This is a genomic window from Nonomuraea sp. NPDC048881, assembly GCF_040649795.1.
Classification (GTDB): Bacteria; Actinomycetota; Actinomycetes; order Streptosporangiales; family Streptosporangiaceae; genus Nonomuraea.
This window is the reverse complement of record NZ_JBEZGC010000033.1, coordinates 3,366-56,890: the sequence shown is the minus strand read 5'-3', so window position 1 is coordinate 56,890 and position 53,525 is coordinate 3,366. Positions and strand designations below refer to the sequence as shown.

At 72.4% G+C, this 53,525-nt stretch carries 60 protein-coding genes and 4 pseudogenes (1 of these 64 only partly in view); 28 read left to right on the top strand and 36 right to left on the bottom strand.

The window, feature by feature from the left end; genetic code table 11:
* Positions 1–588 carry the 3' portion of a hypothetical protein gene (locus AB0C33_RS49415; protein ID WP_358302252.1) on the top strand. It extends 453 nt beyond the left edge of the window, so 588 of the gene's 1,041 nt are visible here — the last part of the coding sequence; its start codon lies off the left edge, out of view; it ends in the stop codon at positions 586–588.
* Between the two features lie 61 nt (positions 589–649).
* Here AB0C33_RS49415 and AB0C33_RS49410 read toward each other — a convergent pair whose 3' ends face one another.
* Complete coding sequence (locus tag AB0C33_RS49410) at positions 650–2,149, bottom strand: serine/threonine-protein kinase (protein ID WP_358302249.1); 1,500 nt, start codon at positions 2,147–2,149, stop codon at positions 650–652.
* A gap of 238 nt (positions 2,150–2,387) precedes the next feature.
* Between AB0C33_RS49410 and AB0C33_RS49405 the strand changes: the two genes are divergently transcribed.
* Both AB0C33_RS49405 and AB0C33_RS49400 read left to right on the top strand, forming a co-directional pair.
* The gene (locus AB0C33_RS49405) at positions 2,388–3,590 is read left to right on the top strand and encodes a histidine kinase (RefSeq protein WP_358302246.1); all 1,203 of its coding nucleotides are present in this window, start codon (positions 2,388–2,390) and stop codon (positions 3,588–3,590) included.
* Positions 3,587–4,249, top strand: coding sequence for a response regulator transcription factor (locus tag AB0C33_RS49400; protein WP_358302243.1), 663 nt, complete (start codon positions 3,587–3,589; stop codon positions 4,247–4,249). The genes AB0C33_RS49405 and AB0C33_RS49400 overlap by 4 nt, the downstream gene beginning before the upstream one ends.
* Positions 4,250–4,280: 31 nt before the next feature.
* On the opposite strand, the gene AB0C33_RS49395 is transcribed toward AB0C33_RS49400, so the two are convergent.
* From AB0C33_RS49395 to AB0C33_RS49375, 5 genes are all read right to left on the bottom strand, one after another.
* Positions 4,281–4,880: a TetR/AcrR family transcriptional regulator gene (locus AB0C33_RS49395; RefSeq protein WP_358302241.1), complete on the bottom strand. Its 600-nt coding sequence runs from the start codon at positions 4,878–4,880 to the stop codon at positions 4,281–4,283.
* Positions 4,850–6,367 carry an FAD-dependent monooxygenase gene (locus tag AB0C33_RS49390; RefSeq protein ID WP_358302239.1) on the bottom strand — a complete coding sequence of 506 codons (1,518 nt, stop codon included), beginning with the start codon at positions 6,365–6,367 and terminating at the stop codon, positions 4,850–4,852. The genes AB0C33_RS49395 and AB0C33_RS49390 overlap by 31 nt, the downstream gene beginning before the upstream one ends.
* 168 nt (positions 6,368–6,535) lie before the next feature.
* A complete protein-coding gene (locus AB0C33_RS49385) occupies positions 6,536–7,522 on the bottom strand; it encodes a CU044_5270 family protein (RefSeq protein WP_358302236.1) in 987 nt (328 codons plus the stop codon).
* Positions 7,522–8,091, bottom strand: coding sequence for an RNA polymerase sigma factor (locus AB0C33_RS49380; RefSeq protein ID WP_352364199.1), 570 nt, complete (start codon positions 8,089–8,091; stop codon positions 7,522–7,524). Before AB0C33_RS49380 ends, AB0C33_RS49385 begins: the two co-directional genes overlap by 1 nt.
* 214 nt (positions 8,092–8,305) lie before the next feature.
* Entirely contained in the window at positions 8,306–8,956 is a 651-nt protein-coding gene (locus tag AB0C33_RS49375; protein ID WP_358302232.1) for a helix-turn-helix domain-containing protein, read from the bottom strand.
* A 477-nt stretch (positions 8,957–9,433) separates the two neighbouring features.
* Here AB0C33_RS49375 and AB0C33_RS49370 point away from each other — a divergent pair, with 477 nt between their 5' ends.
* Complete coding sequence (locus AB0C33_RS49370) at positions 9,434–9,859, top strand: spore-associated protein A (RefSeq protein ID WP_358302229.1); 426 nt, start codon at positions 9,434–9,436, stop codon at positions 9,857–9,859.
* Between the two features lie 236 nt (positions 9,860–10,095).
* Here the strand turns inward: AB0C33_RS49370 and AB0C33_RS49365 are convergent, their stop codons facing one another.
* From AB0C33_RS49365 to AB0C33_RS49345, 5 genes are all read right to left on the bottom strand, one after another.
* Complete coding sequence (locus AB0C33_RS49365) at positions 10,096–10,557, bottom strand: hypothetical protein (protein ID WP_358302226.1); 462 nt, start codon at positions 10,555–10,557, stop codon at positions 10,096–10,098.
* 214 nt (positions 10,558–10,771) lie between these two features.
* A complete protein-coding gene (locus AB0C33_RS49360; RefSeq protein ID WP_358302223.1) occupies positions 10,772–11,743 on the bottom strand; it encodes a winged helix-turn-helix domain-containing protein in 972 nt (323 codons plus the stop codon).
* 69 nt (positions 11,744–11,812) lie between these two features.
* Complete coding sequence (locus AB0C33_RS49355) at positions 11,813–12,247, bottom strand: nuclear transport factor 2 family protein (protein ID WP_358302220.1); 435 nt, start codon at positions 12,245–12,247, stop codon at positions 11,813–11,815.
* The gene (wrbA, locus tag AB0C33_RS49350) at positions 12,247–12,852 is read right to left on the bottom strand and encodes an NAD(P)H:quinone oxidoreductase (protein ID WP_358302218.1); all 606 of its coding nucleotides are present in this window, start codon (positions 12,850–12,852) and stop codon (positions 12,247–12,249) included. Before wrbA ends, AB0C33_RS49355 begins: the two co-directional genes overlap by 1 nt.
* A 108-nt stretch (positions 12,853–12,960) precedes the next feature.
* A complete protein-coding gene (locus AB0C33_RS49345; protein WP_358302215.1) occupies positions 12,961–15,543 on the bottom strand; it encodes an AAA family ATPase in 2,583 nt (860 codons plus the stop codon).
* Between the two features lie 43 nt (positions 15,544–15,586).
* Between AB0C33_RS49345 and AB0C33_RS49340 the strand changes: the two genes are divergently transcribed.
* A complete protein-coding gene (locus AB0C33_RS49340) occupies positions 15,587–15,964 on the top strand; it encodes an MBL fold metallo-hydrolase (RefSeq protein ID WP_358302212.1) in 378 nt (125 codons plus the stop codon).
* Here the strand turns inward: AB0C33_RS49340 and AB0C33_RS49335 are convergent.
* Positions 15,961–19,230: a BTAD domain-containing putative transcriptional regulator gene (locus AB0C33_RS49335; RefSeq protein WP_358302209.1), complete on the bottom strand. Its 3,270-nt coding sequence runs from the start codon at positions 19,228–19,230 to the stop codon at positions 15,961–15,963. The genes AB0C33_RS49340 and AB0C33_RS49335 overlap by 4 nt on opposite strands.
* Positions 19,231–19,621: 391 nt before the next feature.
* Between AB0C33_RS49335 and AB0C33_RS49330 the strand changes: the two are divergent.
* A pseudogene (locus AB0C33_RS49330) lies at positions 19,622–20,071 on the top strand (DUF4158 domain-containing protein); the annotation flags it as partial.
* A 49-nt stretch (positions 20,072–20,120) separates the two neighbouring features.
* On the top strand, positions 20,121–20,246 hold the full coding sequence (locus AB0C33_RS49325; RefSeq protein ID WP_358302206.1) for a hypothetical protein: 126 nt from the start codon (positions 20,121–20,123) through the stop codon (positions 20,244–20,246).
* A 338-nt stretch (positions 20,247–20,584) separates the two neighbouring features.
* On the opposite strand, the gene AB0C33_RS49320 is transcribed toward AB0C33_RS49325, so the two are convergent.
* Positions 20,585–21,223 (bottom strand): TetR/AcrR family transcriptional regulator, encoded by a 639-nt coding sequence (locus tag AB0C33_RS49320; protein ID WP_358302203.1) that lies wholly within the window; start codon positions 21,221–21,223, stop codon positions 20,585–20,587.
* A gap of 225 nt (positions 21,224–21,448) precedes the next feature.
* Here AB0C33_RS49320 and AB0C33_RS49315 point away from each other — a divergent pair, with 225 nt between their 5' ends.
* The 3 genes from AB0C33_RS49315 to AB0C33_RS49305 all read left to right on the top strand — a co-directional run bounded on the left by AB0C33_RS49315 (position 21,449) and on the right by AB0C33_RS49305 (position 22,789).
* The gene (locus AB0C33_RS49315) at positions 21,449–21,919 is read left to right on the top strand and encodes a carboxymuconolactone decarboxylase family protein (RefSeq protein ID WP_358302200.1); all 471 of its coding nucleotides are present in this window, start codon (positions 21,449–21,451) and stop codon (positions 21,917–21,919) included.
* 171 nt (positions 21,920–22,090) lie between these two features.
* Positions 22,091–22,456: a carboxymuconolactone decarboxylase family protein gene (locus tag AB0C33_RS49310; protein WP_358302197.1), complete on the top strand. Its 366-nt coding sequence runs from the start codon at positions 22,091–22,093 to the stop codon at positions 22,454–22,456.
* 54 nt (positions 22,457–22,510) lie between these two features.
* Complete coding sequence (locus tag AB0C33_RS49305; RefSeq protein WP_358302261.1) at positions 22,511–22,789, top strand: DUF4158 domain-containing protein; 279 nt, start codon at positions 22,511–22,513, stop codon at positions 22,787–22,789.
* Between the two features lie 166 nt (positions 22,790–22,955).
* Here the strand turns inward: AB0C33_RS49305 and AB0C33_RS49300 are convergent.
* From AB0C33_RS49300 to AB0C33_RS49280, 5 genes and pseudogenes are all read right to left on the bottom strand, one after another.
* Positions 22,956–23,045: pseudogene (locus AB0C33_RS49300) on the bottom strand (hypothetical protein); the annotation flags it as partial.
* Between the two features lie 89 nt (positions 23,046–23,134).
* Positions 23,135–23,410 carry a hypothetical protein gene (locus AB0C33_RS49295; RefSeq protein ID WP_358302264.1) on the bottom strand — a complete coding sequence of 92 codons (276 nt, stop codon included), beginning with the start codon at positions 23,408–23,410 and terminating at the stop codon, positions 23,135–23,137.
* A complete protein-coding gene (locus AB0C33_RS49290) occupies positions 23,323–23,643 on the bottom strand; it encodes a hypothetical protein (RefSeq protein ID WP_358302194.1) in 321 nt (106 codons plus the stop codon). The genes AB0C33_RS49295 and AB0C33_RS49290 overlap by 88 nt, the downstream gene beginning before the upstream one ends.
* Positions 23,644–23,982: 339 nt before the next feature.
* Positions 23,983–24,567 (bottom strand): hypothetical protein, encoded by a 585-nt coding sequence (locus tag AB0C33_RS49285; RefSeq protein ID WP_358302191.1) that lies wholly within the window; start codon positions 24,565–24,567, stop codon positions 23,983–23,985.
* 16 nt (positions 24,568–24,583) lie between these two features.
* Positions 24,584–25,240: a papain-like cysteine protease family protein gene (locus tag AB0C33_RS49280; protein WP_358302188.1), complete on the bottom strand. Its 657-nt coding sequence runs from the start codon at positions 25,238–25,240 to the stop codon at positions 24,584–24,586.
* A 364-nt stretch (positions 25,241–25,604) separates the two neighbouring features.
* Between AB0C33_RS49280 and AB0C33_RS49275 the strand changes: the two genes are divergently transcribed.
* Positions 25,605–26,189 (top strand): right-handed parallel beta-helix repeat-containing protein, encoded by a 585-nt coding sequence (locus AB0C33_RS49275; RefSeq protein ID WP_358302185.1) that lies wholly within the window; start codon positions 25,605–25,607, stop codon positions 26,187–26,189.
* A gap of 109 nt (positions 26,190–26,298) precedes the next feature.
* Here AB0C33_RS49275 and vanY-N read toward each other — a convergent pair whose 3' ends face one another.
* Entirely contained in the window at positions 26,299–26,871 is a 573-nt protein-coding gene (gene vanY-N / locus AB0C33_RS49270; protein WP_358302182.1) for a D,D-peptidase/D,D-carboxypeptidase VanY-N, read from the bottom strand.
* Between the two features lie 191 nt (positions 26,872–27,062).
* Here vanY-N and AB0C33_RS49265 point away from each other — a divergent pair, with 191 nt between their 5' ends.
* The 3 genes from AB0C33_RS49265 to AB0C33_RS49255 are packed head-to-tail and all read left to right on the top strand — an operon-like array spanning position 27,063 to position 29,738.
* Complete coding sequence (locus tag AB0C33_RS49265; RefSeq protein ID WP_358302179.1) at positions 27,063–27,737, top strand: response regulator transcription factor; 675 nt, start codon at positions 27,063–27,065, stop codon at positions 27,735–27,737.
* Between the two features lie 7 nt (positions 27,738–27,744).
* Positions 27,745–29,265 (top strand): HAMP domain-containing sensor histidine kinase, encoded by a 1,521-nt coding sequence (locus AB0C33_RS49260; protein WP_358302176.1) that lies wholly within the window; start codon positions 27,745–27,747, stop codon positions 29,263–29,265.
* A complete protein-coding gene (locus AB0C33_RS49255; protein WP_358302173.1) occupies positions 29,262–29,738 on the top strand; it encodes a hypothetical protein in 477 nt (158 codons plus the stop codon). Before AB0C33_RS49260 ends, AB0C33_RS49255 begins: the two co-directional genes overlap by 4 nt.
* Before the next feature lie 239 nt (positions 29,739–29,977).
* Here AB0C33_RS49255 and AB0C33_RS49250 read toward each other — a convergent pair whose 3' ends face one another.
* From AB0C33_RS49250 to AB0C33_RS49240, 3 genes are read right to left on the bottom strand one after another with little or no spacing between them, the layout of a single operon-like run.
* Positions 29,978–30,388, bottom strand: a complete 411-nt coding sequence (locus AB0C33_RS49250) for a DUF2871 domain-containing protein (RefSeq protein ID WP_358302170.1) — start codon at positions 30,386–30,388, stop codon at positions 29,978–29,980.
* A 60-nt stretch (positions 30,389–30,448) separates the two neighbouring features.
* On the bottom strand, positions 30,449–30,937 hold the full coding sequence (locus tag AB0C33_RS49245; RefSeq protein ID WP_358302167.1) for a sigma-70 family RNA polymerase sigma factor: 489 nt from the start codon (positions 30,935–30,937) through the stop codon (positions 30,449–30,451).
* On the bottom strand, positions 30,934–31,449 hold the full coding sequence (locus AB0C33_RS49240; protein ID WP_358302165.1) for a hypothetical protein: 516 nt from the start codon (positions 31,447–31,449) through the stop codon (positions 30,934–30,936). The genes AB0C33_RS49245 and AB0C33_RS49240 overlap by 4 nt, the downstream gene beginning before the upstream one ends.
* A 72-nt stretch (positions 31,450–31,521) precedes the next feature.
* Between AB0C33_RS49240 and AB0C33_RS49235 the strand changes: the two genes are divergently transcribed.
* Complete coding sequence (locus AB0C33_RS49235; RefSeq protein WP_358302162.1) at positions 31,522–31,956, top strand: DUF3995 domain-containing protein; 435 nt, start codon at positions 31,522–31,524, stop codon at positions 31,954–31,956.
* Here AB0C33_RS49235 and AB0C33_RS49230 read toward each other — a convergent pair.
* Entirely contained in the window at positions 31,953–32,585 is a 633-nt protein-coding gene (locus tag AB0C33_RS49230; protein WP_358302159.1) for a helix-turn-helix domain-containing protein, read from the bottom strand. The two genes, AB0C33_RS49235 and AB0C33_RS49230, sit on opposite strands and share 4 nt — an antisense overlap.
* Before the next feature lie 60 nt (positions 32,586–32,645).
* Here AB0C33_RS49230 and AB0C33_RS49225 point away from each other — a divergent pair, with 60 nt between their 5' ends.
* The 4 genes from AB0C33_RS49225 (at position 32,646) to AB0C33_RS49210 (ending at position 35,469) form a co-directional block, all read left to right on the top strand.
* Positions 32,646–32,936: an antibiotic biosynthesis monooxygenase gene (locus AB0C33_RS49225; RefSeq protein ID WP_358302156.1), complete on the top strand. Its 291-nt coding sequence runs from the start codon at positions 32,646–32,648 to the stop codon at positions 32,934–32,936.
* Positions 32,937–33,000: 64 nt separating this feature from the next.
* Complete coding sequence (locus AB0C33_RS49220) at positions 33,001–33,918, top strand: ABC transporter ATP-binding protein (protein ID WP_358302153.1); 918 nt, start codon at positions 33,001–33,003, stop codon at positions 33,916–33,918.
* On the top strand, positions 33,908–34,675 hold the full coding sequence (locus tag AB0C33_RS49215; RefSeq protein WP_358302150.1) for an ABC transporter permease: 768 nt from the start codon (positions 33,908–33,910) through the stop codon (positions 34,673–34,675). Before AB0C33_RS49220 ends, AB0C33_RS49215 begins: the two co-directional genes overlap by 11 nt.
* Entirely contained in the window at positions 34,672–35,469 is a 798-nt protein-coding gene (locus AB0C33_RS49210) for an ABC transporter permease (RefSeq protein ID WP_358302147.1), read from the top strand. The genes AB0C33_RS49215 and AB0C33_RS49210 overlap by 4 nt, the downstream gene beginning before the upstream one ends.
* A gap of 44 nt (positions 35,470–35,513) precedes the next feature.
* Here AB0C33_RS49210 and AB0C33_RS49205 read toward each other — a convergent pair whose 3' ends face one another.
* A complete protein-coding gene (locus tag AB0C33_RS49205) occupies positions 35,514–36,257 on the bottom strand; it encodes a hypothetical protein (protein ID WP_358302144.1) in 744 nt (247 codons plus the stop codon).
* Between the two features lie 147 nt (positions 36,258–36,404).
* Between AB0C33_RS49205 and AB0C33_RS49200 the strand changes: the two genes are divergently transcribed.
* The gene (locus AB0C33_RS49200) at positions 36,405–37,181 is read left to right on the top strand and encodes a hypothetical protein (RefSeq protein ID WP_358302141.1); all 777 of its coding nucleotides are present in this window, start codon (positions 36,405–36,407) and stop codon (positions 37,179–37,181) included.
* 40 nt (positions 37,182–37,221) lie between these two features.
* On the opposite strand, the gene AB0C33_RS49195 is transcribed toward AB0C33_RS49200, so the two are convergent.
* The 5 genes from AB0C33_RS49195 to AB0C33_RS49175 form a co-directional block, all read right to left on the bottom strand.
* Positions 37,222–37,971: a hypothetical protein gene (locus AB0C33_RS49195; protein WP_358302138.1), complete on the bottom strand. Its 750-nt coding sequence runs from the start codon at positions 37,969–37,971 to the stop codon at positions 37,222–37,224.
* Between the two features lie 252 nt (positions 37,972–38,223).
* Positions 38,224–39,126, bottom strand: coding sequence for an alpha/beta hydrolase (locus tag AB0C33_RS49190; protein WP_358302135.1), 903 nt, complete (start codon positions 39,124–39,126; stop codon positions 38,224–38,226).
* 97 nt (positions 39,127–39,223) lie between these two features.
* Positions 39,224–40,186 (bottom strand): DUF6461 domain-containing protein, encoded by a 963-nt coding sequence (locus AB0C33_RS49185; protein WP_358302132.1) that lies wholly within the window; start codon positions 40,184–40,186, stop codon positions 39,224–39,226.
* Between the two features lie 158 nt (positions 40,187–40,344).
* Positions 40,345–41,097: an NAD(P)H-binding protein gene (locus tag AB0C33_RS49180; protein ID WP_358302129.1), complete on the bottom strand. Its 753-nt coding sequence runs from the start codon at positions 41,095–41,097 to the stop codon at positions 40,345–40,347.
* A 14-nt stretch (positions 41,098–41,111) separates the two neighbouring features.
* On the bottom strand, positions 41,112–41,603 hold the full coding sequence (locus AB0C33_RS49175; RefSeq protein ID WP_358302126.1) for a carboxymuconolactone decarboxylase family protein: 492 nt from the start codon (positions 41,601–41,603) through the stop codon (positions 41,112–41,114).
* Between the two features lie 216 nt (positions 41,604–41,819).
* Between AB0C33_RS49175 and AB0C33_RS49170 the strand changes: the two genes are divergently transcribed.
* Positions 41,820–42,728 carry an RNA polymerase sigma-70 factor gene (locus AB0C33_RS49170; RefSeq protein WP_358302123.1) on the top strand — a complete coding sequence of 303 codons (909 nt, stop codon included), beginning with the start codon at positions 41,820–41,822 and terminating at the stop codon, positions 42,726–42,728.
* A 12-nt stretch (positions 42,729–42,740) separates the two neighbouring features.
* Here the strand turns inward: AB0C33_RS49170 and AB0C33_RS49165 are convergent.
* Both AB0C33_RS49165 and AB0C33_RS49160 read right to left on the bottom strand, forming a co-directional pair.
* A pseudogene (locus AB0C33_RS49165) lies at positions 42,741–42,842 on the bottom strand (VOC family protein); the annotation flags it as partial.
* A gap of 80 nt (positions 42,843–42,922) precedes the next feature.
* Complete coding sequence (locus tag AB0C33_RS49160) at positions 42,923–43,696, bottom strand: alpha/beta fold hydrolase (RefSeq protein WP_358302120.1); 774 nt, start codon at positions 43,694–43,696, stop codon at positions 42,923–42,925.
* 131 nt (positions 43,697–43,827) lie between these two features.
* On the opposite strand from AB0C33_RS49160, the gene AB0C33_RS49155 reads away from it, so the two are divergent.
* From AB0C33_RS49155 to AB0C33_RS49145, 3 genes are all read left to right on the top strand, one after another.
* A complete protein-coding gene (locus AB0C33_RS49155) occupies positions 43,828–44,079 on the top strand; it encodes a hypothetical protein (protein ID WP_358302118.1) in 252 nt (83 codons plus the stop codon).
* 42 nt (positions 44,080–44,121) lie between these two features.
* Positions 44,122–44,550 (top strand): NUDIX domain-containing protein, encoded by a 429-nt coding sequence (locus tag AB0C33_RS49150; protein WP_358302115.1) that lies wholly within the window; start codon positions 44,122–44,124, stop codon positions 44,548–44,550.
* 69 nt (positions 44,551–44,619) lie between these two features.
* On the top strand, positions 44,620–45,432 hold the full coding sequence (locus tag AB0C33_RS49145) for a hypothetical protein (protein ID WP_358302112.1): 813 nt from the start codon (positions 44,620–44,622) through the stop codon (positions 45,430–45,432).
* 10 nt (positions 45,433–45,442) lie between these two features.
* Here AB0C33_RS49145 and AB0C33_RS49140 read toward each other — a convergent pair whose 3' ends face one another.
* Entirely contained in the window at positions 45,443–46,600 is a 1,158-nt protein-coding gene (locus tag AB0C33_RS49140) for an MFS transporter (protein ID WP_358302109.1), read from the bottom strand.
* Positions 46,601–46,728: 128 nt separating this feature from the next.
* Between AB0C33_RS49140 and AB0C33_RS49135 the strand changes: the two genes are divergently transcribed.
* Positions 46,729–47,097, top strand: coding sequence for a helix-turn-helix domain-containing protein (locus AB0C33_RS49135; RefSeq protein ID WP_358302106.1), 369 nt, complete (start codon positions 46,729–46,731; stop codon positions 47,095–47,097).
* On the opposite strand, the gene AB0C33_RS49130 is transcribed toward AB0C33_RS49135, so the two are convergent.
* The 4 genes from AB0C33_RS49130 to AB0C33_RS49115 all read right to left on the bottom strand — a co-directional run bounded on the left by AB0C33_RS49130 (position 47,094) and on the right by AB0C33_RS49115 (position 50,528).
* Positions 47,094–48,077: a serine hydrolase domain-containing protein gene (locus tag AB0C33_RS49130; protein ID WP_358302103.1), complete on the bottom strand. Its 984-nt coding sequence runs from the start codon at positions 48,075–48,077 to the stop codon at positions 47,094–47,096. The genes AB0C33_RS49135 and AB0C33_RS49130 overlap by 4 nt on opposite strands.
* Positions 48,078–48,381: 304 nt before the next feature.
* Positions 48,382–48,837, bottom strand: a complete 456-nt coding sequence (locus tag AB0C33_RS49125; RefSeq protein ID WP_358302101.1) for a hypothetical protein — start codon at positions 48,835–48,837, stop codon at positions 48,382–48,384.
* A 97-nt stretch (positions 48,838–48,934) separates the two neighbouring features.
* Entirely contained in the window at positions 48,935–49,666 is a 732-nt protein-coding gene (locus AB0C33_RS49120) for an SDR family NAD(P)-dependent oxidoreductase (protein ID WP_358302098.1), read from the bottom strand.
* 34 nt (positions 49,667–49,700) lie between these two features.
* Positions 49,701–50,528 (bottom strand): SDR family NAD(P)-dependent oxidoreductase, encoded by an 828-nt coding sequence (locus tag AB0C33_RS49115; protein ID WP_358302095.1) that lies wholly within the window; start codon positions 50,526–50,528, stop codon positions 49,701–49,703.
* 115 nt (positions 50,529–50,643) lie between these two features.
* Here AB0C33_RS49115 and AB0C33_RS49110 point away from each other — a divergent pair, with 115 nt between their 5' ends.
* The 3 genes and pseudogenes from AB0C33_RS49110 to AB0C33_RS49100 all read left to right on the top strand — a co-directional run.
* Positions 50,644–51,225 (top strand): helix-turn-helix domain-containing protein, encoded by a 582-nt coding sequence (locus tag AB0C33_RS49110; protein WP_358302092.1) that lies wholly within the window; start codon positions 50,644–50,646, stop codon positions 51,223–51,225.
* A gap of 110 nt (positions 51,226–51,335) precedes the next feature.
* Complete coding sequence (locus AB0C33_RS49105; protein ID WP_358302089.1) at positions 51,336–51,605, top strand: hypothetical protein; 270 nt, start codon at positions 51,336–51,338, stop codon at positions 51,603–51,605.
* Between the two features lie 93 nt (positions 51,606–51,698).
* Positions 51,699–53,525, top strand: a pseudogene (locus AB0C33_RS49100) (hypothetical protein); the annotation flags it as partial.

Sequence of the window (53,525 nt, the reverse complement as noted above, 5' to 3'; positions counted from 1 at the left end):
TCCCCGCCCTTCTCCCCCTGCCTGAAGGGCATGGAGCTGGTCCCGTTGCCGGTGCCCGCCGGGGCCGGCCAGGTCACGGTGACGTTCGACACGACCACCAGGGGCGGGGGGTGTACGCGGCAGGAGACGGGGGCGCCGTGCGTCACCCCTGAGCCCGTCAAGGCGGTCTGGAGCCTGGCCGTCTACGAATGGACGCCTCCCGCGCGGCCGGTCGATCCCGAACCGCTCCGAGCCTTCCCCAAGCGGCTGCCGAGCTGGGAGCTGGCCGGCGCGACGCAGGACCGAATCTGGCCGCAGGACGGGACGGCCACGGTCACGGTCCGGGGCGACGGCGGCAGGATGGGCATCGAGGCGCTCTGCGCCGGTGACCTGGCCAGGCGGATGTGGTTCACGTACCGGATCGGGGGCGGCGACGAGGAGGTGGTCACCTGCAGCCAGTGGACGGGCGGCCCGTACCCGATGGCGATGACCGAGCTGAGCGTGCCGGAGGGCAGGCGGGTCACCGTCACCGTCCGGGCGGGCATCTGGGGCGAGGACGCCAACCGCCCGGTCCGCTGGGCCTTGGCCGTCTACCGCAAGCGCTCCTGATCGTCGCCCCGCGGGTCGGTGACCGGGCGCCGGCAGGCAGGCGGTTCCTCCGACGCCCGGGTCACCCCGATGACTGCGACGGGCCGAGATCGTTGAAGAAGCACGCGTCGGAGATCTCGGTCAGGTGCCCGAGCTTGTCCTTCGTCACCGCCTGCCGGTACGTGTCCACGTCGTCGGCGCGAAGCGCCTTGAGCGCCTTCTCGGCGGTGTCGATGTCGTTCCGGAGCGCGACCTTGAGCGCCGGGCGGACCGCCTTGGCCAGATTGGCCTGCTGAAGGTCGATGATCTCGTTGAGCAGGTTCTCGGTCGGCGGCAGCGGCACCGTTCCGCTGACCGGGACCTGGGTCCACTTGTCCATGACACCGGTCTGGTTCTCGCAGCCCGGCGGTATCCCGTGGCCTTTCGTGCCGGGCTGGTCTGCGGCGGCCGCCGTCCGCTCTGCCGCCGTCCCGGACGAGCCCGCCTGCGGGGTCTGGTCGCCGTCTCCCGAGATGGCCACGACCACGGCGACCGCGGCGATCGCCGCAGCCAGCCCGGCGCCGCCCGCGATGAGCAGCTTGCGGTTCCGCGGCCCGCCTGGGCCGGGCCGTGACGGGTCGTGGAAGGCGGGCGCCTGCTCCTGCAACGTGGGCGGCGGCGGAGGCGGGAGGTTCTCGGTGCGCGCCGACGGGCCGGCCGGAGCGGAACCGGCGTCCGGGAAGGGCTGCCGCGGCGGCACGGAGTGAGGGCCGGCCGGGGGCGGCGGGGTGTTCGGCAGGCGAGGCTGCCCGAGAGCGTCGATCACGGCCAGGGCCTCGGCGGCGGTGGGACGGTTGGCCGGGGTCTTGTCCAGCAGGCGGGCGATCAGCGTCCCGAGGCCGCCGGCGTCGCGGGGCACGGGCGGCTCCCCCAGCAGCACCGCGGTGAGCGTCTCCGTCGGGGTGTCCCGGTGGAACGGGGACACCCCCTCCAGCGCCTGGTACAGCGTCACCCCGAGCGAGTACAGGTCGCCGGCGCCGCCGCTGTCCACGCCGTTGAACCGTTCCGGCGCGATGTACTCCAGCGAGCCCATCAGCCCGCCGCTCTTGGTGAGGGCGGTGTCGCCCTGTTGCACGGCGATCCCGAAGTCGGTGAGCAGCACGCGGCCGTCCCGGGCGATCAGCACGTTGGCCGGTTTCACGTCCCGGTGCACGATGCCGGAGGCGTGTGCCGTGCGCAGGGCGTCCATCAGGCCCCTTGCGGCCGACGTGACGGCGCCGGGCGGCAGGGGGCCGTCCCGGGCGATCAGCTCGGCGAGGGTGCCGCCGTCGACCAGTTCCATGACGATCCACGGCGCCTCGTCCTCGATCACCACGTCGTGGACGGTGACGATGTGCGGGTGCGACCGCAGCCGGGCGGCGTTGCGCGCCTCCCGCTCGGCGCGGCGCAGCCGTTGCGCGTGCTCCTCGTCGGAGGTGGCCGACGGGAGCCAGACCTCCTTCACCGCCACGGACACGTCGAGAGACTCGTCGTGCGCCTTCCAGACCCGTCCGAAGCCTCCGCCGCCCAGAACGGACTCCAGCCGGTACCGTCCGCTGATCACACGTCCTGGTTGTGTCTGCGCGGCCACCATGCTCCCTCGTCGATGATCAAGTTGTGGCAGCCTATCCAGGCGTGCTCGCGCGTATCTGCCGAATGTCCAGACTCGTGATCCATTCGCACGCTGCCGGAGCGGCCGACGCGGCGCGTCGCCTGTCCCCCCCGGCCGCTGGCTATCCTGTGGCAGGTCGAGCCGGGCACGGCTCCCCCACCACGAGCCCACCGGAAGGCGACGACCGACCGTGACAGCCCCTCCGCGCCGGAGCGCCTGGCCGGCCACGACGGTGGCGGCGCACGCGGTCCTGGCGTTCCTGACGGTGATCATCCTGGTGGGCGCCTGGTACCTGGGCGCGGCCTGGTGGCAGGTCCTGCCCGCGGCGGGCGCCGCCGTCCTGCTCCATGCGGGGGCGGTGGCGGCCGCCCGGCGGCCGTGGCCGGGGTACGCGATCGGCGCGCTGGCCATGCTCGTCCTGGTGCTGACGCCCTCCCCGGGATGGTCGCTGAACCTGCTGCCCTCGGCGGTGTGCTTCCCCTTCGCGTTGTGGCGGCTGACCGGCCTGGTCCCGGTCAGGTCCTCGGCGCCGGCGTTGGCGGTCGCGGCGCTCGGGATCGTCCTGAACGAGGCGGTGGGGTGGGCGCGGCTGCCCGCCGACCCGCTGTGGACCCGCCTGCTGGAGGGCGGGCTGCTGACGCTCGTGGCCGGCGGGGTGTGGCTCGCGGCCCTACTGGTCCGGCGCAGGCGCGAGGCCGCCCGACGGGCCGAGGACGAACGGCTGGCCGCGGCGCTCGCCGGCGAACGGGCCGGCATCCGCCGCGACCTGCACGACGTGATCGCCCACACGGTCACCGTCATGGTCGCGCGGATCGAGGCCGCGGCGGTGACGACGGCGGATGCGGCGACCCGGCGCGAACTCGGCGACATCGCCGAGACCGGCCGCGACGCCCACCAGGGTCTGCGCGCGATGCTGGCCACCTTGGGCCCGTCCGCCGGGGGCCCGTCCGCCGGGGCCGCGGCCAGCGCGGCGTCGCGCGCCGGGTCCCGGCCCGGCCAGGCGCCGATCTCGCTCGACGTGCTGCCCGACCTGGTGGCCTCGGCGGCGAGCCCGCTGCACGCGGTGACGCTGGCGGAGGCGGGTGAGCGGCGGCCGCTGAGCCTCAGTGCCGAGGTCGCGGCGGTGCGGACCGTGCAGGAGGGCGTCACCAACGCGCTGCGCCACCTGGAACCGCCGGTCGCGGTGAGCGTCAGCCTGCGCTGGAGCCCGGCCGAGATGGAGGTGGAGGTCCGCGACGACGGCGGCAGCGCGCTTCGCGGCGCCCGCGGCCAGGGGACCGGCTTGATGGGGATCGAGGAACGGGTGCGCACCGCGGGCGGCACACTGTCGATCGACGACGGGGACGACGGATGGGTGCTGCGGGCGCGGCTCCCCACGAAGGAGGGGGCATGAGCGCGATCCGGGTCATGCTCGTCGACGATCAGGAGCTGCTGCGGGCCTCGCTGCGCACGGTCCTGTCGGCCGACGAGCGCATCGAGGTCACCCACGACGTCGCCGACGGCGGCCAGGCGATCGAGGTCGTCCGGCGGCACCGCCTCGACGTGGTGCTGATGGACATCCGCATGCCGCGCCTGGACGGCGTCGCCGCCACGGCGGAGATCGTGCGGATCGCGCCGGCGACCCGGGTGCTCATGCTGACGACGTTCGACGACGACGAACTGGTCGTGGCGGCCGTCCGGGCCGGCGCCAGCGGCTACCTGACCAAGGACGTCCGGCCCGCCGCGCTGGCCCAGGCGGTGTGCGACGTCGCGTCCGGCACGGCGGCGCTGGCCCCGGGGGTGGCCGCGACGATCCTGGGCCTCCTGCGGCAGACGCCGATGCGCAGGACGGCGGCCCTGGACGGCCTGACCCCGCGCGAGGTCGAGATCTTCGGCCTGCTGGCGCGCGGCAGGTCCAACGCCGAGATCCGCGCGGAGCTGGTGCTGAGCGAGAACACGGTGAAGTCGCACGTCCGGGCCGTCCTGCAGAAGCTGGGCCTGCGCGACCGCGTGCACGCGGTGATCCACGCCTACGAGAACGGGCTCGTGGGCCGCGACGATCTGCCCGGCTGAGCGTGCGGGGCCGGGACGGCGGCCGCGCGGGTCAGGGCCGGTACCCGATGTGGCCCAGCAGGGTCCGCATCCGGCGCTCGATCTGTTCGGCGGTCACGTCGTCGGCGTGCTGGAGCAGGACGGATCCGATCGAGCCGGCCAGGATGTCCTGGACGACGCCCGGGTCGGTGCCCGCCGGAAGGTGACCGGCCTCGACGGCCTGCCGTGCGACCTGGGCCACGGCGTCCAGCCGGGGCCGCAGGTAGCGCTCGGTGTAGGCGGCCACCAGCTTGGGGTAGTCGACCGAGGCGCCGATGACGCGGGCCATCAGCGCGCGGAAGCGGGGACGGCTGAGCAGCTCGGCGACGGAGCCGACCAGTTCCTCGATCGACCGCCCGGCCGGGGCGGCGTCGACGTCGGGGGCACGGGCGTGCTCCAAGGCGGCCATCAGGAGGTCCTCCTTGGCCCGCCAGCGCCGGTAGACGGTCAGTTTCGCCACGCCGGCGCGCTGGGCGACCGCTTCCACGCTGGTGCCCGCCGCGCCGCGTTCGATCAGCAGGTCCAGCGCCGCCTCCAGGATGGCGGCGTCGTTTCCCGGATCGCGCGGACGGCCGTGGCGTTCTACGCCGGCCACAGCACCTGGTTCAGCCATGTGGTCAGTCTGTCGGGTGCCGGATGGTGACGCCAACCGATGTGCCCGTCGGGGCGGATCAGCGTCACGTCGGGCGAGCCGGGCTCCACCGGCGTGAGAGCGAGGACCAGGTCGGCGCCCAACTCCGCCGCGGCGGCCGCGGCGTGGCGGGCGGCGACGTGCCGGTCATCGGCGAGCACGACCCAGCGTCCGCCGATGGCGGCGTGCAGGGTGGTGGCGCCGCCGTCCGGGCGCCGGCAGGCGAGGTCGGGCATCCGGTCGCCGGGACGCGGTCCGGGCATCCACCGGTGCTCGGCCGAGGCCAGCGGTCCTCCTCGGTAGCTGATGCCGAGCTGGGAGGCGGCCAGCCACAGCCGGCGCTGCACGGCGGGCAGCCGCACGACCGGCAGGACGACGTGGTCGCGCAGCAGGCGTTTCCAGGGGGCGTTCGGCAGCATGATGTCCACGGCGGTGCTGGTGGCGCGCAGGACCTTGCGGGCCAGCGGCCGGCGTTCGCCTTCGTAGGTGTCGAGCAGCCGCCGGTCGGCGCGGCCGCGGGCGACCAGCACCAGCTTCCAGGCCAGGTTCTCGGCGTCGCCGAGGCCGGTGTTCTGTCCCTGCCCGCCGGTGGGGCTCTGGATGTGCGCCGCGTCGCCGGCCAGGAGGATCCGGCCGCGCCGGTAGGCGTCGGCCAGCCGGCGGTGGATGCGGAACTCCGAGGCCCAGCGGAGGTCGGTGACCGTGTCGAGGTCGATCCCGCTGCGGCGGGAGAACTCGCTCAGCACCCGGTCGCCGATCTCGCGTTCGGACAGCCGGTCCGGCAGCTGCGACGGCGGTTCGGTGAACACCCGCCAGGTGTCGTCGGGCAGCGCGGTGACCGACAGCATGTGGCCGGCCTCCATCCAGGTCGTGCTGCCGTTCCTGTCCAGCGGCCACCGGGCTTGCACGTCGACCATCAGCAGGCGTTCGAGGAGTTTGCGGCCGGGGAAGCCGATGCCGGCGAGCTTGCGCACGGTGCTGTGCGCGCCGTCACAGCCGATCAGCCAGTGGGTCCGGATCAGGCGCTCGGCGCCGCCCGCGGTGCGGACGGTGGCGGTGACGCCGGCGCCGTCCTGCCGGGCCGCGGCCAGGCGGGTGTCCCACTCCACCTGGCCGCCCAGTTCGGCCAGACGTCGCCGCAGCGTGCCCTCGATCTCGGCCTGCGAGATCAGCAGGGTCTGCTTCGGCTGGTCGGCGACGGCCTGGCCGACGTGGAGGCGCAGCACGGTGCGTGTGCCCTCGTTGTAGGACATGGTGAGCGAGGACCGGGAGCGCTGGGGCAGGTCGCCGAGCGCGCCGATGCGTTCCAGGACCTCCCTGCCGCGTGGTTGCAGGCCGAGGGCGCGGGAGGTGGTGGCGGGGGCGGGGGCGGCGTCGATGACGCGGACGGGGATGTCGTGCAGGGCCAGGTGGACGGCCAGGGCCAGCCCGGTGGGGCCGGCGCCCGCGATGAGCACGGTGTCAGTCACTTAGTAAACGATACGGTACCGATTACTAAGTCGGGAAGGGGGCTCGGGCGGCTCCGGCTCCGGCTCCGGCTCCGGCCCGGGAGTCGATCCCGACCACTGCGGGCCGGCCCCCCTTGAGCCCGGCGGCCGGTGCCCGGCCCTCGTCACGGGCACCGGCCAGGGGCTCGGCTACGGAAGGTCGCCCGCCTCGTCGACGATGCCGACGGACACCCGGGCCCTGGAGGTGATCACCTCACCCTCGGGCAACCCGCTGTAGTACGGGTCGGGCGACTTGACCCCGCCGACGTAGACGCGGCGCGCCCCGAGCAGGTCGAAGGTGGTCGGGTCGATGATGACCTCCTGGCGGACCCCGTCGTCGTCGCGGGTGTAGATCGCCACGCCCTGCCGGCCCAGCAGATCGCGCACCGGCTCCACGCCGACGTCGTCCAGCCGGGACAGGACGGTGTAGAGGGCGGCGCGCAGGCGAGCCGCCGGAGCGCCTTCTTCCAGGATGCTCAGGATCTGGTGGGACACCGCCCGCGCCCGCGGCAGAGCGATCTGGCTGGTGTCCTTCTTCAGGCGTTCGGCCAGGGCGGAGGGCTCCAGCGGCAGCGAGCGCAGGTAGGCGGGGTCGAACCGCAGACGGGGGTCGGCGCCGCCCCGGCGCCGCTGGATCGTGCCGCTGCTCTCGTCCCGCATGGCCCGCTCTTCGCCGTCCCCCCGCGTCCATCTCTCGACGGTCTCGCGCGAGCGGGTCCTGCCTGCGCCGGCTGGTTGCGCGGTGGCCTTGGCCAGCAGCCTGGGTGAGGTGTAGCTGTCCCATTTGACGTAGACCCACTGGTCGGCTCGCGGGTAGACGTCCGGCTGGCCGGCCGCCGCCGCCGTCGCGTGCTCGGCCAGGGTCTGCGCGTTGGCCACCGGCAGCCATGCCGGGGCGCCGGTGGTCTGCGTCCCCCGGCCGTCCGGGGCGAGGCTCTGCACCACCGTGACGCCCGCCGCGATCGTGGCGCCGAACGCGCCCACGGCCGCCACGCGCAGCACCATGCGCCGCACCCGGCGGGCCGGCGGCTCCGGGGCCAGCGCGGCCATCATCCGCCGCCGGGCGTGCTGCAGATCGCCCGCTCGGCTCTGCCGCACCTCCGAGCGCAGGTCTCGGACCATGTCCAGATCGTTCATCAGACCTCCTCGATCACGTCGGTGGGGTTGCTGCCGCCCAGGGCGTGGGCGATCTTGCGGCGGGCCCGCGACAGCCGGGACCGCACGGTGCCGATGGGCACGTTCAGCGCCTGCGCCGTCTCCTCGTAGCTGAGGTCGCCCCAGGAGACCAGCAGCAGGACGTCGCGCTCGCCCTTGCCCAGCGCGGCCAGGGCGGCCGCGAGCGGTCTGCGGGTCTCCGAGGCGGAGACGCGGGCGACCACCCGCTCGTCGAAGGCCACCGCCACGGGGTCCTCCCCGGTTCGGGCGAGCGCGCGGTACCCGCGGGTCTCGGCCCTTCGATGGGTGCCGATGATGTTCGTGGCGATGCCGTACAGCCAGGGCAGGGCGTCCTGGCGATCCAGGGCGTACTTGTGGCGCTTCTCGAACGCCCTGGTGAACGTCTCGGCCACCACGTCCTCGGCCTGATCGGGCCCGAGCCGCCGGACGACGTAACGATGCAGGACGGCGGCGTGCCGCTCGAACAGCTCGGCGAAACGCTCCGGCTCGGCCAGCGACGCCTCGATGACCGCCGAGTCCTGCGCGGGCACATCGCAGGCTGTTTCAAGGGCTGTTTCAAGGGCTGTTTCGCAGGCCGTGGAGACCTTCGGCTGGACCGGTGCCGGGACGTCCGCCCGAAGCGGCGCCCGCGCGCCCGCCGGAGGACCTGCCAGGACGGGTTCGTCGTGTGGAAGGGATGTCACGACGGTACTTATCCGCATGCGGGAGAAAGGTTCCATCCAGGATCCCGCCGGGGGGGTGGGGTCACTGCCGGCGGTGGATCAGGTCGCCGCCCAGCCGGGTGAGCTGGTGGATGACCATGTTGGCGTGCCGGGTGCTGGTGATGAGCCCGGCCCGTTGCAGCACCTGGGCGTGCGCGCTGGCCGACGACAGCGAGGCGCCGGTCCGGCGGGCGAGCTCGCTGGTGGTGCAGCCGTCGGTGGCGGCGATGCAGCGCAGGACGCGGGCCCGGGTGGCGCCGAGCAGGTCGGGCAGCGCGTCGTCGGGTTCGGCGTCGGGCATCTCGTGCTGGATCGGGAAGACCAGGACGGGCGGCAGGCTGGGGTCGGCCATCACGACCGGGGTGAAGCGCCCGAAGTAGGAGGGGATGAGCGTCAGGCCGCGTCCTTGCAGGTGGATCTCGTACCGGCCGGGGGCGTAGTCGGCCTCCAGCACCGGGGGCCGCCACCGCATCGACGGCCCGAGGCCGGCGAGCATCGCCTCCACGCCCTGGCCGGTGAGCAGGCGGGTCAGCCTGGCGCGCTCACGTCCCAGGGCGTCCTCCATGTCGGTACGGCGGGAGCCGAAGGCGACCTGGCAGTACCGCTCGCCGAGCCGGGCCAGGCCGCGGATGGAGCGCCGGTTGCCGCGGGCAAGGTCGTCCAGCGTCGCGGGAACGGGCGCGTGCCGGCGCAACTGGTCGGGGGAAGTACGCCCCGAGCGGCACCAGCCGCACCAGCTGCTCCCGTACCGGTTTGAGCAACCCGGCCTCGGCCAGGTCGGTGCGGGCCTGCCGCCGCCAGCCGGACAGCGCGCGCACCCCGCCCGGCCGCTGGAGTATGTGCAGGCTCAGCGCCATTTCCCACATCATGTCCGCCCGGCCGGCGATGCGCACGCGGGAAGGCGCCGCTTCGGGCCCCGGCGCCGGCGGGTGAACGCCGGGCCGGATTCTCGGCCCGGAGCTTGGGCGACACCGGGCTCGCGTCCTGCCGGGCCCGGTGATCGCGCCGAAGGAGGGGCCGCAGGATTCGCCTGCCGCCGTCTGCGCTGCCGTCTGGCGGCAACCCGTCGGGGGTGATTTGTGCTAACTATCACATTGATCACGAGTTGCGTGTAGCAGAAGTGAGCCGGTGGTACTCAAGATCACAACACTGGGCAATCGAAGGGATCTTCGTGCGAGCACGCAAGCTGGCGATCCTCCTGGCCGCCGCGGCCCTGACCTCCACCACCACCCTGGCGGCGACCGCCGCCCCGGCCGGCGCGGCCGGCCCCTGCGGCAGCGGTTACACCCGGGTCGGCGTCTACAACATCGGCATCGAGAAGTACGGGTACCGCACCGGCATCCTGGAGGTGTACTACAGCTCCGCCACCGGCAAGAACTGCGCACTCACCTACGGCGACGGCCCCTACGCCAACACCACGAGCTGGAAGGGCGTCGTGATCTCCAGGGGCGACGGCAGCGGCAAGGACAGCGACGCCGGAAACTACCAGTACTACGCCGGCCCCGTGTACGTCTCGGCGGCCGGGCAGTGCATCGACGTCGAGGGCATCTCGCCGTCGTGGACGAGCGTCAAGCTCGACAACGTGCACTGCGGCTGAGACCAGCCTGACCGGCCCCCTCGCTGAGCACGCCGCCGTGCCAAGGGCGTGCCCCCCACCGGCAGGGGGTTCGACAAGAGCCCGCACCCCAGGGTCGAGGGCACTGGCGTGCGCCATGGGCTCTGACGGCTCAGTGTGTCATCACCGACGTCCGCGTCAATGATGACGCACTGGGCACCACACCTGACCATGATCAGCCTCGCGCGCCTCCCTCGCCGCGTCGGCCGCAGGGCGAGTCAGTCCAGCGGTGTCCCGCCCACGGCCACGAGCAGCAGGACGGGGAACTCCGGATCGGCCTGACCGACGGCGAGTGCGACCCATCGGCCCACGTCCGGCCGGCGCCAGGCGAGCATCGTGCCGGTGAGCTGGCCGAGCTCGTCCAGCGGCGCGGGCGCCGCGGCCTCGCCTTCCGCGTACGGCCACAGATCGACCACCCGAGGGGCGCCCCAGCGCTCCGTCAGGGCGGCCGCCAGCTCCTGGAGGGCGGCGTCGATCTCCGCCTGGGCCGCCTCGACGACCTCCTCGCCACGGTCGTCCCAGAAGTCACGGCTGGCCATCAGGTAGCACACATGGTGGGCCGGGCCGCTGGAACGGTAACCCTCCCACACCTCCCGCGACCTGCCCTCCCGTTCCTCCGTCTCCGGGAAGGGACGGGCCAGAAGGGCGTCCACGACGGCGAGTCGATCGTGCAGAGCCATCCCATGAGGATAGGGTCCCGCGGCGCGGTCCCTTCGGGGCGGCGACCGCGAACTCCCGGGCCGGCGGAGTTCACTTGTAGTACCGCACCCCGTACTCGACCGTGTGCTTCTTGGCGAGGGAGAAGGTCGCCCAGTACTTCGAGTGGCCGGCGTTGCTGATGCGGACGATGCCGTTTGAACCGGCCCGCGACGATCCGGCCAGGCGGCGTCGCCGTCAGCCGGCGTCCGGGGAGCCGTTCAGGAGGGCCTGGCCGAGCGGCGTCAGAGTGTGCAGGACCGAGCTGCCCGTCCGGACGGTCGAGACGAGCCCGGCGTTGCGCAGGACCGTGGTGTGCTGGCTGGCCGAGCCGAGGGACACACCGACGCGTTCGGCCACGAACGTCGTGGTGGCCGGGCTGCGCAACGTGGCCAGCACCGCCGCACGGGTACGGCCCAGCAGGGGCGTCAGCACGTCGTCCGCACCGGCCGGCCCGCCCGTGACGCACATCGGGTACACCAGCACCGTGGCCGCGTCCGGCCGGTACATCACCATCGGACGGGGCGCGAAATAGGACGGGATCAGCAGCAGCCCCCGCCCGCGCAGCGCGACGTCGTGATCGCCGTCGACCGGGATGTGCAGGGTCGGCGGCCGCCAGCGGCACCCGGGATGCAGCGTGGCCAGCAGGGCGTCCACCCCGCCGCGCAGCAGGGTCTCCGAGCGCAGGGCCCGGTCGGCGCCGGCCTCCGCCTGGATCTGCGACCACAAGGGCTCCACCGAGGAGCCGAAGAAGCCGCGCAGGTCGTCGGCGAGGGTCTGGCGCGCCCCGCGGCTGCCGCCGGCCAGTTCCCGCGCCCACCGCCCGGCCCGCTGGGCGGGCGACAACGCGCCCAGATCGGCCGCCAGGTAGGAGCTCGGCGTCCGACTGGCCAGCTCGACGCCGGCGGCGAAGTCACCGGCGTCCGGCTGGAGCAGGAACGCCGGCACCGAACTCCGCGGCGGCACCAGGGGCGCCAGCACCCCCGCCCGCTCGGCCAGGCTTCCTCCCACCTGCCGCAACAGCCGGCGCGCTGCGGGCCGCGTCCAGCTCCTGCTCGTCGGCGCGCCGAGCAGCAGGCGCACACTCAGCACCGTCTCCCACAAGGCGTTGGGAGCCGGAGCGAACGTGATCTTGCGCAGGTCGGCGTCGGAGAAGTGCACACGGATCATGACGAAGGATTCTCACCGAGCCGGCTCCCTCCGGCCAAGGAGACCGCCTCCCCGGCGGGCGCGCCGGCGTCAGATCGGCTCGTCGCCCGGCGGGAACCACGCCTGCAGGGTCGCCGGGTCGATCGGCACCGAGACGTGCTCGTGCGTGATCAGCCAGCCCTGCCCCGTCCGCCGGAAGCCGAGGGACGACCTGACCCAGATCGAGGTCTGCAGGCCGTTCCTGCGCCTCCCGCTGTCGCGGTGGAGCATGTGCGCGAACGCGACCTCCCCGCCCGCCGCGACCACCGGCTCGCGCGTCTCCAACGCGATGGGCCCGTCGTACTCCGCGAACCAGCGGACGAAGTTGCCGCGAAGCTCATCCAGCCCGGCGAATCTCATCGGCGGCACGACGTCGAAGTAGACGACGTCAGGAGCGTAGAGCTCCAGCAACCGGTCGACGTCCTTGACCTGGCAGGCTTCGACCCGGACCGCCAGCAGCGCCCTGATCTGCGACTCGCCCGACATCAGCGCCGCCCGGCCTTGAGCGCGGCCGCCGTCTCGGCGACACGGCGGGCCTGGTGAGCGGCAGCCTGCAGGGTCACCTCGGCGGGCGGCCCGTCGCCGGCCACATGGGAGGCGCCGTAGGGGTTGCCGGACCGGAACTGGACGGGGTCGGTGTAGCCCGGCGGGACGATGACGCCGCCCCAGTGGTAGAAGGTGTTGCTCAGCGCCAGGATGGTGGACTCCTGCCCGCCGTGCGCGGTGTTGGAGGCGGTGAAGGCCGAGTACACCTTGTCGGCCAGCCGGCCCTGCACCCACAGCGGGCCGGTGGCGTCGATGAAGGCCCGCAGCTGGCTGGCCGGGTTGCCGAACCGGGTCGGCGTGCCGAACAGCACCGCATCGGCCCAGAGCAGGTCGTCGTGGCCGGCTTCGGCGACGTCCGCGGTGTCGCGCAGGTGCTGGGCCCAGGTCGCCTTGGAGTTGACCGCCTGCGGCGGGGCGGTTTCGGCGACCCGGCGCAGCCGTACGTGCGCGCCCGCCTCCTGCGCGCCCTTGGCCGCGGCCTGGGCCAGCGCGTGCAGGGTGCCGGTGGCGCTGTAGTAGATGATCGCCACGTTCACGTTGTCCATGGCCGCAACGCTAGGCCGCGGCCCCGCCGGCCCGAATCCGTGACGCCACGGTAGTCGCCCCGGTAGTCGCCCCCGTAGTCGCCACGGGGGCCGCCACGGGGGTCGCGGTCACACCAGGCGCGCGAGCTCCTGCCGGGAGGCGACGCCGAGCTTCGGATAGGCCTTGTAGAGGTGGTACTCCACGGTCCGGTGACTGAGGAACAGCTGCGCGGCGATGTCGCGGTTGCTCACCCCCGCCGCGGCCAGCCGTACCACCTGGAGCTCCTGCGGGGTGAGCGCCGCCAGCGCGTCGGCGGGCGGCCCGGCGGGCGCGCTCTCCCCGGTGGCGCGCAGCTCGGCCCGGGCACGCCCGGCCCACGGCGCGGCGCCGAGCCGATCGAAGATCTCCAGGGCCGAGCGCAGCGGCGAGCGCGCCTCGGCCCTGCGCCGCGCGCGGCGCAGCCACTCGCCGTACAGCAGCTCGGTGCGGGCGCGTTCGAACGGCCGGCCGCCGCGCCCGTGCAGCCGTACGGCCTGCGCGTAGTGCTCGCCCGCCTCCCCGGCCGGGCCCAGCAGGGCACGGCAGCGCAGCGCGACCGCCTGCGCCCACGGCTGCCGGCCCGCCTCGGCCCACGCCGCGAACCGGGCATAGGCCCCCGCCGCCCGGTCCGCCGCCTCGACCCGGACGGCCGCCTCCACCAGATCGGGCGCGGCCGAGACGGCACTCACCCCGTCGAGCTCACGGAACGCCTGCTCATACCGCCCGAAAGTGAGGTGGAGCAGTCCCCGATGCACGGGATCGGAGCCGTGTTCCGGGCCGCCCTCGATGGCCGCGATCCGGGCGGTGATCGCGGTGAGCTGCCCGATCCGGTGGCTCTGCCCGGTGTCCCTGGCCAGGTCGACGGCCTCGGCCACGGTCGCGGCGGCGTCACGGTGCCGGCCCGCCATCAGCTGCGCGTGCGCGAGCGCGTGCAGGGTGACCGGCAGCGCGCCGGCCAGCCCCTCGTTCCTGCAGCGGACCACGTCCGCGGCGGCCAGCTCGGCCACGGCCTCGTCGTCGCCGAGGAACAGCGCGACGCCGACGACGAAGATCCGGGCCAGGGCGTCGTCCAGCGGGTTCGTCCGGGCCTGGGCCACCAGCGCCGTCAGGGCGGGCAGCGCGTTCGCGTGATCGTCGTCGGCCAGGACCGCCAGGGCCTCGATGGCGCGCGCCGTAGGGCCGGCGAAGGAGCCCGCGAGCCGGGCCACCCGCCGGACGGCGTCGATCTCGCCCGCCGGCCAGGCGTTGCTCGCCGCCATGGTCAGCATCGTCAGGGCCAGGCCGGGATCGTCGCGCAGGATCGTCTGCGCACCGTCGGCGAGCACCTGGGCGGCGCCCTGCGGCGTGCCGCGCTCGAACGCGACGCTCGCCCGGACCAGCGCCAGCCCCGCACTGTGCCCGCCCAGCTCGGCGGCGCGTTCCGCCAGGGCCGCGGCCTGCTCGGTGCGTCCGCCGGCGACCGCGGCCCGCGCGGCCAGGGTCGTCCGCCGCGCCCGCTCGGCCCGGTCCGGGCTGAGCAGCGCGGCCTGCTCCAGAATCGACGCGGCCGTGGCCATGGCGCCACGGCCGCGCGCCGCCTCGGCCGCCTCCTCCAGCCGGGCGGCGACGCCCTCCTGAGGCCCGGTCGCGGCGGCGGCCAGGTGCCAGACCCGCCGCTCGGCGTCCACGACGGCGGTCAGCGCCTCGTGCGCGGCCACGCGCAGGCCGAGCGGGGCACGCTGGTAGGCAGCGGACCGGACCAGCGGGTGGCGGAAGGCGATCGAAGCCCCCGTGATCCGCAACAGCCCCGCCTTCTCGGCGGCCTCCAGGTCAGCGACGCCGCCGCCGAGGGCCCGCGCCGCCCGCAGGACCGTCCCGAGATCGCCGCTCCCCTCGGCGGCGGCCACCAGCACGGCCAGCCGGGCACGCGCGGGCAGCTCGTCGATCTGGGCGCCGAAACCGGCGACGACGCGATCGGTGGCCGGCAGCGCGCCCGGCATCACCTCGCGCCCGGCGCGCTGCTCCGGACTGAGCCCGGCGGGCAGCTCGATCAGCGCCAGCGGGTTCCCGCCCGCTTCCCGGACGACCCGATCGCGTACCGAGGAGGCCATCGTGGAGAAGCGCTGCGCGAGCACCTCGGCCGCCGCGGCCTCGTCCAGCCCGCCCAGCCGCAGCTCGGGCAGGCCCGGAGCGTCGAAGGCGTCCCGCGCCGCGAACACCATCGCGACGCCGTCGGCCGCAAGGCGGCGCGCCGCGAACAGCAGCGCGTCGGCGGAGGCGGCGTCCAGCCAGTGCGCGTCGTCGATCAGGCACAGGACCGGCCGTTCCGCGGCCAGCTCCGACAGCAGGCTCAGGACGGCGAGACCGACCAGGAACCGGCTCGTGCCGGCGGCGTCGGCCAGGCCCAGCGCACCCCGTAGCGCCGCCGCCTGCACGCCGGGCAGGGTGTCGAGGCGGTCGAGCGCGGGACGCAGCACCATCTGCAGACCCGCGAACGGCAGCGACGTCTCGGCCTCCACCGCGGTCGCCCGCAACACGCGAACCTCGCGGGCCTGGCGGACGAGCTCGTCCAGCAGGGCCGACTTGCCGATGCCCGCCTCGCCGCGCAGGACCAGGACGCCGCTGTGACCCGCCCGCGCCCGTTCGAGCAGCCGCGCGGCCTCGCCGAGTTCCTTGTCCCGCCCCCGCAACATGCGAAAAATCTACCCATACGCCACAAAGGGCCCAGACCCGAGGGTGTCCGGCCGGGAACCCGCAGGAGAGCAAACCCCCGACGACATCCGCGGCCTCGGCCCGACCCTCGGCTCCTTCGCCTACTCCCTCCGCAAGAACGGCCTGCGCATCCGCCACGTCAGCGAAGTCACCGAGATCGCCGACGGCGACATCCTTCACCTGCCCGGAAAGCCCGTGATCATCGGCATGCCGGGACACTCACCGGGCAGCGTCGCGGTACACGTCCCCCTCGCCGACGCGATCTTCGTCGGCGACGCGCTGACCACCCGGCACGTCCTCACCGGACGCTCCGGCCCGCAGCCCGCCCCCTTCACCGACGACCCCGCCACCGCCCTGTCCTCCCTCCACAGCGACACACGTCACGTCGCCGCACTCCTCTAGAAGGACGCGCGCAAGGCGGCCGTCCGCGACCGGGCCTCAGCGGCCCAATGAGGAGCGTTCCACCGGTCCGCGACGACGGCGGCCCGAGCGAAGTGCGCGGCGGCCTCGGGACGCCCCAGAAAGACAGCCAGCTCACCCAGGGTGTGGGCCACCGGGCGCAGCGCCATCGACAGGCTCTCCGCACCCGCCGGAGGACCGTCGCGGTGCGCGAGCAACACCTCGTAGATCTCCTCGGCGGCGTCCCGGTCGCCCAGGGCCATGACGGCCATCGCGCGCAACGTGGTGAGGAACGTGAAGAAGAAATCCCGACGAATCGGGCCGGGTGGCGTGCGGACCGCCCGAGCCTCGTCATCCAGCCCATTGGCATGCAGCGCGAGCGCCAGCAGATCGGACGTCATGGAGCCCAGCACGACGTGCAGAGCACGCACCTCCTCCAGATGCCCACCCAACGTGCCCTCGTTCAACCAGATCGCGGCCAGCGCCAGCTGGAGAAAACCCTCAGCGTGCACCGACCCGATCCGCCGCATCCCCTCACCGGCCTCCACATACATGGCCTCGGCGTCGCGGAACCGCCCCTCGATCAGCGCCAGACCCGCCAGCGTGATCTCCGCGACGGCGATCGCCTCACGCATCCGATATGTACGCGCCAGCTCCAAAGCCTCACCGATCACCCGACGCAACGTCAAAGGATCATTGGCCGCAGCGGCGACACCCGCATGATTGAGCAACCCGGAAACACGATAGACCGGCAGGTCGTGCTCAACCCCGATCTCCACCAGCTCCCGGCACAGCCCGGCATCACCCAGCACCTCGCTCAGAATCTCAAGCGCCGCCGCCCGCAACCGGGGCTCGGTCGCGAGATCCAGCGCCTCCCGCGCCGCCTCCACCACAGACGGATCATCCTCACCGACCAGCTCATGCGCATACGCCGACAAAAGCCGCGACCGCACCGCAGGAGCCAGCTCACGCTTCAACAACCGCCCCAGCCGATCGACGACAGGCCGATCCACCGTGCCGTACGTACGAGCCTGCCAGGGAGTCGGCTCCGTCCACGCCGTGAACGCGGCGACCATCAGATCCTCACGCCCCAACGACTCCGCGAACTCCACAGCCGCCCGCCGCGTCTCACGGGCGGCAGCGACGGCACCCGCCCGGACCTGCGCCCGCAACAGCCTGCCCAGCAGCTCCACACGCTCCTCCGGCCCGGCAGAAAGAGCGACCGCGTCGGCAAGAAGGTCGACCGCCACATCATGGGCATAACGCGCCTCGGCAAGCTCAGCGGCCCGCACACAGTAACCGACAGCCTCCGGCGAACCCGCCCGCGCAAAATGACGAGCCAACGCCGCGACATCACCACTCCCCACAAGAGCGGCGGCGATCCGGCCATGCATCCGAGTGGCACGCAACCTGCTCAGGTCAGCGAGCAGCGTGTCCCTCACCAGAGCATGCACGAAGCGGACACGGCCAGGACCAGGCTCATCCAAAAGCCCGGCGACGACACCCGCGTCCAACGCGTCCAACACCCCGTCCTCACCGACGTCAGCAGCCTTCACCAGGACGTCCACCGAACTCTCCCGGCCCACCACCGCAGCCAGCCGCAGAACCGACACCCCTCCCTCCGGCAGGCGCGCAAGCCGACGACGCAACACGTCCCGAACCCCCTCAGGAACCTCCGACAACGCCACCAGCGCGCCCTCGCCGCTCAACAACCGAGCACTCTCACGCACATAGAACGGATTACCACCCGTACGCTCGGCGATCCCCGCGACCGTCTCGTCATCGGCCTCACACTCAGCCCGCACGAGCCGCGCCACGGCCTCCTCGTCCAAACCCGGCAACGCCAGACGGACAGGCGCCACCCGCGCCAGAGAAGCCAGCGTCTCCCCCAGACGCCCACCCTCGTCCGCACGGTACGCCACCACCACCAGGATCGGAGCCCGCACCCCCAGACAACCGCCGAGCAACTCCAACGTGGTGGCATCCGCCCAATGCAGATCGTCCAGCACGACGGCGACCGGACGCCCCGACGCGACCGCCGCCAGCCACCTCCACACGGCCCGGCGCAGACGGAACAGTCCAGCAGTGGCGTCGTCCTCCACCGGCCCGGCATCGGCGAGCAACGGCGCCAGGTCACCCGCCAACTCCCCAGGAGACACGGACGCGGCGACGGCACCCAGCACCTCCGTCCAAGCCCACGCAGCCGGCGCACCATCGACCTCGGGGCAACGGCCGCCGGCCACCAGCCACCCCTCACCTTCGAGCCGCCTGCCGAAATGATCCAGCAACGTCGACTTGCCGAGCCCCGCCTCCCCGGTGACAAAAGCGACACGGACCCCACCGCTCACCGCCTCGCCGGCGGCCGTGACCAGCGCCGAAAGCTGCGCCTCACGCCCGACGAACGACGCCCCGGCGACCGGAACCGTCCCTTCGGCAGCAGCCACCCGCGACAACGGCGCGGCCGGCGCCGGCACGGCAAGCGAAGACGCCGCCGGCACAGGCACGGACGCGCGCAGGACATCCATACGCCGAGTGAGGATCGCCTCCTCCAACGCCACCAGCTCAGGACCAGGATCAAGCCCGAGCTCCTCAGCGAGAATGCCCCGAGCACGGCGCAACGTCGCCAACGCATCCGCCTGACGGCCACTGCTCCACAACGCCAAGGCGTGCAACCGCCACCCCTCCTCACGAAGAGGCTCCTCACGAGTGAGCCGCTCGGCCTCGGCAACCACCACAACAGGATCACCGACACGCAAACCCGCCGCCACATGCAGCTCCGCAGCCACCGAACGCAGCTCGTTCAACCGCGCCGTCTCAGCCGCAACCCACGGCTCGTCCGCCACCTCGGCGAACGCCGGCCCCTGCCACAACCCCAGCGCCTCACCCAACCGAGCCCGCGCGACACCCACGTCACCGTCCGCACGCGCCCGCCCCAGCAACCCCTCGAACCGCCAGGCATCCACCGCCTCCGACGGCAACCGCAACGCATAGCCCGGCGCCGCGCTCACCAGCAACCGAGCCGGCGAGCGCGGCGGACGCCCAGGCTCCAGCAACCGCCGCAGGTTCGACACGTACGCCTGCAACGACAACAACGCCCGAGCGGGCGGCTCCCCACCCCACAGATCCTCGATCATCCGATCGACCGGCACCACCTGCCCGCGCGCCGCCACCAGCAACGCCAGCACACCCCGCTGCCGCGGCCCGCCCAAGGGAACCGGCTCGCCGCCGACCTCAGCCGCCAGAGCGCCCAGAACCCGGATGAAGACCATGATCTGCACATCGTATGCGGACGTCCCGAATGACCTGCAAACACCCAGGAGCAGGCTGAACACCTCCCAACCAGCCAAGGACGGGATCAGACCAACGCCCCCCAGGACCACTCCGGCACGTCACCGACCGCCTCCACGGCCAAACCCCTTCTCCTTTCGAAGGTGCTCTGGGTGGATGAGTACGGGCGAAGCCCGTGCTTCTGGAGAAGTGTGATTTGCAAACCAACCCGCCACCTTTACAATGTAGATCACATTTGGTCCGGGCGGGGGCAAGGGCTCGTTCGGCCTTCGAGAAGGCTGAGTGCAGAAATCAGCGGTAGAGAGTTGATCTTCGTACCGGTTCGGTGACGGCCCGCGTTTGGGCAGGTCGCGGGGCCTACGTTCCTGGGCCATGCCCTTCGAATTTCTCTCTGATGAGCAGCTCGCCCGCTATGGCCGCTTCCCCGAGGAGCCCTCCTCTGCGGAGCTGGAGCAGTTCTTCCGGCTGGATCGCAGTGCCCTGAATGCGCTGGCCTCGAAACGGCGCCCGGCCACGAAGCTCGGCTGGGCCGTGCAGTGGGGCACGGTGCGCATGCTGGGGGCGCTCCTGACCGACGACCCGCTGGCCGTTCCGCCGGCCAACGCCCGGCTGATCGGCGCCCAGGCCGGTATCGGCATCGTCCGGCATTGGGGCAGCGGGCACATCGCCTCGGCCGACGGCCTGCGCTTCGTGGTCCCGGTGCAGAGTCTGCACGCCGGGCACAACCCGATCTGTTTCGGCCGGCAGCGCGGCGCGACCTGGCTGAACGTGGTCAATGACCAGGTGATGGGGATTGGCGGGCTGGTGGTGCCGGGCACGCTGCGACTCGCTGCGGCAGCTGCGCGCCCAAGGCTTCCCGGTCACCGACGAGATGTGCGCCCGGCTGTCGCCGATCCAGTACGAGCACATCAACTTTCTGGGCCGCTACGCCTTCACCCGCGCTGACGTCGGCTCCGGGCTGCGCCCCTTCCACGATCTGCCAGCCCCGGCCGGGTGAGCTCGCCGCCCGGCCGGGGCGGTCAGCACCGCCGCAGTGGACAGGGCGAGCTACTGGGAGGCGGCCGACTGGCTGATGCCGGCGCGTTCGGCGACCTGGTTACCGACAGCTCGGCGCCCTGGGCGAACAGCGGCACGATCTGCCGGCGGCTACGCGGCCGTCGGCCTGGACACGACCGGCATCGGCATGCCTGCCCCTGACAGAGCCGCCGTTCTGTCCGGTCAGCGCTACTGACGGCTGTGGACAGCTTCGGGAGAAGGGCGCCGTCTCGGAATGCTGGAGGAAGCGTTGGGCAATCTGACCGGGACCAGCACTGGTACCGCGAGGCGATCGCCTCTTCATTGGTCCAGGTCACTTTCCTTGATCGCTGCCTCGACCAGGGCTCGTGCGGCCCAGGTGACCGTTTCCTGTTCGGCCTGGGGGTCGAGACCGCGGACATCGCGCAGGGCGATCTGTGCTTCCCAGCCGACCACGATGGTCAAGGCCGAGATCAGGCGTTGGAAGGACTCTTCGCTGAGGGTGCCATGGAGCGGTTGGCATGCCTGTTCGAGCCATTCGATCCGGCGGCGGGTGCGCTGTGGGATGGCCGTGCCCGGGGCGACGTCGGGCGGTGGGTCGACGGTCAGCCGGATGAGGCGGCGGCCCAGGGGGAGCGACTGGGGTGAATAGGCGAGCAGGGTCCTGGCGAGAGCTTCCACGCGGGCCGCGGCGTCGCCGGCGAGCGCGGGGTCGGCCAGCGCCTCCTCGACGGGAGGTTCGTTGATCGCGCCGGCGGTCGCGTCGATCAGCAGGTGGTCCAGGCTCGGGAAGTACATGTACACCGTGCGGCGGGACACGTCGGCGGCGGCCGCGATGTCGTCGATGGACGGTGTCGTTCCGCCGGCGCTCAGGCGGACCGCCGCGTCCACGATCGCCTTGCGGGTACGGCGGCGCTGCGCTTCGCGGCCGCTACGGCGGGCTGGATCGTCGCTGCTCATCGTTGCTCTGTCGCTCCTTGGGTGGTGGTGGCCGCAGAACTTGACGCCTGCTCACCGCCAGAGTATATCTTCATGCAGTTATTGCACAGCAGTGCAGTAATTGCATGTGAGTTCAACGGATTCTCCAGGGCCTGTATGACGCAAGTCACCTAAGTGGCTGTGTCACAGAACCCCGACCTCCGGCATCTCATGACCGAGCCGACAACAGCAGCAAGGAGCACTTCCATGGAAAGCCGCCTGAACCTCTTCGCCAGCCCCGTCGTCGCCAAGGCCCTCGGGCACTACGGCGCAGCGGCCCCGGTGCTCATCCAGGAGTCGGCGCTGCCGGCCACGACCCAGAACCTGGTGATGCTGCGCGCCAGCCAGATCAACGGCGACGGCTACGCCACCGACGTCCACGGCAAGAACGCCGCGCACGCCGGTGAGACCATCGCGCGGCTGAACCTCCTCGCCGTCTGGCGCGGGTCGACGGTGTTCACCGACGCCGAGCGGGCCGCCCTGGAGCTGACCGAGCAGGGCACCCGCATCGCCGACGGCGCCGGCGGCATCACCGACGAGGCCTGGGCGAACGCCGCCGAGCACTACGACGACGACCAGCTCGCCGCCCTGGTGGCGTTCATCGCCCTCATCAACGCCACCAACCGCTTCGCCGTCATCAACCGGCAGCGGGGCGGGGCATACCAGCCCGCCCAGTGACGATCCGCAGCACCGACCGAACGACACACCACCCCGCGAGTAAGGACTTTGCCATGGAGCGCTTCGACCTGTTGACCAACGAGCTAGGCGGCCAAGATCGCCAAGCGGATCTACAACGTCGCCGTACTGATCGAGAAGTCGCCACTGCCCAAGGCGACTCAGGATCTGGTGATGCTACGCGCCAGCCAGATCAACAGCTGCGGCTTCTGCGTCGACTACCACACCAAGGACGCCGTGGTGGCGGGCGAGAGCGCGACCCGCCTCCACCTGGTCGCCGCCTGGCGCGAGTCGACGGTGTTCACCGACGCCGAGCGGGCCGCATTGGCGCTCGCCGAGGAGGGCACCCGGATCGCCGACGGCCACCACGGCGTGTCGGATGAGACCTGGACCGAGGTGCGCAAGCACTACGACGACGATCAGACCGTCGCGCTGGTCTCGCTGGTCGCCATGATCAACGCCAACAACCGGCTCAACGTGATCGTGCGCAAGCCCGGGGGTTCCTACCAGCCCGGCATGTTCACCGGCATGGCCAACTGATCGGCGCCCACGGCAACCCCGGGTGAATCCTGCACGCAAGCCGACACCGCGGAGCTGGAGCAGTTCTTCCGGCTGGATCGCAGTGCCTTGGATGCGCTGGCCTCGAAACGGCATCCGGCCATGAAGCTCGGCTGGGCCGTGCAGTGGGGCACGGTGCGCATGCTGGGGGTGTTCCTGACCGGCGATCCGCTGGCTGTTCCGCCGGAGGCGGCGTGGACGACGTGGCCGCCGGCCGGGACGCCGGTGGCGGTGCCGGGCAGGACAGCCAGCATGCCATGGCCGGTGTTCTTGCCCGGCGCGCCCGCCACGAACTCGCCCTTGCCGTCCCGGTGACGTCGATGATCGAGACCGACGCGCCGAAGGCGTCGCCGGCGACCGACTGCTCGCTGACCGGGTCGGCGGTGGGCTCGGCGCCAGGGGGTGCGACGCCGTCCTGGGTGATGATCTGCGTGCCCGAAACGACCGGCCCGGGGGGTGAGCTGGGGATGAGGGCGACCGCGCCCGCCCGGTACGCGCCGGACACCTTGGCAGTGGGCAGGCCGATGGCGATGTCGGCCGTGCCGTCGCCATTGAAGTCGCCGGTGGCCAGGCTCGGGGAGCGGCTGCAATGGCTCGGCGAGAACGAGGTCAGCCAGCTCAGGCCGCGAGCGGTGAAACCGATCGAAGGCGGCCGCCGTTTTACCAGCCGCCCAGCGCCTGCCCGTAGCCCGCCCGATACACCCCCACGATGTCGGGACGCAGGTCGCCCTGGTCGGCCGGGCCGAAGACCAGCGACTGCATGTCGCTGACGCCGGTCTCGATCTGGCGGGTGGTGTCGTTGCCGCTGGGCCAGGAGTGGATCTGGCGCGATCGGTAGCCGCTGGAGATCAGGTCGGTCTTGCCGTTGCCGTCGGTGTCGGCCGCGGCCATGCTCGCGCCCCATCCGGAACAGGGGGTGTTGATCGAGTAGAGCATGCAGCCGGGCTCGGGCCGCAGGTGGGAGCGTCCGGTGAAGCCGTCCGGGCCGCCGTACAGGAGGGTGATCTGGCCCGTCTTGCTGGTGCCTGAGGCGGCCGGTAGAAGGGCATGCCGACGGCCAGGTCGTGGTAGCCGTCGCCGTTGAAGTCGCTGTTGTAGGCGATCGGAGCGGCCGAGGCGGGGGCCGGAGTGGTGACGGAGGTGAGCGTCGTGGGCGTGGACGCCCTCACATTTCGTCCGCAACCGGCAGATGGACGACCTTGAGTACGTGGGGCTGATCTACCGGGCCGGGACGCAGATGTACCACCTGCTGCACAGCGGGTTCGGCCGGAGGACGCCAGAAACACACCGCGTGGCGTAGCTGCCTGCCCTGAGCGCTCGCGTTGGCGGGCTGCGGGGTCGGGTTCGGCGGTGATGCGGGCGGACGTCTCCTCACCAAGCCCCGACCGGACGGTGGCGGGCGCCACGGCCTTGGAAGCGGGGGCGATGACGTAGCCCCCGCTTCCCGAGCAGCTCACGCCGACCGGCGGTTCCTTGCGATCACCTCTGGGGAGGGCGAGCGGATGGCGTCAGGTCGGCTCCCGGTAGCGGGGCTGGTGGGCTCTGTACTCCTGGGCACGGACGGCGAGTTCCCGGAAGAACACCGGGGGTGGTGTGACCTGGCCTTCGCGCCCGATCGGGGAGGGCGCCAGCGGTATGAGCAGGTCGGTATTGGGTGAGTGCAACCACAGGGCGGTCTGGTAGAGCTCGGGGATTTGCAGGAGCCGGAGATCGAACCCGGCCATTTCGAGCTGCGGCAGGGCTCGTGCGGCTTTGACGGCGGTCGCGGTGGCTCCGACGGATGAGCTTCTGTAGAACGTCGGCGGGAAGGTGCGGTCCGGCGTTTCGGCGACTTCGGCGCCGGCGAGCACCTTGCCGCCGGACTCCAGCAGGAATCGCCAGCCCACCGGCTGCGCCACCTCCAGGCCGCCGCCGGCCTCGATGTCTTTGACGAGCAGGGCGAACACCCGGTGGGGGGTGGACACCTCCACGTCATCCGGGGAGATCTCGCCCAGCAGTTTCGGGCCCTCTCCGCCGGCTCTGGCGATCAGGCCGAGATGGGAGCGTGTTTCCTCCCGGATCCGTCCCGGCGGTTCAGGCATGTTCAACGGCATCGCATGCTCCCTGAGGCTAGTTTCGCCGAGTCTTGAAGGTCCTGTTCCAGGTGCCGTTCGGGCCGCCCGGATAGCCGCCGAAGAGCGTCTCCCATGCGACCCACATGATGGGGTCGTTCTCCTGGCCCGCGTATGTCCCGTGCGTACCCTCCCACGGGTCATGCACCCAGACGTGCACCAGTTCACCGGTCTCCGGGCGGTAGCTGTAGCCCCAGATGTTGACGATGTGGCCGGAGAGGCCGCCACCCCAGCCGATGTTCATCATGATCGGGCGTCCGGCGTCTATCTCCGCCTTGACCTCGTTCTTCGTCAACGTCGGGAACCTTCTGACCTGCACCCACCCGGGTGCCTCCACCCAGTCGGTGTAATTCTTGGAATCTTCGGGGGCCGGGATGTACACCCCGGCTTGCTGCAGCGGCCCGGCATCGGGCCACCAGCCCTGGTTGCAGTCGCCGCGTAACGCGCCGCCATCCGGGCAGCACTGGAACGGCTGCTGGTTGGCGAGCCGGGAGTCCTTCCTGTTGAGGACCGCGGTGGCGAATCCGCACTGGGTCCATGCCTGCGCGTTGGCGTAGAAGTTCGCGATGCTGACCGTTGTCGCGTTCCAACACCAGTATGTCTTTTCCTGGTATTGACGCCAGCGCCAGTATGACGAGCCGAGGCTCTTGATCATTACGCTCTCGTCTGGTTGTGACATGCGATGCCATCCCTTCGCTACGCGGGGGTTACGTCGTCACCGTCTTGCGCCTCCTGGCCGGCCCGGAAGGGCCCACGTCGCTGACGTTAAGAGAGCGCAACTGCGCTCGCAATGATCACCATCTGTCAGGTTGGACCGAAACACAGAGTGGGGCTCACGTTTTCAGTTGCGGCTGTCCGTTACGTCTTGGCCTTCCGCTCAACCACGACCAGCAGCGCCCCGCACGGACTTGTCTCCTCGGCGCAAATCGCGAGGTCCGGGTCGAAAGCACCCAAGCCTCGGCCTGGCCGCACGGGGGAGATCGCTTCAGCTCTGCCACTCCGGTCCCATCAGCCTCCGAGTGGACTGCCGTAATCGTCACCACCCTCGTGGCCTCATCCGGCCACTGGCGCAGCAGCCCGGCACGCGTCAGAACGCCTGCCTGCTGTCCGGTCTGCGGCTGGTCGACGGGCTGATCACGATCGACCGGTGCACGGTGACCAAGCAGACCGTCATGGTGCGCGGCACCGGCTCGGCGATCCGCAACAGCACGCTCACCGGTGGAAGCCTCACGGTCAGCGCGACCGACCAGGGCACCTTCACCCGCAACGTCTTCGACGCCTTCCCCATGGGCCTGTCGAACGACAGCCGCCGCAACCTCGTGCAGGCCAACGTCTTCAAGAACTTGGCCACAGCGGGCCTCGGCGCCGCGGAGACCTTCCTGCCGCAGGACGCGAACACCATCGAGGACAACGAGTTCACCGGCAACGACATCGGCCTGTCCTCCAGTTCCATGCTGCGGCACATCATCGTGCGCAGGAACGTGTTCAACGGCAACAACACCGCCGGCCACCTCATCTGGGCGCCGCCGGGCACGGTCGCCGACGGCGGCGGCAACCAGGGCCCCTGTGGCTCCACCCCCACCCCCAACCCCGACCTGACCTGACCTGCTGGTGAGACCACCGGCTTGCTGGTGAGACCAGCGGCTTGCCGGTGAGACCAGCGGCCCGGTCTCCCGGGCGCGGGCCTGGCCGAGGTCCGCGAGCGCGCGCGGGTCAGCCCCGGCGCCGGTTCTCCTCCGCGTGACCGACCCCGGGGTGAGGCCGTCGGCGCGGGGGCGTGCCGCCGTACTCCGGGTGGTGCTCGAAGTGCCACCACTCGTTGTCGAACATGCGGTAGAGGTCGTAGCGGGCGCCGTGCTCCTCCAGCCAGCGCGCGCCTTCGTGCGGACGCACGTCCAGGGCGATGCCCTTGACGTGGCTGGACTCCGTCGGCGGCAGCACGAGCATGCGCGCCAGCGCCGGTGAGCCGGTGCGGCGCACCTCCTCCTCGAACATCCGGAGCTGCACGAGCGGATCACGGTATCCCGAGGTGAGGCCGAGGAGCTGGCCGTGACGCCAGAGCGCCTCGGTGCGCGCCGCGGTGAACGCCGCCAGGGCGCCGTCGGTGAGCCCGGCCAGGTCCTCGGCGGGGAAGCGCATCCGTAACGCCCACTGGCAGGCCAGCTCGCGGGCCCGGCCAGGGCGGCGGACGAGCGCCGCGGGCAGCAGGAGCACGGCGAGCACCAGCGTCACCACGGCGAACAGCCGATCTCGGGGCCGAGCTGGGATGGTGCGTGGTTCGTTCATGACGAACTACGATTGGCGCCGAATGTGAGTGGGTCGTCTGCCGAATGTCACCGTTTGTCGACGGCCACCACGCCGGCATCACCGTGACACAACGATGACATGGCGCTGACAAGACGGGGACATCACCGGCCGACAGTGGACGCAGTTGACCGGCGAGCGAGGTTACGGAGCGTGCTGTGGTACTCGGCGGCGTGTCGCGAGTGTTGTTGATCGAGGACGACCCGGCCGTGCGGGAGGGCCTTGAGCTGGCCCTGACCCGGCACGGGCATCGGGTGGGCGCCGTGGAGTCCGGCGAGGAGGGGCTGGAGCGGCTGCGCGCCGACCGTCCCGACGTCGTCGTGCTCGATCTGATGTTGCCCGGCATGAACGGGTTCGAGGTCTGCCGCCGCATCCGGGCCATCGGCGAGGTGCCGATCATCATGCTGACCGCGCGCGGCGACGACATCGACGTGGTGGCGGGGCTGGAGGCGGGCGCCGACGACTACGTGGTCAAACCGGTGCAGCCCAGGGTGCTCGAAGCGCGTATTCGCGCCGTGCTCCGGCGGATCGGCCGCGACCAGGCGGAACTGGAGCGGCACGGTGAGCTGACCATCGATCGGGCCGGGCTGGTGGTCACCAAGCGCGGCGCCCCGATCGGGCTCACCCCGGCCGAGCTGCGCCTGCTGCTGGAGCTCTCCGGCACGCCGGGCCGGGTGCACAGCCGCCAGCAACTGCTGGACTCGGTGTGGGAGCACGGGTACTTCGGCGACTCGCGGCTGGTGGACGCGTGCGTGCAGCGGCTGCGCGCGAAGATCGAGGACGACTCGGCGTCCCCCGTCTACGTGCAGACGGTGCGGGGGTTCGGTTACCGGTTCGGGCCGGTGTGAACCGGCGGTGACGCCTGTGCCGAGCCCGGGGCTGCGTGCCCGGCTGCTGTTCGCGTTCGCGCTGCTGTGCGTGGTCACCACGGCGGCGGTGACCGGCGGGCTCTACGTCCAGGCCCGCACCGACATCCTGCAGCGGGCCCAGGACGCCGCGCTGCAGGCGACGAGAGCGCGCCTGGAGACGCTCTTCCCGTTGCGCACCCCGGCTCCGGACCGGACCGAGCTCGGCAGGATCGCCGCCACCATGGCCGAGCGGGACAGCTACGCGCTCGCCGTCTACCGCGGGCTGTACGCGCAGGCCGGCCCGCCGTCCGACCCGGCGCCGGGCCTGATGCGGAACCCGCCGCCGGGAAGCGGGGGACGCGACGGGAACGCGCCGGCCCTGGAGGCCGAGGACCTGAGGCCCCAGGCCCTTTCCGTGAGCCTGCGGCGGAAGGTGGCCGAAGGCGAGATGGCGTGGCAACGGGTGGTGCGGGAAGGCAGGCCCTTCCTGATCATCGGCGCGCCGTTGCTGATCACCGAGGGGGACCGGTGGCGGGTGTCCGGCATCGAGGTCTACACCACGCGCAGCCTGCTTCCCGAGCAGCGCAGCATCGACGTGCTCGCCACCCGCGCCTGGCTCATCGGCGGGGCGGCCATGGCGTTCGCGGTGGTCGTGGCGTTGCTGGCCACCCGCAGCGTGCTGCGCCCGGTGCGCGAGCTCGGCCGGGCGGCCCGCCTGCTGGGCGAGGGCGAGCTGCGGACCAGGGTCGCGGTCCGCGGCTCCGACGAGCTGGCCGACGTGGCGCGTACCTTCAACGACACCGCCGCGGAGCTGGAACGGCACGTCATGCAGCTGCGTGCGATGGAGGCCGACGCCCGCCGGTTCGTGGCCGACGTCTCGCACGAGCTGCGCACCCCCCTGGCCGCGCTCGCCGCCGTCGCCGAAGTCCTCGACGACGAGGCGGCCGAGCTGCCCGAACCCGCCGGCCGGGCGGCCAAGCTGGTCAGCCAGGAGACGCTCAACCTGACCGCGCTGGTGAACGACCTCATCGAGATCAGCAGGTTCGACTCCGGCGTCGCGGCCCTGTCGCTGAACGAGGTGGACGTGGCCGAGCTGGTGCCCGCGACCCTGCGCGTCCGGGGCTGGTCGGACGCGGTGCGCACCGAGCTTCCCTCCTCGGTGACGGCGAGGCTGGACCCGCGCCGCGTGGACGTCATCCTGGCCAACCTGGTCGGCAACGCCCTGCGGCACGGCGAGCCGCCGGTGTCGGTGCGGTTGTCCGCCGACCCGCAGTGGATCACTGTCGAGGTCCGCGACCACGGTCCGGGGCTGGAGGAGGCGGTGCTGCCGCACGCGTTCGACCGGTTCTACAAGGCCAGCGCGGCGCGGGCCAGGTCCGAGGGCAGCGGCCTGGGCCTGGCCATCGCGCTGGAGAACGCGCGCCTGCACCGGGGCGACCTCACCGTCGCCAACGCCCCCGACGGCGGCGCCCTGTTCACGCTGCGCCTGCCACGCAGGGCCCCCGAGCAGGACGGAGCAGCCGGATGAGGGCCGCACTCCCCCGCCGCGCGCTCGCCGCGGGTCTCCTGGCGCTGGTCGCGGGCTGCGGCGTGCGTCCCAGCGACGTCATCGCCGTCGGCGAGCCGCCGAAGGGAGCCGTCGCGCTGACCACGACGATCATTCTCTACCTGGTGAAGGACGGGCGGCTCAGCGCCGTGACGCGGCCGAGCGCGCGCCCGCTGTTCCGGACCGAGAGGCTCGCGCTGCTGGCAGCCGGGCCCATCGAGAAGGAACGGGCGCTCGGGCTCAGCACCGAGGTGCCGCCGGAAGCCGATCCGTTCCTGGTGACCGTCAAGGCGCGCGACCGCATGGTGCTGACCCCGTCCGCGCCGGGCGGTGACCTGTCCCCCCTGGCCGTGCGGCAGATCGTGTGCACGGCCGCCGCGTTGCCGGACAGCCCTGCCCGCATCGCCGTCGCGGGGGCGCGCACGAGCGTCGACCCTCGCGACTGCCCGGCCTGACCGCCGGAGGGAGCGCGGAGCAGCCCAGCGGCCTCCCCCGGCGGACCTGGCCGCCACCGCCTCCGCCGTGGTGTCCGTCCGGGGCCTGGGCCTCTTCCTCGGCGTAGCCGTCTTCGGCACCCTTCTCAGCCGGGAACTGCGGGGCCGGGCCCCGGGCCGGCGGCGACGGTCGCCGCCGTCCCGGACGTCCTGTTCTGGGGCGCCCCAACCGGCGAACGGCCGGGGGGAGGTGACCGTGGTCAGGTCTTGGCGGGGATGCGCTTGCCGAGGTTGACGAAGAACAGGATCAACCCGACCGTCAGCACGATGTGCCCGAGCCCCGCCATCCCGGTGATCGCCGGGCTGGTCTCGGCGCCCAGCACCGTCTGGGTGCCGTGCACCAGCATCATCGCCACCGTCAGCGCCAGCCCGCCGTTGTAGACCCAGAAGAACCAGGTGAACAGCCTGCCGCCGGCGCTCAGCGTGAACACCTTCTCCAGCACCAGCACGATCAGGAAGAACAGCATGCCGAGAGCGAGCAGGTGGGTGTGCACCACACCGAGCTGGGTGTCGCCGGTGAAGTCGTTGAGCTTGGTGATCTCGCGATAGTAGAGGCCGGTGATGACGCCGACGATCATGTAGATGTGCGCCGCATGGTAGATCTTTCTCACGGTTGAGACCTTAGAGGGTTGTTTTGCCACCATTCGTACCGGCGTCCCCGCCGGACGGACTCAGCCCTGCCAGGCCCGGCGGAAGCTCGCCCGGGCCCGGTGCAGCCGGGACTTGACCGTGCCCGACGGCACCCGCAACATCCGCGCCGCGACGTCCTCCGGCACCCCTTCCAGGTCGCGCAGCACCAGCACCGCCCGATGCTCCGGCGACAGGCGCTCCAGCACGTCCCGGACGTCCACGGCCCGCTCGACGTCGTGCGGCGAGGGCAGGCCGGCCAGTTCCGCCGGGCTGGACCGCCCATCGCGCCGGGCGATCCGGACGGCCTCGCGCACGGCTATCGCCCGCGCCCAGCCGAGCAGGGCCTCGGGTTCGCGCAGGTCACGCAGATGCCGGAAGATCGCGATCAGCGCCTCCTGCACGGCGTCCGGCCCGCTGTCCAACGCGATGGGCCCGCAGATCCGGCCCAGGTACGGCGTCAGCTCGGCGAGCAGGTCGTTCATCGCCATCGTGTCGCCCCGCTGGGCGGCGAGCACCCGGGCCGCCGTCACGACGCGCCCCCGGCGTCCCGGGCCGCGTCCCGGGCCGCGTCCCCACCCGCGCCCCCGGCCGTGACCCGGGACGCGAGCCTGGCCAGCGCCTTCTCCCCCGCCGCCCGCACGCCCCACGGCACCAGCGCCGCGCGGCCCGGGACGCGCACCCCGCCCGTCTGCGCGACCAGCGTCCCCTCCGGCACGGCGGTCGCGGCCAGGCCGACGAGCAGGAACCGGCTCTGCATCCAGCACCAGCCCGGCCGCAGGTCGACGTCGAACCGGGCGCGCATGCCGTACCGGCTGCGGGCCCTGGCCACGAGGCGGCCGTCGTCCGGGCCCGCGGACTCGACGGTGAGATGCCGCATGTCGGGTTCGAACGTGCCGAACTCCTTCTCCAGATCGCTCACCACGGCCCAGACCGCCGCTAAGGGTGCGGGAATGACGCGCTCGGCGACGGACGCCCCGGGAATGGCCGCGGCCAGCGCGCGCAGGCGGCGTACGGGGTCCAGATCGGCAACAGGCCAGCTCATGTCCATCCAGAGGCGGGAGGGGCGCGAGAGGTTCCATGGAACCATTACGGATTTCGCCGACTCCTGCCGGGCATGAACATCCCACGCCTCGGCGCCCTGACCGCCTCCGTCCTGCTCACCGACGCCGCCGCGCACCTGTACTGGCTGACCGGCCGCACGTGGCCCGCCCGCGACGTCAGCTCCCTCTCCCTGGCGGTGCTGAACTTCGAGGCGCCGTTCACCCCGCGCGTGCTGGTGCCGCTCGTCGCCGTGCTCGGCGCCGGGGCGGCGGCGGTGCTCGTGTGCTCACGCGGTCGCGGCGGCCTGCCCGCCCGCCTGGTCACGGCCGCCGTCGCCGCCGGGACCCTGGTGCGGGCGGCGGCCGGGCTGGTGTGGATCGCCGGCGTCGGCGCGGACGCCAGGACCCCGTTCTACTGGCTCAACCTGTTCCTCTACACGCCTGTCTGCGTGGTCATGGCCACGGCGGCGGCCCTGGTCGCCTCCCGCCGCGGCTCCCGGCGGCTCTAGCCGGAGCAGAGCTGGGCGCGCAGGGTGCGGAAGGCCCATTGCTCCCAGCGCTCCCGCGGCCAGCCGCGGCCGTGCACGAACAGCAGGTACAGCTCGGGGCTGAGCAGGCCGTACAGCAGGTCGGCGGCCTCCTGCGCGGACACCCCGGCCCGCGCCCCGGGCTTGCCCACCAGGGCCTTGGCCGCCTCCTGCTGGACGACGTAGCGGGGATCGACGTCGTCCGGCCACAGCGCGGCCACCTCCGGGTCGCCGGCGACCGCCGCCTCCAGGACCTTGCCGATCGGCGCGACGCGCTCCAGGACGGAGCTGGTGCCGGCGACGTAGGCGCGCAGCAGGTCCTGGGCCGTGACGGCGGCCAGCGCCGCGGCGTACCAGGGCCGGTCCATGGTGGCCACCGGCTCGTCGTCGCCCGCGATCGTGACGTCGACCAGCTCCTTGAGCAGGGCGCGCTTGTTGCCGAAGACGAAGTAGATCGTCTGCACCGCGACCCCGGCCTTCTCGGCCACGTCCTGGAGGTTCGTGGCGCCGTATCCGTCGCGGACGAACAGCTCCGACGCCGCCTCCAGGATGCGCCGGCGCGTCTCCTTCGCCTTCTGGGCCCGCTTGTTCGGCCGCTTGACATCGCTCATGGCTAGAGTCTATCTCTAGATTCAGTCACTAGAAGTCAACTCTAGAGAGCAGGTCTAGCCATGCCGGTCATCAGCGTCACCCGCTTCCAGGCCGATCCCGCGGCCGCCGAGGAGGTCCAGGCCCGGCACGCCGCCCTGGTCACCGCCATCAGAGCCACCGAGCCCGGCCTCACCGAGGCCCGCCTCGGCCGCCTGGACGACGACACGTGGGTCGGCGTCTGGCGCTGGAACTCGGCCGCCGCCCTGCAGGCGGCCCGCCAGGCCGCGCCCGGCACCCCCGCGGCCGTCGCGGCGTTCGCGGTGGTCCGCGACGTCACGGCGCAGGACATCGAGGTCCTGGCCGAGCTGTGACGGCCCGCCCCGGCTCCCGGCCGCGAGGCCGCGGGCCGGGGCTTCCCCGAACCGAGGAGAAGACATGATCGAAATCGACGCGTTGACCAAGGTGTACGGATCGGCGCAGGTCCGGGCGGTCGACGAGGTGTCCCTGCGCGTCCCCGCCGGGTCGGTCGTCGGGTTCCTGGGCCCCAACGGCGCGGGCAAGACCACGACCATCAAGATGCTGGCCGGGCTGCTGTCCCCCACCTCCGGCCGGGTCCGGCTGGCCGGGTTCGACGTGACCCGGCAGCGCCGGTCCGCGATGGCGTGCTTCGGCGCGGTGCTGGAGGGCTCCCGCAACGTCTACTGGACCCTGTCGGCCTGGCAGAACCTCATGTACTTCGGCCGGCTGAAGGGCCTGCGCAAGGCCCGGGTCACCGAGCGCGCCGAGGATCTGCTGACCGATCTCGGCCTGTGGGAGCGCCGCCACGAGAAGGTGGGCGGCTTCTCCCGGGGCATGCAGCAGAAGGTCGCGATCGCCGTCGCCCTGATCGCCGACCCGCCCGTCGTGCTGCTGGACGAACCGACGCTCGGCCTGGACGTCGAGGCCACCCGCACCGTCCGGAACTGGATCGCCGAGCAGGCCCGCGAGCTGGGCACCACCGTCCTGCTCACCACCCACCAACTCGACATCGCCCAGGAGCTGTGCGACCGGGTGGCCGTCATGCGCCAGGGGCGGCTCGTGGCCGACCTGCCCACCCGCGAGCTGCTGGCCCGCTTCCGCGAACGCGACCGGTACGAGATCCGCGTCGAGGGAGCCGCGCCTCCCGGCTTCGACGCCGACACCCGTGACGGCGTCACCACCATCCGCGTGCGGGTGAGCGATCCGGCCGAGGTGTACGACGTGGTCGGGCGGCTGCGCGCGCACGGAGCCGTCCTGGAGTCGCTGACGCAGGTCCAGCCCGGCCTGGAGGACGTGTTCCTGGCCCTGGTGAACGAGCCGTCCCATGCTGCCTGACATCCTGCGCGCCGAGATCGGCAAGGGCCTGCGCGTGCAGCTCGCCCACCCGGCCGGGCACGTCGTCACGCTGCTGATCAGCACCATGATGTATCTCGGTCTGCAGTTCGTGCTGGGCCAGGGTGAGCTGCGCCAGGATCTGCTGCCGCCCACCCTGGTCGCGATCGGCGGCTACTGGTTCCTGCAGTACGCCGGCCTGGTGATGGTGGCCGACCTCGTCGAGGAGATCCGCGCCGGCACCTTCGCCCAGTCCCAGATGAGCCCGGCGCCGCCGTGGCTGCCGATGCTCGGCCGGCTGCTCACCGCGTCGGTGTTCGGGCTGGCCGTGGCCGCCGTCGCCGCTCTCGTGCCGATGCTCCTGGCGCAGATCGCCGTCCCGTTGCGCTGGGCCGCGCTGCTGCCCGCCGTGCTGCTCGGGATCGACGCGCTGGCCTTCACCTTCCTGCTGGCCGCCCTCGCCCTGGTCTCCCCGGCGGTCGGCGCCCTGCAGTCGTTGTTCACCTCGCTGGTGCTGCTGCTCAACGGTTCGTTCCTGCCGCTGCACCTGTATCCGGACTGGCTGGCCGCGGCGGCCCGGCTGCTGCCCACCACGCTGGGCGTCGAGGCGCTCAACCGGACGCTGTTCGAGGGCGGCACCCTGGCCGGGCTGTGGACCGGCGGCGCGCTGCCCTGGCTGCTGGCCCACACCCTCGTCCTCGCCGCCGTGGCCGGCCTGCTGTTCGTCCGCAACCACCGGCGAGCCCTGGAGGCGTCATGACCTTCGTCCGCGGATTCGCCGCCGAGGTCCGCAAGGGGGTGATCGGGCTGCTCGCCGGATGGCGCGAGGTCCTTCTGGAGATGATCACGTTCCCGCTGTTCTACCTGCTCATCGTGCTGTTCATGGGGCGCGGGCAGCTGCGCGCCGACCTGCTGCCGCCGGTGTTGCTCGGCATGGTGGCGCTGACGTTCGTCCACGAGCAGGTCAACCGGGTGTTCTGGAGCTACCTGGGCGACATCCGGTCCGGCGTGCTGGAGCAGACCTACCTGACCCCGCTGCCCTCGGCCGCGAGCATCCTCGGCCGCCAGGTGGCCGCCGTGATCGCGGCCGTGCCCGCCGCGCTGGCCGTCCTGGCCACCGGGGTCGCCGCCGTCGCCCTCCAGGGCGAGCGGCTGCCCCTCGACGCGCAGGTGATCGTGCCGCTGGCCGCCATCGTGCTGGGCACCTGCGGGCTCGCGCTCATCCTGTGCGGTCTGTGCCTGGTGTTCCGGCGCATCGAGATCGTCACCCAGCTGTCCGTGGCCCTCTACGCCGTCGCGGGCGGCACATTGGTCCCGCTGGCGGCCATGCCCGAACCGGTCGCCTTCTTCAGCCGGCTGGTGGTGCCCATCGCGCCCGGCATCGAGGCGATGCGCGACATCCTGCTCGGCGGGCATTCCCTGGCCGCCCTCCCGACCGGCTGGGGCCTCGGCTGGCTGCTGGCCCAGCCGCTGCTGATCACGGCGGCCGGGGTGGTCCTGTTCCACCGGCTGGAGAACGTCGCCCGCCGTCGCGGCACCCTGGCCCGCTCCTGAAGACCCCGCCGCCTGGGCCGGTGGACCGGGCGGCGGGTGACCGGTCAGGGGCCGACCCGCCGGACGGTGATCTCGTACTGGTCCACGGCGCCCTCCCACCGGGCCACCAGCGCGCCGCCCTCGTCCCTGGCCGTGCGCATGTCCTGACGGCACAGGGCCAGCTCGTCGGAGCGGGGGGCGCAGAACGCGCGCAGGTGGGCCCGGAGCCCGGCGTGCTCCACGGCCGCGACGGCCGCCGCCGTCTCCGGGTCGCCTCCTTCGTACGGCACCAGGCTGTCGAAGCCGTCGCCGATGCCGGTGGCGACCCGGAGGGCGTCGAGGAGCGTGCCGTCCGAGGCGATGGTGGCGCTGGTCACGGACCAGGCCGTGGCCGGCAGGCCGACCGCGTGGCGGGCCGTCAGGCGCGCCAGCTCGGCGCCGCCGACCTGCGGCCAGCGGTCGGAACCGGCGAGCTTGACGGCCACCAGCTCGTCCCCGAAGCCGGCCGGGAACCCCGCCGCGGCGTCGATCTCGAACAACGACCGGCTCGGGTCGAACCGCAGCTCGGGGTAGCCGACCTCGTCGAGCAGCAGCAGGTTCTCGCTGGAGATCGTCGCGCGGCCGGCGAGGGCGGCCGGCTCCAGCCACGCCGGATCCCTGTTGAACCCCGTCTCGTCGAGCCAGTTGCCGCTGTAGCAGGCCGCGTACTCCGCCTCGGGGTCGAAGCCGGAGAGCGGGTGGCCCAGCAGGACGCCGAAGGCCTGCCTCAGCGACGACTCCCAGTCGTCACCGGTGGTGGGGGCGGACATCACGTTCGCGCCTTTCGTCAGTGGGGGGATCGTGGCGCGCGGCGCGCCCGCCGTCTGGCGTCACTTCTCATGATCAATTGTAGAGTGAGGCGTTCGTCCCCCTCCCCCTTCGGGAAGCGTCCTGTGTTACGTCGTCACCGTTCGGCCGTGCCCGCCCTGCTTCTCACCGTTCTGTACGGTGCCGCGCTGACGGTCGCCGCCGTCGTCGCCCTGGTCTCCGGTGAGCTCGGCCCGTTGTGGGGGCTGACGCTGTTCTCGGCCGCGGCCGAAGGCGTCACGGCCACCGGGCAGAACCTGTTCCTCCTGGTCCTGGCCGGGCTGTCCTGGTCCTGGGGGATCTGGCAGATCCTGCGCGGGCCGCCGGCGGGTCCGCCGCCCCCGCGGGACCCCGACGCCCTGCGGTTGCGCCTGGCCCTGTACGCCTCGGCGGCCACGACGTTCCTGCTCCACCTCACCGCGTCGATGTGGGCCGACACGACGGTGCTCGACTCCGCGGTGATGTGCGTGCTCGTGGTGCTGTTCATGCGGGTGCTGGGCCGCGGCCGGCCGTACATGCGGGGCGCCGGGCTGCTGGGGTACGGCGGGTTCACCGTCATCGGCGTGCTCGGCCTCCTCGGCCGGCCCGTCCCGGAGGGGGTGGAGCTGGTCTGCGGCCTGGCCGGTCTGGTCTGGACGGTGCTGGTCCTGCGGGCCCAGGGCTCCGACGACCGCTGGGGCACGGCGACCGTCGCGTACGGCGTCGCCGCCCTGGTGACGCCGCTGGTCCTGGTGCTGACGGCGTTGCCGTTCGCCGGCGGGGAAGGCGCGGCCGAGGCTCTCGGCGCGGTTTCGGGCGTCCTGATGATGATCTGGCTGGCGCGCTCCGCCCACGACCTCGCCGCCCCGCGCCGCCGACCGGCCCCCGAGGCCACGCTGGAGGCCTGAGCTCGGGCGGGCCGGCGAACCGGGGCCGGTGAACCGGGGCTCAGCGTCTGCGCTGCCTGGTCCTCTCGGTCCTGTCGGCCGCGGGAGTCTCCCGCGGCAACGACGGCCTGGCCAGGGGCGCCAGCGCCGGCCCCTGCCACTGCCGGGGCCGCGGCCGCGCCGCCCCCGACCCCGCTCCCTTGTCGGCGTCGGGATCCGCGCCGTCGATGGACAGGATGCGGCCCCTGAACTTGGGATGCCTGGTCTCCCAGTACCGCCAGCCCTCCACCCTGGCCGGCACGTTGGCTATCCCCGAGCCGATCTCGACCTGCTTGCAGGTGCCGAGGACCGACCAAGCCGACCAGCCGATGCGGTAGCCGAAAACGCGGTACCACATATTGCCGTACATCCCTTTAGTGATAGTCCGGCTGTATTCATGGCCGGTGAAGACCATATGCCGCTCTTCGAGATGCGGCACGCCCATCTTGCGCAGGTTACGCACCAGATCTCCGGTCGTGATCGAGAACTGATGCTCGTTCTCCGTCTCCCGGAACGCCCTCACCTCGTATTCCCGGGTCACCGTCACCGTGATGGTGCCGCCGGGGCCGTCAATGTAGCGGGTACGGGGAATGAAGAAGTTTCTCGGCGAGAGCGAACGGATTTTGTAGAAGGTGTGCGGGTCGCACCGCCCGTCGCCGTCCGCGTGCGCGGCCGGGGTCATGGCGGCGGTCATGGCGGCGGTCATGGCGGCGGTCATGGCGGGGGTCATGGCCAGGACGAGGGCCGTCGAGAGCGAGCCGCGCAGGGCCACTCGTGTCATGGTCCGCCCAAGACGAGGCGCCGCCGGCCGGGTGGGGTTGCTGAGGGCATTTGCTCGTATTTTGGGTGAGAACATGTACCGTTCCTTTCGGAATGCAGCCCGTAGTCGCTATCCGAACCCATAGACCGGAATGCGGCCCTTCCGCACGCCGATCAGGGCATCTAGACCGGTACGATGTTTACACTTGCCACGAATCACTCATCGACGCCACACCGAAACCGCATTCCCGGTGACCGGCAAGATTCAGTTGTCGGAATGCCATGGCTCAGGGGCATCGCTCAGCGAAATCGTTCCCTCGGCCCCCGGGACCCGCGACCGCGTGAAGGCCCGGATCCGTTCGGCGATGACCTCGGGGGCGTTCAGGTCGGGGGCGTTGTGGTCGAGCCCGGCGATGATCTCGTGCCGGGCGTCGGGCATGAGGCGGGCCAGGCGAGCCGGCACATCGGTGAGGTAACCGGGGGACCTGTCGCCGCCGAGCAGCAGCGCCGGTGAGCCGACGCCGGCGTACCTGGCGCCGTCGGAGTCCAGGCGGACGATCTCGCCGATCTCGGCGGGGGTGGTCGCCATCATCGCCCGCGTGTCGCGCCCCTCCGCCCCGCGCAGCATCAGGAACGCCAGCGCGCGGAACACCGGCGCCGGCGCGTCGCCGACCGGAACCAGGCGGGTGGCCTTGAGGAAGGCCGCCATCGCCGCGGTGTGCCTGCCCTGCGCCAGCAGCCGCTCGAACGCCGGCAGCCAGCCGGCGGGGAAGGAGCCGTCGATGCTCACGCCCGGTTCGTAGACCATGAGCGCGGCCACCCTGCGCCGCAACCCGAGGTGCAGGGCGACGAGACCGCCGTAGCTGTGGCCGAAGACCAGGCGCGCGCCCGTGCGGTCCATGACGGCCAGCGCGTCCTCGACCTCGGTGTCCACGCCGTACGCCGGGCCCTGCGGGCCGCTGCCGCCGCGTCCGCGCCGTTCGATCACGTGCACGCTGTGCGTGCCGGACAGTGCTCGCGCCAGCGCCCCGTAGTGGTGGGCGCGCCGGTTGTTCCCGGGGATCATCAGCAGCCCCGGCCCCCGCCCCGCGCTGAGCACGGCGATCGTCGTGCCGTCCTTCGAGGTCACGTCCGCGCTGCGCCATCGCATCGACTTCTTGCCGCCCATCACGCCCTGCCTTCACGTCGGTGGAGACAGCAGCCTGGCCGCCAGGGCTGTCACCCGGCTGGCAGAACGCTGGCACCGGCGCCCGGGAGGAGAACGCTCAGGCCCAGTAGTCGCCGTCGGGCAGCCGCAGGAACGTGTCCGGTTCCGTGAGCGAGCGGGCGTCGGCCGGGCGCAGCCCAGCGCCGGCGAAGCAGTACGCCTCGGCGCACCCGTCGTACAGGTACGTGCGCAGGATCTCCTCCGGCGAGTCCTCCGGGAAGGCGTCGCCGCCGCCCGGATGGGTGTCCCATTCCTCGACCTGGCCGTCGCGGTAGACCCTGCCCTGGTTGCCGCTCTTGGGATTGGCGTACATGCCGTAGGCGACCGTGCCCGCCGACAGCGCCTTCATGACGCCGGGCGTGGCGGCCATGTACCCCCACTCCTGGAAGACGACGCAGCCGCCCGGCACGTCGGTGACGCCGACGAACCGCAGCGCGTCGTCGTCGAACGGATCCTCCTCGACCTCTTCGAGCTCCTCCTCCGTGGCGGGTTCGGCGGCCAGCAGGCGCGCCGCCTCGGCCGCGCTGACACCGCGCACGCACGTCAGGCTGAAGCCGTCGCCGTCGAGGCCCTCCAGGACGCCGACCAGGCGCGCGGCCTCCGCCACGGCCGCCGTCTCGGCCTCGGTGAGCCGGGCGTGGCCGGGCGGGAACGGGAAGAACAGGCCGGGCGTCGGACCGGCCAGGCTGAGCCGGCCGGGCGACCAGCCGCCCATCATCGGCCGCCACGGGTCGGCTCCGGCGCAGACCAGCGCACGGGCGTTGTCCGGCCGGTCATGGAAGACCGCCTCCCAGAGCGCGGTGCGGCCCTCGCACTCGGCGTCGACGTCGGCGACCCGGCCGGCCAGCTCGGCGACCACCTCCGGTGAACCGCGCTCGGCGACGACGTGCAGGGGACGCTCGTGGAAGTACGCGCCTTCGTCGGGGTCGGCGCCCGCGGCCAGCCTGGCGCGGACCAGGGCGAGGTTCGTCCAGGAGTCCCACCCCAGATCGGACCAGCCGGGGGTTTCCTGTGCGGTCATGACAGCTCCTTCAAGATCCGTTATGCGGAGACGAGCGGTGTCATCATGGCGCAGGGCACGGACAATTTTCGAAGATCATCCAGACGGCGGCCTCCGGGACGACCGCACCGGGAACCCCTTGCCCTCGGCGTCCCACCGAGGACAAGGGCGGGGCCGGATCAGGGCTGGGCGTCGAGCCATTCCCGGAAGGTCGGGCCGGCGAGCCTGGCGTGCGGGCCGGGCAGGAACGCGCCGGCGGCGGCCTGCTCGGCGTCGGGCATGCCCGCGCCGTCGACGCCCACGACCTTGACACCCCGGCGGGCGCCCAGGAGCCGGGCCGCCTCCGCCAGCGTCTCCCTGCGCGGACCGGCGATCTCGGGGATCGGCGTGCCGGGCACGGTCGCGGCGACGGCCAGGTCGGCCAGCTCCTCGGCCACGACGCGGCAGGCCACGAGCTGGGTGGGCAGCTCCGGGACATAGGCCACGTCACCGGGCTGCCAGTCCAGCAGCTGCCCCACGAACTCGTGGAACTGCGCCGCCCGCAGCACGCGGACGGGAAGCGGCCCGGCCAGCAGCAGCTCCTCGTGCACCCTCTTGGCGGCCAGGAACCCGGCGGTGGCCTTGTCGGCCCCGACGATGGACGCCACGGCGATCCGCGCGACCCCGGCCTGGCGGCCGTACTCGTGCAGGTTGCGGGCCGAGGCGCGGAAGAACTCCGTCGCCGCCTCCTGGTCGGAGGAGTGCCAGGAGGCGACGTCGATGACGACCTGCGCCCCGGTCAGCGCCTCGGCGAGGCCCTGACCGGTGACGACGTCCACGCCGGTGGCGCGGGACATCGGCACGACCCGGTGGCCCCGCTCGGTCAGGACGTCGACGACGTGGCGGCCCAGCCGGCCGGTCGCCCCGGCCACCGCGAACGTGGTGATGCTCATGTCAGGCGCCTTTCTCACTCGCTGTAGTTCCGGCCGGGCGGCATGCCGGGGATCGGCTTGGCGATGAGTGCCGCCGGAGTGAAGAAGCCGATGTGGGCGATCGCCATGACCAGCGACCACATCGCCCTGTCGTCGTGCAGCGCCGACGCCCTGGCGTACAGCTCGTCGCTGACGCGCTCCCCCGACGGGTTCGGGGTGAGGACCGCCTCCACCAGCTCCAGCGCGACGCGTTCCGCCTCGGTGAAACAGGTGGCGTCCCGCCAGGTGGCCACGGCGGTGATGCGCTCCTCCGGCTCCCCCAGCCCGCGCAGGTCGGCGGTCTCCCTGACGGTGAAGTACGTGCTGCCCAGCAGCTGCCCGGCGCGCAGCTGCAGCAGCGCGATGGTCACCGGGGGGATCACCCCGTTCCGCAGGGCCTTGTGCAGCCCCTCGCCGACCACCGCCAGCTCGGGGAGGAAGGGGAGGGGGTTGGGCATACGCGACCGCCGGCCGGTCGTCGTGGACATGGACATGAGGAAGACTTCCCTTCGCACTCTCGACTCGTCGTCGCGCCGCGCGGATCGTCCGCGCGGCGTCCTGACGACCACGAGACGCCGCCGCCCCGGCCCCCGTAACACCGGCGCCCCTGTGACGTAGGCCACCGGCCGGACGTGTTACGCGGCGGCGCACCGCGGCGTCTTGTGCGTGTGGCAGTGCGGAGAGCGGACAGGCAGGAGCGGGACATGACCGATCACGACGAACACGCCGGGCCGCCCGGCTCCGCCACCCAGGTGTTCGTCGCCCACCGCAACCTGCTGTTCACCGTCGCCTACGAGATGCTCGGCTCGGCCGCCGACGCCGAGGACGTCCTGCAGGAGACCTGGCTGCGATGGGCGGACGTCGACCTCGCCGCCGTCCGGGAGGAGCGCGCCTACCTGGTGCGGATCGTCACCCGGCAGGCGCTCGACCGGCTGCGCGCGCTGGGCCGGCGCAAGGAGTCCTACGTCGGGCCGTGGCTGCCCGAACCGCTGCTGACCGCCCCCGACGTGGCCGAGGACGTCGAACTCGCCGAGAGCGTCTCCATGGCGATGCTGCTGGTGCTGGAGACGCTGCAGCCGACCGAGCGGGCGGTGTTCGTGCTGCGCGAGGTGTTCGAGCTGGACTACGACGAGATCGCCGAAGCCGTCGGCAGGAGCCCGTCAGCCGTCCGCCAGATCGCCTACCGGGCGCGGGCGCACGTCGCCGCCCGCCGGCCGCGCGGCACCACCTCCCCGGCCGAGACGCGGGCCGCGCTCCAGGCCTTCCAGCGGGCGGTCGAGACCGGCGAGCTGCAGAGCCTGCTCGACGTCCTCGCGCCGGACGTCGTCGCCCTGAGCGACGGCGGCGGCCGCCGGCACGCCCTGCCGCGGCCCGTCGTGGGCATCGACAACGTGGCCCGCCTGCTGGCCGCCGGCTGGTGGAAGCACGACGCGGACAGATCGGTCGAGCTGGTGCAGATCAACGGCGGGCCCGGGCTGCTCGTGCGGATCGACGGCGAGATCGACGGAGTCGTGGCGGTGCGCGTGGAGAACGGCTACGTCACCGGCGCCTACCACGTGCGCAATCCCGACAAGCTGGCGCGGATGGGACGGGAGACCACCGTGACCCGCTGAGCGCGTCCCGGGTCAGCGCGGGGCGCCCAGGACGCAGAACTCGTTGTCCTCCGGATCGGCCATGACGACCCACGGCACGTCGCCCTGGCCCACGTCGGCAGACGTCGCGCCGAGCCTTGACGTTCACCTGAACCAGCCGCGATGCCATGCCGATCACCCTATGCCCGACGACCGCGCCGCCGTCGGCACGCCTTTCAATCGGCGAGCAGGACGGCCAGGAGCCGCTCCGGCGCGCGCAACGGCAGGTAGTGGTCGGCGGCGGCCATGATCTCCAGGCGCGCGCCGGGAATGCCCGCGGCGAGCCGGCGGGCGATCACGCCGATCTCCGGGTGGTCGTGGTCGCCGACCACCACGGTCGTCGGCACCGCGACCCGGTCGAGGAGCTCGACGGCGCCCACCTCCGCGAACAGGGCATGCCCCTTCTCGACGGCCACCCGCAGCCCGGCGTTCTCGGTGACCATGTCGCGGATCGCCGCGTATCCCGGCGCCCGGTCGCCCAGCGAGGCCCAGAGCGTGAGCTCCATCTCGGCCAGGCGGCCGGGGTCGTCCCCGCGGTCGGCCGCCGCGTAGGCGTCCAGCTCGGGAGAGCTCGGCCAGTCATGGCCGCCGGCCGACGCCGCGACCAGGGTCAAGGACCGCACCCGTTCCGGGTGCTCCAAGGTGAAGTCGAGCGCGACCTCGCCGCCCATGCTCAGCCCCACCAGCGCGGCCCGCTCGACGCCGAAGTGGTCGAGGACCGCGAGCAGGTCGTCCTCGTAGCGGAACGGCGCTGTCGGCGGCGTCGAACGGCCCAGGCCCCGCGCGTCGTACCGGATCACGGTGCGGTGGCGCGCGAGTTCGGGGAAGACGCCGTCCCACAGGCGGCTGTCGTGCACGGAGCCGTGCAGCAGGACCATGGGAGGACCGTCGCCGGCCTGCTCGGCCCACAGGCGGCCGTCACCGGAGACGGGGACGTACTCGATCGTCATGGGAGCGATTCGACCACACTCCCCCTGCCAGGAGGACGACGTCCCGGCCGCGGAAATCATCCCCGAGGGGGACGGGGAATCAAGGATCGCTTTGACGACCGCGGAAGGGGACGACTTCTACCGTTCACCCCATGGTCATCAACACGAACACCTTCCGCCGCGCCGCGACCGGCGTCGCACTTGTCCTGGCCACCCTCGCCTTCCCCGCCGCCGCCCAGGCGGCCACGGCGCAGACCTCCACCCCCGTCCTGGTCGGCGTCTACCCCACGTCGGACGCCTGCGCGCGGGCCGCCGCCCCGTACACCGCCGCGGGGAAGACCGCCTCCTGCCGCCTGAACAGCATCTACGCCAAGCCCCCCTACTGGCTGCTGTACGTCTCGTAGACCACCCGGATCCCTCGGCTCGGCCTCTGCGATCATGAACGGATGCCCGAGCCGAGAATCCGCGTCGCCGCCTACGTCATCCGCCACCGGACCACCCCCGAACTCCTCGTCTTCGACCACGTCGACGTGCCCGAAGCCGGCACCCAGGTGCCGGCGGGCGGAGTCCTGCCGGACGAGAGCCTGGAACAGGCCGTCCTGCGGGAGGTCGCGGAGGAGACCGGCCTGACCGAGCTCACCGTCGTCGGGCCCATCGCGGTCGACCACAAACCTCGCGAGGACAACGGGCAGCCCCGGCACACGACGTTCTTCCACCTCACCGCCGCCCCCGACAGCCCCGACGCCTGGCACCACCGGGTCCACGGCGACGGCACGGACGCCGGCATGGAGTTCGCGTGCCGCTTCGTCCCGCTACCGCTGGCAGACCAGCTGGCCGACGCCCAGGACGCCTGGCTTGGTCGCGTCGAGGGGTGAGCATGGACACCGGCCGGGGCGTCTGACACGATCGCCGTCCGGCTCCGACCCCGCGGTGAGGGGGAACCCGTGCTCCGAACCGTCGCCGTCGTGACGGCGCTCGCGCTCGGCCTGGCCATCGTGCTCACCTCCGCCCACCGGACGGCTCCCCGGTGGGAGATGTGGGCGGCCCTCGCCCTGGCGCTGACCGCCGCCTCGGGCGCCGTCCTCGCCTACGGCGCCCAGCGCTGGAGAGAGCTGACGGCCCTGCGTCCCGCCCGCGTCCGCGAGGTGCTCCGGCCGCTCGGCGCCCTGCTGCTGGTGGCCCTGCTCCTGGTCGTGCTCGCCCTGGCCCTGTCCCCCGATCCGCTCGCCGGCTGGCGGGGCTGGGCCCTGTCGGCGATCGCCTGCCTGGGCGCCCTTCCGGCCGCGGCCACGATGTCGGGCATCCGCCGGTCGGCCGGGGCACTGGAGGGCGGCCCGGGCACCCGGGTGGCCACGCTGATCAGCTTCCGGCGGCTGCTGCGGCAGCTGCTGGGCGCCGTCGGCCTGCTGGTCGCGCTGGCGACGCTCGCGCTCGGCGCCTCTCCCGCGCCATCGCCCCAGGGGGCCGTCCTGATCTTCGGCGGCAACGGGTCGCTGCTGGTGGCCCTGGCCTACGTGCCGGCCCGCGCCGCGCTACGGGAGGCCGCCACCCGTCTCTGCGACGGCCTGCTCCCCCTCGGAGACGCGGACGACGCCGCGACGGTGGTCGCCCGGGCCGAGGAACGCGCGAAGCTGGAGCAGATCCTGGAGGTCGACCACAACCTCATGACCGACCTGCAGACGGGCCTGGTGATCCTCGGGCCGCTCCTGTCCAGCGCCGCCGCCGCGTTGCTCCCCGGAGCCACCGGGTCGAGCTGACCACCCGCACTCAGGAGGGCCGGGGCGCGGCGGGCGTACGGCGGCGGGCGGTCGTCAGATGGCAGAGCAGTGCCACAGTCGTGACGCCCGCGGCCGGCAGCCCCAACGCGGCGGGCACGACGGCGAACCACTCCTGGGCCAGCCCGCCCAGACCGCCGCCGAGAGCCATCCCGATGTAGATCGCCGAGGAGTTGAGGCCGAGCAGGACCGGAGCCGCGGCCGGGCCGAGCGCGATGAGCCGATGCTGCTGGGGCACGACGACGACGCCCAGGGCCACACCCCAGACCGCGGCCCATGCCAGGGCCCACACGAACGTGCCGGTCGCCACCGGCGTGAGGGCCAGGGCGACGACGGCGACGACGAGGGGCCCGGTCAGCACGTGCGCGGGGTCGTACCGGTCGACCAGCCGTCCGGCGACGAGGTTCCCGGCCAGGACCCCGACCCCCCAGGCCAGCAGGACGGCGGCGAACAGCGGTGCGGAGCCGCCCGTCGCCTCCCGCAGGGCCGGCCCGATGTAGGTGTAGAGGGTGTAGGCGCCGAGGAAGACCAGCGTGGTGACGGCCAGCAGCGCCACGACCCGGCCCTCCTTCAGCGGACGCAGCCGCTCCCCCAGCGAGGCGGCGGGCAGCCGCACCTCGGGCAGCCCGGCGGCGATCCCCAGGGCCGCGACCAAGCCGACCCCGGCGACCGCCCACAGGGTGACGTGCCAGTCGGCACGGCCGATCAGCGTGCCGAGCGGAAGGCCCAACGCCGTCGCCGCCGTCAGCCCGCCCAGCACCAAGGCCAGAGCCCGGCCCCGACGTTCCGCAGGCGCGATCGCCCCCGCGGTGCTGGACGCAGCGGAGTTGATCATCCCGGCGCCCACCGCGGTGACGACGCGGGCGGTCATCACCACCTCGTAACCGGTGCCCAGAGCGGTGACGGCGTTGCCGGCCACGAAGACGCCCAACGCGACCAGCAGCGCGGTCCGCCTGTCCAGCCCACCGGTGAGCGCGCCCATGATCGGCGCCGACAGGGCCATCACCAGGGCGAACACCGTCACCAACTGCCCGGCGGCGGGAGTGGAGACCCGCAGGTCGGCGGCGATGGCCGGGAGCAGGCCCGCGATCACGTAGCTGTCGGTGCCCACGGCGAAGGTCGCCAGGGCCAGAGGGAGAAGTCGTCGCAACACCGGACGGTGCCACCTTTCATAGGGACCTCGGACGTATCGAGGGGAACCCTAGGGAATAGATGGATACTTGTCCATATATCCATCAATTGGTAGCGTGACAGGCATGCGGAACACAGGGGGCGACCATGCGTGAGGTGTCACAACCGGCCACCGAGGCCATCCGGCTGGTGGAGGTGCTGCGCGCCCTGGCCGACCCCGTGCGCCTCGACCTCGTCCAGCGGCTCGACCGGATGGGCGAGGACCACTGCAACGCCATCGGCGCCGACATCGACGTGCACCAGACCACGCTGTCGCACCACTACCGGGTGCTGCGCGAAGCCGGCGTGACATGGACGACGGTGCAGGGCCGCGCCCGGCTGGTCCGGCTGCGCCGGGAGGACCTCGACACCCTCTTCCCCGGCCTGCTCGACTCCGTGCTCGCCGCACGACGCCGTACCCCCGACACCACGAAGTCGCCGACGCCGCACTCGGCCATCCCGACCGAGGCCCCCTAAGGGCACAGCGCAGAGGTCAGCAAGGCCATGGCCGCCTGATGAGGGTCACCGGAGAACGGCGTGATCGACAACGTGACCTGCCGCGAACCGTCCGCCGAGCTGAACGCCACCGTGAGGTAGCCCGGAGCACCGCCGCCATGACCGAACGCCGTGCCGCAGGGAAGAGGCGCCAGCTCCAACCCCAGCCCATACCCCTCGGTCGTGCCGGGATCCTTCATCTCCTTCAACAGATCAGGGCGGAGCAGCTTGCCCTGGAACAGGGCGCGGTAGAACCGATTGACGTCCCCGGTGGTGGAGACGATCTCCCCCGCCGCCCCGGCCATCGTGGGATTGAACCGTGTGACGTCAACAGGGACGACCCCGCCACCCCTGGCGACCGGCACATATCCGTGGGCATGCGGCCCGTGCACCTCCGGCGAGGCTCCCGGCACGCGAGTGTGCCGCAGCCCGAGCGGCCGCAGGATCCGCTCCCTGATCTCCGTCGCGTACGGCCTGCCGGTGACCCCCTCGATCAGCAGGCCGAGCACGATGTAGTTGGTGTTGGAGTACCCGTACGCGGACCCGGGCGGGAAATCGCGCGGGAGCTTCTCCGCTCTTTCCACCAGTTCACGTGCCGACCAGGTACGGAAACGCTCCTTGGGGATGCCCGCCTCGTCCATCATGCCCGTCGAGTACTCGGGAAGACCGCTGGTGTGCTGGAGGAGGTGCCTGATCGTGATGTCGGCGCCCCCGTCCACGAGCCCCGGCAGCCACCGCTCCACACTGTCGGACAGGTGCAGCCTTCCCTCCCCCACCAGTTGAAGCACCACGCTCGCCGTGAACGACTTGGTCACGCTCCCGGCCCGGAAGCGCCCGTCCACCGGGGCCGGCCGGGCACTGTTCATCGTCGCCTTGCCACTGGCGGCTCGCCAGGTCCTGTCCCCATCGCGAACCTCGGCGATCGCGGCCACCGCACCGCCTGCCACGACCTTGTCCAGCATCGCCCGCAAACTCGCGCTCGCCTCCGCCGCTGCCGTGGCGGCCACAGCAGGCGTCGCCGTCAACGACACGGTCAAGCACGCCACGACGGCCGCGCCGGTACGTCTTCCCCTCACGTCACTCCTCCGATACGGCGGAGTCCGGCTCTCGGCCTCCGCCGTACCAAGATCCGGCACGAGAGGGCGGCACGGCGTCGGAGTAATCCCCTACGGGAACCCTGAATCCCCACCGACGATCTCCGCCCTGGGAAGGACGCCTGATTGGCCTTCTGGCCGACCAGCTTGGCCTTCTGGCCGACCAGCAGGGCTACGAGGCGAGCAGATCGAAATGGAAGCCGACGAAGAACAGCCCCAAGGACACCCACTTCAACGTCATCGGAAGCTCCGGATCCTGCAACGTCCGCCCGGCCCTGACCGCGAGCAGGCCCGCGGCCCCGCCCAGCATCGACCCGAGCAGCAACCCCAGATACCAGGGCACCTCGGTCTGCTCCTCGACCAACGCGACGGCCGCCCCTGTGACGAGACCGACGATGAAGGGCCCCCCGCTGGGCCTTCTCGCCATGAACCGGGTCAGCCGCGCGCCATATCGGCTCAGCCTCTCCGGTCCCACCAGGTCGACGACGACCGCCGCGCCGGACACGAACGAGAGGATCTTGCCGAAGCGGCCCCACCAGATCATCGGCAGGCCGAGCAGGTCGTTGCCGAGCGTGGACCTGCCGTGCAGCCACAACCCCCACGCGTCGAAGTAGCTGATGTCCGCCACGAACGGAGCATAGAAGCGGGCTCCGGCCGCGCCTAGGCTTGTCGGCGCTTGGTTTTTGCCGGGTGGGATTCGCGTGAGCGAATCCTGGGGACCGCCTTTACATTGTAGATTCGGTAAGGATGCTCGCGCTCAGCCGGGCGCACAGGTCCCACACGGCGTTCTGGTTGCGTTCGTCGACCGCGCTCGCGGCCAGGTGAATGCTGGAGCGGGCCGATCGGGTCAGGTCCGACAGGAAGAGCGGCGCGACGACCTTCAGCACCAAAGGCGCGATCGGCCGGTAGAGCCTCGGGAACGCGCCGATCGGGGTCGCCCTGTTCATCGGCGCGTAGCCGTGCCCGGGGTAGACCACGTTGGCCGTCACCCCGTGCCGCGCAGTTCCCGGGCGAGCCGGGCGGTCAGCGCCATCGTCATGGTCTTGGTGTGGTTGTAGTGGCTGAACCTCCACCCGATGAAGCGCCGCTCCCCCAGCAGGTTGTCGTGCTCGATGGGGCCGCCGGGGATGCCGCCCGTCAGGTTGACGACCCGGGCGCGGCCGGTTCAGGCCGACGTTGTTGACCAGGACGTCCAGCGTGTCGTGGCGCTCGGCGACCTGGGAGGCGATCCGGCGCAGGCCCTGGAGTCCGGTGAGGTCGGCGGCGAGGGCGTGCACCCGATCGTGTCCGGCGCCGGCGCGGATCTCCTGCGCGGCGCGCTGCGCCTGGACGCGGTCGATCCCCACCAGGACGACGGAGGCTCCGAGCTTGGCCAGGCCGCGCGCGGTCTCCATGCCGATGCCCCCGGCGCTGCCGGGGATCAGGGCGGTCCTGCCGGTCATGTCGTTCAATGTCATCTGTGCTTGTCTCCTCTCGGTCGGGACGCTGGTGTCAGCGCGAGATCAGTTCTTGCGTGAGCGCATGGAGGCGCAGGGCGTCGTCCCGGTCGAAGGCGCGGCCGTCCAGCGGCAGCCGGCGCTTGCCCCAGTGGGCGGTGAAGGGCTCGGCCGGCGGGTCGTCCAGGAGCGCGGTCATGGGCTCGGTCGCCTTCGGCACCGACGTGGCGAACACGGTGAAGAACGCCCGTGTCGCCGCACGCAGCGGCTGCGGCAGGCTCGCGGGCATGCCGGTGGAGACCACGCCGGGGTTGTAGCCGACGTAGGAGACGCCGCTGCCGGCGTACAGGACGCCGAAGGCGACTCCGAGCAGGTCGTTGGCCCGGAAGGACTGCAGGGTGGCCTTGGCGCCGCTGTAGGCCCGGGTCAGCTGCAGGTCGTCCCAGTGGATGCGGCCCAGCGGCACGCCGGGCGTGCCCACGTTCATGACGACCGGGCGCCGCGCGGCCCGCAGCACGTCGTGCAGGCCGTGGCTCAGCACGAAACGGCTGAGGTAGGCCAGCGCGAAGCTGTGCTCGAAGCCTTCGCCGGTGGTCGCGCGGCCGCCGAGGAGCCGGTAGCGCTGGGCGCAGAGGATCAGCTTGTCCACGACCGGATGGTCCGCGGCGAGGCGTTCGACGACGCCCCGGCAGGCGGCCAGCGAGGTGAGGTCGACGCGCACGAACGTGGCCCGCCCGGCCAGCGCCTCGGCCTCCGCGAGCAGGGCCTCCCCCTTTCCGGCGGTGCTGCCGAGGGCCACCACGTGAGCGCCCTGCCGGAGGTGGTGAAGGGCCAGCCCCTTGCCGAGCCCGTCGGTGCCGCCAGTGATGATCACGGTCTGCATGTTCACCTGCTCTCGTCGGCACATCCACCGAAGTGGATATGACATATCCGCTTACGCGATGGAGCCTAACACGAAGCGGATATGCTGTATCCAGTTAGCCGACGGACGGGATGCCATGAGCGAAGAGACACCGGCGCTGCGCCGCGACGCCGAGCACAACCGGCAGCGCACCCTGGCGGCGGCGCGGGAGGTGTTCGCCGCGCGCGGGCTGCAGGCCACCCTCAATGACGTCGCCCACCACGCGGGGCTCGGCGTCGGCACCGTCTACCGCCGGTTCCCCAACAAGGAGGCCCTGGCCGAGGCCGTCTACGCCGGCAGGCTCGACGACATCCGCGCCGCGGCGCAGGCCGCGCAGGCGGCACAGGACGCCTACCAAGCCCTCAGAGCCTTCATCGAACACGCCCTGGAACAGGCCGCGACCGACCGCGGGCTGCGCGAGCTGATGCGGCGGGGCGCGGGCGAGAGCGAGCTGATCGAGCGCGCCAGGGAAGGCATCGCCGAGTCCTGCGGCCGCCTCATCGCCCGCGCCAAGGAGCAGGGCACGCTGCGCGCCGACATCACGGTGGGCGACATCGCGCCCATCGTCTCGATGATCGACTCGGTGATGGACCTGCCGTCCTCCGGCGGCGCGCAACCGTGGCGCCGCTACCTCGCGCTCATCCTCGACGGCCTGCGCACCGGACGAGGCACGCCCTGAAGGCAGCGTTAAGGAGGCCGCCGCAGCCTTAAGGACGGCCCACAAGTGTTTCCCAAGTCTCCTGGCACATCTTGACGGCAGAACGCCGTTCCCTGAGGAGAAGAGGAAACATGAGCATTCGACGTCTGACCGCGGCCGCCCTCGTCGCGGGTGGGCTCGCTTTCGGCGCCGTGACCGGCTCCGCCATGCCTGCGTCCGCCATGCCTGCGTCCGCCGTGTCCGCGTCGGCCGTGTCGGGGTCGTGGCACCTCGCGGGGTATTACCAGTACCGCGACCAGTGTGTGCGGGCCGGTTTCAGCGCCGTCACCAGCGGGGGCATCGTCCAGGATTTCCGGTGCGAGGTGTCCGGCTCGCGCTTCGCGCTCAGCCTTTTCTACTGATCAACCTGACGGCGGCGGCCTGCTCGGCCGCCGCCGTACGGCCGTTGCCGGGAACGTCCCGAATCCGATCAGGCATGAGGTTGTGGCGTGAGCATGAGCACGACAGGCACGGACGAGCGGGTGAGCGCGGACCTCCACCTGCTGGAGGACCTCGTGCGGGCCGCCCTGCGACGGTCCTCCGAGGACGGGTGGGACGTCCGCCACCGCCCTCCGTGGACGTACGTGGCTCCCCGGCGGGCCGGGACGCGGGCCCAGGGATGGAAGCTGCACGTGTCGGCGACGCCGCTGTCGGCCCCCGTCGTGCTGGCGCGGGCGGCCGAGGTGCTGGTGCGGCATCGGTGCCCGTTCAAGTTCGCGGCCACGTTCGCCGACCTGACGGGCCTGCTGTCCAGGAACGTCCATCGGGGATCGGCCGGCAAGTTCATCACCGTCTATCCCCCGGACGACGAGGCGGCGACGGCCATCGCCGAGGACCTGCACCGGGCCACGTACGGCCTGCCGGGCCCGTCCGTCCTGTCCGACCGGGCCTACCGGCCGGGCAGCCTGGTCCACTACCGCTACGGCGTGTTCTCCGCGCCCAGCGTGCTCGACAACGACGGCGTCTACAGCTCGCCGCTGACCGCCCCCGACGGCGCCTGCCTGGTGGACCGGCGCAACGCCTGGTACTCGCCGCCGGAATGGGCCGCCTGCCCGTTCGAGTCCGGCCGGGCCCCGGTGCGGACCGCCGCGCCGGAGGCCGTCGAGCTGGCCGGCCGGTTCGTGGTGCGGCAGGCGATCCGCCACGGCGCCAAGGGCGGGGTGTTCCTGGCGGAGGACCGGCTCTCCGGCGCCCAGGTCGTGATCAAGCAGGCCCGCCCGCACATCAGCGCCACCCTGCAGGGCCAGGACGAACGCGACCGCCTCCGCCACGAGGCCGACATGCTGGACCTGTTCGGGCCGCTCGGCGTCACCAGCCGCAAGGTCGCCCTGTTCACGCAGGGGGACAACGTGTTCCTCGCGCAGGAACACCTCGACGGCGCCGTGCTGACCACCTGGGCGGAGCAGGCGAGGGCCGCCGACCCGGACGGCTGGCCGCACGTGGCACTGACCGCGGTGCGCGCGCTGACCGGCCTGGTCGCCGCCGTGCACGAGCGGGGCTTCGTGCTGCGGGACCTGACGCCGAACAACGTCATCGCCGGCCCGGACGGCTCCTGCCGGCTGGTCGACCTGGAGATGGCCGCCGTCCCCGGCACGCCCGTCACCAAGGCCTACACCGCCGGGTACGCGCCGCCCGAGCAGGTGCGCGGGCCGATGTACGGGCCGGCCGCGGGGGCCGCGGCGGACCTGTACGCCCTGGGCGCGACGGTGCTGCACCTGGCCACGGCCTGCCGGCCGCTGCTCGGCTCCGACGAGCCGCCCGCGGGCCGCTCGTGGGACAGCCGGGTGCGCGGGCTGGTCGAGGTGGCGACCGAGGGCGACGCCGTGGCCTCGGCGTTGCGGCCGATGATCCTCGGCCTGATGCGCGAGAACCCGGCCCGACGCTGGGACCTGCGGCGCGTCGGCGCCTTCCTCGACGACCTGGGGCCACTGCCGGCCTCCGCCCCGGACACCACGCCCCGGGGCGCGACGGCCGCGGGGGGCGTCCGCCGTCTGTCCGTCGCCGGTCAGGAGCGCCTGCTCCGCGACGGGATCGCGCACACGCTCCGGCGGATGGACCGCGATCCCGGCGCCCGGCGTCTGTGGCCCGTCTCCGGGTTCGGCGAGACCGCCGACCCCTGCGCCGTGCAGTACGGCTCGGCCGGGGTGCTCGCACTGCTCGCGTCGGTCCTGAACACCTCAGACCTGAACACCCCGAACCTGGACACCCCGAACCTGGACACCCCGAACCTGGACACCCCGAACCTGGACACCCCGAACCTGGACACCCCGAACCTGGACACC

Bases quoted from the DNA above. Each gene is read 5' to 3' on its own strand.
- AB0C33_RS49325 (WP_358302206.1), top strand. From the start codon at position 20,121: ATGTGCGCCCGGCTGTCGCCGATCCAGTACGAGCACATCAACTTTCTG.
- AB0C33_RS49360 (WP_358302223.1), bottom strand. From the start codon at position 11,743: ATGATCCGTGTGCACTTCTCCGACGCCGACCTGCGCAAGATCACGTTC.
- AB0C33_RS49400 (WP_358302243.1), top strand. From the start codon at position 3,587: ATGAGCGCGATCCGGGTCATGCTCGTCGACGATCAGGAGCTGCTGCGG.
- AB0C33_RS49110 (WP_358302092.1), top strand. From the start codon at position 50,644: ATGAGCGAAGAGACACCGGCGCTGCGCCGCGACGCCGAGCACAACCGG.
- AB0C33_RS49190 (WP_358302135.1), bottom strand. From the start codon at position 39,126: ATGGGCGGCAAGAAGTCGATGCGATGGCGCAGCGCGGACGTGACCTCG.
- AB0C33_RS49320 (WP_358302203.1), bottom strand. From the start codon at position 21,223: ATGAGCAGCGACGATCCAGCCCGCCGTAGCGGCCGCGAAGCGCAGCGC.
- vanY-N (WP_358302182.1), bottom strand. From the start codon at position 26,871: ATGAACGAACCACGCACCATCCCAGCTCGGCCCCGAGATCGGCTGTTC.
- AB0C33_RS49285 (WP_358302191.1), bottom strand. From the start codon at position 24,567: ATGCCGTTGAACATGCCTGAACCGCCGGGACGGATCCGGGAGGAAACA.
- AB0C33_RS49155 (WP_358302118.1), top strand. From the start codon at position 43,828: ATGGTCATCAACACGAACACCTTCCGCCGCGCCGCGACCGGCGTCGCA.
- AB0C33_RS49105 (WP_358302089.1), top strand. From the start codon at position 51,336: ATGAGCATTCGACGTCTGACCGCGGCCGCCCTCGTCGCGGGTGGGCTC.
- AB0C33_RS49135 (WP_358302106.1), top strand. From the start codon at position 46,729: ATGCGTGAGGTGTCACAACCGGCCACCGAGGCCATCCGGCTGGTGGAG.
- AB0C33_RS49180 (WP_358302129.1), bottom strand. From the start codon at position 41,097: ATGAGCATCACCACGTTCGCGGTGGCCGGGGCGACCGGCCGGCTGGGC.
- AB0C33_RS49220 (WP_358302153.1), top strand. From the start codon at position 33,001: ATGATCGAAATCGACGCGTTGACCAAGGTGTACGGATCGGCGCAGGTC.
- AB0C33_RS49365 (WP_358302226.1), bottom strand. From the start codon at position 10,557: ATGGCTCTGCACGATCGACTCGCCGTCGTGGACGCCCTTCTGGCCCGT.
- AB0C33_RS49175 (WP_358302126.1), bottom strand. From the start codon at position 41,603: ATGTCCACGACGACCGGCCGGCGGTCGCGTATGCCCAACCCCCTCCCC.
- AB0C33_RS49295 (WP_358302264.1), bottom strand. From the start codon at position 23,410: ATGCTCTACTCGATCAACACCCCCTGTTCCGGATGGGGCGCGAGCATG.
- AB0C33_RS49150 (WP_358302115.1), top strand. From the start codon at position 44,122: ATGCCCGAGCCGAGAATCCGCGTCGCCGCCTACGTCATCCGCCACCGG.
- AB0C33_RS49240 (WP_358302165.1), bottom strand. From the start codon at position 31,449: ATGAGCTGGCCTGTTGCCGATCTGGACCCCGTACGCCGCCTGCGCGCG.
- AB0C33_RS49395 (WP_358302241.1), bottom strand. From the start codon at position 4,880: ATGGCTGAACCAGGTGCTGTGGCCGGCGTAGAACGCCACGGCCGTCCG.
- AB0C33_RS49215 (WP_358302150.1), top strand. From the start codon at position 33,908: ATGCTGCCTGACATCCTGCGCGCCGAGATCGGCAAGGGCCTGCGCGTG.
- AB0C33_RS49160 (WP_358302120.1), bottom strand. From the start codon at position 43,696: ATGACGATCGAGTACGTCCCCGTCTCCGGTGACGGCCGCCTGTGGGCC.
- AB0C33_RS49230 (WP_358302159.1), bottom strand. From the start codon at position 32,585: ATGAGCGATGTCAAGCGGCCGAACAAGCGGGCCCAGAAGGCGAAGGAG.
- AB0C33_RS49385 (WP_358302236.1), bottom strand. From the start codon at position 7,522: ATGAACGATCTGGACATGGTCCGAGACCTGCGCTCGGAGGTGCGGCAG.
- AB0C33_RS49235 (WP_358302162.1), top strand. From the start codon at position 31,522: ATGAACATCCCACGCCTCGGCGCCCTGACCGCCTCCGTCCTGCTCACC.
- wrbA (WP_358302218.1), bottom strand. From the start codon at position 12,852: ATGGACAACGTGAACGTGGCGATCATCTACTACAGCGCCACCGGCACC.
- AB0C33_RS49120 (WP_358302098.1), bottom strand. From the start codon at position 49,666: ATGACATTGAACGACATGACCGGCAGGACCGCCCTGATCCCCGGCAGC.
- AB0C33_RS49115 (WP_358302095.1), bottom strand. From the start codon at position 50,528: ATGCAGACCGTGATCATCACTGGCGGCACCGACGGGCTCGGCAAGGGG.
- AB0C33_RS49335 (WP_358302209.1), bottom strand. From the start codon at position 19,230: ATGGTCTTCATCCGGGTTCTGGGCGCTCTGGCGGCTGAGGTCGGCGGC.
- AB0C33_RS49255 (WP_358302173.1), top strand. From the start codon at position 29,262: ATGAGGGCCGCACTCCCCCGCCGCGCGCTCGCCGCGGGTCTCCTGGCG.
- AB0C33_RS49345 (WP_358302215.1), bottom strand. From the start codon at position 15,543: ATGTTGCGGGGGCGGGACAAGGAACTCGGCGAGGCCGCGCGGCTGCTC.
- AB0C33_RS49315 (WP_358302200.1), top strand. From the start codon at position 21,449: ATGGAAAGCCGCCTGAACCTCTTCGCCAGCCCCGTCGTCGCCAAGGCC.
- AB0C33_RS49130 (WP_358302103.1), bottom strand. From the start codon at position 48,077: ATGCTGGACAAGGTCGTGGCAGGCGGTGCGGTGGCCGCGATCGCCGAG.
- AB0C33_RS49185 (WP_358302132.1), bottom strand. From the start codon at position 40,186: ATGACCGCACAGGAAACCCCCGGCTGGTCCGATCTGGGGTGGGACTCC.
- AB0C33_RS49355 (WP_358302220.1), bottom strand. From the start codon at position 12,247: ATGTCGGGCGAGTCGCAGATCAGGGCGCTGCTGGCGGTCCGGGTCGAA.
- AB0C33_RS49210 (WP_358302147.1), top strand. From the start codon at position 34,672: ATGACCTTCGTCCGCGGATTCGCCGCCGAGGTCCGCAAGGGGGTGATC.
- AB0C33_RS49280 (WP_358302188.1), bottom strand. From the start codon at position 25,240: ATGATCAAGAGCCTCGGCTCGTCATACTGGCGCTGGCGTCAATACCAG.
- AB0C33_RS49225 (WP_358302156.1), top strand. From the start codon at position 32,646: ATGCCGGTCATCAGCGTCACCCGCTTCCAGGCCGATCCCGCGGCCGCC.
- AB0C33_RS49205 (WP_358302144.1), bottom strand. From the start codon at position 36,257: ATGTCCGCCCCCACCACCGGTGACGACTGGGAGTCGTCGCTGAGGCAG.
- AB0C33_RS49310 (WP_358302197.1), top strand. From the start codon at position 22,091: ATGCTACGCGCCAGCCAGATCAACAGCTGCGGCTTCTGCGTCGACTAC.
- AB0C33_RS49170 (WP_358302123.1), top strand. From the start codon at position 41,820: ATGACCGATCACGACGAACACGCCGGGCCGCCCGGCTCCGCCACCCAG.